We start from the raw sequence: 55,087 nt of genomic DNA, 5'->3' as shown, positions 1-55,087 counted from the left end.
AAGGCGATGTCTGCGGCGATGGGCAGGTGGTCGCTGCCGGTGGCGGGCAGGGTGCGTACGTGGGTGACGGTTGCCTCGCGGGTCATGACGTGGTCGATCCGGGACACGGGGAAGGACGCGGGCCAGCTGAAGGCGAACTCCCGTTCCGATGTGTCCAGCCGTGTGGTGACCGGGGCGAGGCCGCGGTCGTCCACCGTGCTGTTCAGATCGCCGAGCAGGATCAGCCTGTCCAGCTTCTCGGCGGCCAGCGCCGCCCCCAGCAGGCGGGCGCTCTCGTCCCGCCGGCCGGAACTGAAGCCGTGCCACTGCACGCGGACCGAGGGCAAGTGGGCGACGTACACCGCGACTTCGCCCCACGGCGTACGAGCCGTCGCCCGCACCCCGCGGTTCCAGTCCTTCCCGAACCCCTCCGGCCTGATGTCCACCGCCCGGACGTCCGTCAGCGGATGCTTCGACCAGAGACCGACCGTGCCCCGCACCGCCCGGTAGGGATACCGCGGCGTCAGTTCCCTCTCGTACACCGGCAGCGCGGAGGGCGTCAGCTCCTCCAGGGCGATGAGATCCGGGTCGGGACCGGTCAGGGCTCGGGCGGTGCCCGCAGGGTCGGCGTTCACGTCGCTGACGTTGTGCTGGACCGCCGTGACGTCGTGGGCGCCGCGGTGCTCGGCCGTGGCCACCCGACCGGCGAAGAGGGCTCCCCAGACCGTGGCGGGCAACAGCAGTGCCACCAGCGCGACGGCCGAGCGGCGCAGCAGGGCCAGGGCGAGCAGCACGGGAACGGCCAGGCCCAGCCATGGAAGAAACGTCTCTACGAGGCTGCCGAAGCGGACGACGGCGTTGGGCACGGCTGCGTGGAACGCCAGCAGGGCGGCTGTCAACACGGCGAGCGACGCGAGAACCCGGCCGCGTGCCCAGGGCGACCGCCCTGTCGCCTCCGCTCCCCACCGCAGCCAGTCCACTCGTCCCCGCCCTGTCTCTTGCGCCGCCCGGTTCCCCCATGTCCCCGTAAGCGCGACGTGCCTGGTAGGACGCCGTCATCGGGTGATCAGGTTCCGGCCGCCGGATGCGGCGTGGGCGGGCGGCGGGAACACTGGGGGTGCGCGTGCCCGGACGCACGCGCGACACCGTCCGTTTCTGTCGAAGGGACATACCGTGGCGGATCTCTACGCCCTTGTCGGAGAGCACCTCGAGAAGGCCCGCACCGCCGCGCACGGACGCAGCGCCGAGCTGCTCCTGCACGACGGTCCGCTGCGGCAGAGCCTCATCGTGCTCACGAACGGAACCGAGCTCGGAGAGCACGACACGCCCACGGCCGCGACGCTGTTCGTCCTGCGCGGGCGGGTCGCTCTCACCACGGAGGACGACACGCTCGAACTGGCCGAGGGTGAGTTCGCGCCCGTCCCGCACGAGCGCCACGGCCTGACCGCCCTGGACGACTCGGCCGTCGTCCTGACCGCCGTCACCGAGGTCTGAGCCGACGGCGCTACCGCGGTGCGACGGCCTTGAGCCACTCCTCGACGGCGACGACCTCCGCCCACTGCGGGAACAGCTTCTCGGTCAGGAGCGTGTGCACTTCGGGGTCCAGGTCGATGCAGGCGTCCGCCAGGACGGTGAGTCCGAGGTCCCGGTCGTTGGCATGACACGCGGTGTGCAGCACGACGCCGCTGGTGGCGATGCCGGTGAGAACGAGGTTGTCGATGTCGCGCGCCCTGAGCACCAGGTCCAGGTCGCTGCCCGAGAACGCGCTTCCGCGCCGCTTGGTGACCACGGTTTCGTCCGGCAGGGGCGCGATGTCGGGGTGGATCTCGCTGCCGGGCTCGCCCTCGATGTGCAGGCCCGCCCGTACGACGGCGGTGAGCGCCTTGTTGCGGGTGCTGACATCAGGCCGGCCCGGTCGTAACGCGATGACCACGTAAATCACCGGGATGTCCGCCGCTCGGGCGCCGTCGATCGCCCTGCGCAGACGCGGCAGATATCCCGAGCCGTCGTCGGCGAGGTCCACGATCTCGCGCTGGACGTCCATCACGAGGAGGGCGCTGTTCCCCACGCCCGTCATCCCTTCGTTCACGACGCCCGTCATCCCTTCGTTCACGACCGCACCGCCACCGCATCGACCTCGAACAGCATCCCCGGCAGCGCGAGAGAAGCCACGCCGCTCAGCGTCTGGGCGGGAAGCCGCTCGCCGAATCGGGCGTGCAGGGCCTTGCCCAGGATCTCCAGCTTGTCCAGGTCGTGGTCGACGACGAAGGTGCCGAGCCGGACCACGTGCTCGTACCCGAGGCCGACCCCCTCCAGGGCCGACCGCAGCCGGTCGAAGGCGAGATCCACCTGGGCGGCGAAGTCGCCCGGCACAGGGGTGCCGTCGGCGTCGGAGGCGTACTGGCCGCCGATGAAGACGAGTTCGCCGGGTGCCGAGGCGGCATGGCTGTAGCCGAAGGGGGTCGGATCGTGGAGGGTGGCGGGGTTGGTGATCGTGCGCTGATCGGTCGTCATGTCTGGTCGAACATCCCGTGATGGCGTACCCATTCCGGCGGGGCGGAGGCAATCCCGCGGCGATGCGATCATGGCGCGTGATGAACGCCGATGACGAGTGTGCCGGGCGCGATCCCGCGGTCGACGGGTGGCCGGACGTACCGGGTGAGACCGCCCTCACGATCAAGGTCCCCGAAGCCGACCCGAAGGTCCGGGCCGGATTCCCCGCCCATGTGACGGTGCTCTACCCCTTCGTGCACGAGAGCCGTCTCGACGCCGCGGCCCACCGCGAACTGTCCGGGCTCTTCGCCGGGCACGACGCCTTCACCCTGACGTTCGCCGAGTTCGCCCGCTATCCCGGTGTCCTCTACCTCGATCCGTGGCCGCACGCCCCGGTCACGGCTCTGACCAAGGACCTCACCGGGCGCTGGCCCGAGGCGGTGCCCTACCGGGGGATATTCGAGCCCCCGCTCGCCCCGCATCTGACGGTCGCGAACAACGAGGGCCCCGCGACCCAGGACGCCGCGTACGACGCGTTGCAGGCCGAACTGGAGCCCCTCTTGCCGCTGAGCTGTCGCGTCCGCTCGGTCCACCTCATCGTCTGGGACGGCACGCGCTGGCGGGACCGCGCCACGTACGAACTCGGCCGCCGGCCGGGAGAATGTCCTGCCGCCCGAGATGCAGCACACCCCTTTCAGCGATATGCCTGAGACACCGGAACTGATTCCGCGACCTCGCGGACCCGGCGAAAGGGGCATCCGCCGTGGACGACTACCCTCTGATGAATCTCTTCCTGACCATGCTGTATCTCTTCCTGTGGATCATGTGGTTCTTCCTGCTGTTCAAGGTGATCACCGACCTGTTCCGCGACCACACGCTCAACGGATGGTGGAAGGCGGGCTGGCTCATCTTCGTGCTTGTCCTGCCGTTCCTCGGGGTCCTCGTGTACCTCATCGCCCGTGGCCGCAGCATGGGCGAGCGGGACGTGGCCCAGGTCAAGGAACAGGAACAGGCGTTCCGCAGCTATGTACAGAAGGCGGCGGGTTCCGGCCCGGGCGGCGGCCACGTCGACGAACTGGCGAAGCTCGCCGAGCTGAAGAAGAGCGGTGACCTCACCACCGAGGAGTACGAGAAGGCCAAGGAGAAGATCCTGGCCTGAGGGCACTGGCCTGAGGGGCACTGCCGCCCGCCGCGGTTATGCTCCGGAAGCATGACCATCGAGCTGCGGCATCTGCGGGCCTTCCTCGCCATCGCCGAGGAGGGCAACGTCACCCGCGCCGCCGCCCGGCTCCATCTGAGCCAGCCCGCGCTGTCCCGCACCCTGCGCCAGCTGGAGGACCATCTGGGCGCCCGCCTCGTGGACCGCTCCACGCATCACCTGGAGCTGACCGTCCAGGGGCGGACGTTCCGCGACAAGGCGGCTGCCGCGCTCGCGGCCGTCGAGACCGCCCTGGATCCGCGGGGGCTGCGGAGGTGGCCGCTGCGCCTGGGCCACACCTGGGCCGCCCTGGGCGACCACACCGTCCCACTGCTGCGCCGCTGGGACGAGACGCACCCCGGTACGCCGCTCGAGCTGTTCCGCATCGACGACCGCACGGCGGGCCTCACCCAGGGCAGGGTCGACGTGGCGCTGCTGCGCGGCCCGGTCGCCGCGGCCGGGCTCTGCACGGAGCTGCTCCTGTCGGAGGAGCGGGTGGTGGTCATGCCGGCCGACAGCCCGCTTGCGTCACTCCCCCGGGTCACTCTGGCGGATCTCGCCGCCCATCCGATCGCCCTCAACACCGTCTCCGGCACCACGACGATGGACCTGTGGCCGACGGCCGCCCGCCCGGTCGCGACCATCGAGGTGACCAACACCGACGAGTGGCTCATCGCCATCGCCGCGGGCCGCGCCGTCGGGGTCTCCACGACCGCCACCCCGAGCCAGCACACGCATCCCTCGCTGGTCTTCCGGCCGCTCCCGGACGCGCCGCCCGTTCCCGTCACGCTGGCCTGGCGCGCGGGGCTGGGGCACCCGGCCATCCCTGACCTGGTGGCTCTCGCTCACCAGGTCATCGCGGCCACCGCCCGCTGACGGCCTACGGCCGCGGGGCGCGCAGGCGTACGGGCAGCTTCTGCACGCTGTTGCCCACGAAGGAGGCGTGGCGGGGCAGTTCGGGTTCCGGCGTCGCGAGGTCGAGGTCCGGGAAGCGGCTGAACAGCTGCTCCAGGGCGATGGTCGCCTCCATACGGGCCAGCGGGGCGCCCATGCAGAAGTGCGCGCCGTGGCCCAGGGAGAGGTGCCGGGTGGTGGTGTTGTCGCGGGTGATGTCGAAGCGGTCGGCGTCGGGGCCGTGGGCCTGCTTGTCGCGGCCCGCCGCGGAGTATCCGGCCAGGACGGGGGTGCCCTGGGGGATGACGGTGCCGTCCAGCGTGAGGTCACGGGTCGGGTACCGGAAGGGGAAGTAGCTGACGGGGCTGTCCCAGCGCAGCGTCTCCTCCACCACGTCGGCCCACGCCACCTTGCCGGCCACGGCCAGGGCGAGCTGGTCGCGGTGGGTACACAGGGCGCGTACGGCGTTGGTGATCAGGTTGAGGGTGGTCTCGTGCCCGGCGATGATCGTGAGCATCAGGGTGCCCAGCAGCTCGTGCGGGCTGAGCCGGTCGCCGTTCTCCTCCCGGGCCGCGATCAGGGCGGTGGTGAGGTCGTCCCCCGGGTTCGCGGCACGGGCGGCGGCGACGGCGCCGAGGACTTCCACCATCTCCTTGTTGGCCGCCATCGCCTCTTGGGGACCGATGTCGGTGGCGACGATCTGGTTCGAGAGGTGGTGCAGGCGGTCGTGGTACTCGGCGTCCACGCCCAGGAGTTCGCAGATGACGCCCATCGGCAGCGGAAGCGCAAAGTGTTTGCGCAGGTCAGCGATGCCGTCGCCCGCAGCGGCCGCCTGGTCGAGGCCGTCGAGCAGATCGGTCGTCAGGGCCGTGATCCGCGGCTGGAGTTCCGCCACCCGGCGCGGGGTGAACGCCTTGCCCATCAGGGAGCGCAGCCTGCGGTGGTCGGCGCCGTCGGCGGTGGTCATGCCCTGCACCGTCGCGAACGTCTTCAGCGGCCAGCCGTCGGGTATCTCCCCGGCCTGCAGGGCGGCGAAGTGCTCGGCGTTCTTGGCGACATCGGGGTGCGCGAGGAACTCCTTGAGCGCGTCGTGGCCGAGGACCGCCATGCCCTGTACGTCGCCGGGCAGGACGGCGTGCGTGACGGCGCCGCGTGACAGGAGCCGGGCGTTGTCCGCGTGCGGGCAGCCGCCGGCCGGGTCGAAGCGGTGCGGCTGGTCGGCTGCGGTGTTCACCGGTGACTCGTTCAACGGGGCTCTCCTGGTCGAGGGGGCGGATCGGCGGCGGCGATGGACGCGCCGGGCGGGCCGGCGGTGCGGGTCCGGTCAGCGCACGGGCTGATGGTCCGGCAGGGGCGCGGGATGCTGGGGCAGGACGGGGGCGGTGAAGCGGACCGGGAGCGCGGCAAGGCCTCGGCTCCAGGGCGACTTGATCCACTCCAGTTCGCCCTGGGGGATGGCCAGTTCGAGGTCGGGCAGCCGGTGGCGGATCGTGTCCACGGCGGTGCGGGTGATGAGCCGGGCCGGGTCCTGGGCGGGGCAGATGTGCGGGCCCGCCCCGAAGGCCAGGTGGGAACGGTTGCCCACGACCGGTGTGCCGTCGTCCGGGAGGATCTGCGGGTCGGCGTTGGCCCCTGCCAGACCGAGGATGAGCATGTCGCCGGTGCGGATGTGCTGCCCGCCGAAGGTCATGTCGCGGGTGGCGTAGCGGGCGGGGAAGTTCTGCGTGGGCGGGAAGCGCCACAGCACCACGTCGAGTGCGTCGTCCACGCTGAGGTGGCCGCCGGTGAGCGAGGAGCGGAACTCCGGGTCGCACAGCAGGATGCGCAGGGTGGTGGCGATCCAGTTGACGGTGGTCTGGTTGCCCGCGACGAACATGACCACGAGGTTGTGCAGGACCTCTTCGTCGGTGAGCCGGGCCGGATGGTGCAGCAGGGCCGATGTGATGTCGTTGCCGCGCCGGCGCCGCTTCTCCTCGATCAGGTGGAGCAGGATCGCGCCCATGCGCTTGCTGGCGTCGGCGGAGGCGCTGGTGGCGGAGACCGTTCCGGCGACGGCCTCCACGAGGTGCCGTCCGGTCTGGTCGTCCAGGCCGAGCAGCTCGGTGATGACGCGCATCGGGAGCTTGCGCGCGTAGTCGGCCACCAGGTCGGCCTCGCTGCGCTCCGCGAACGCCACGATCACCTGCTCGGCCGTGGCCCGCACGGTGCGGCGCAGTTCGTGGCCGTTGATACCGGCCAGCGCGGCGGAGACGGCGGCGCGCATCCTGCGGTGCTGCTGTCCGTCGGCGAACAGCAGGGCGGGCCGCCAGCCGACCATGGGCAGGATCGGCGAGTCGGCGGGCACGCGCCCCTCCCGCAGCAGGCTCCAGCGGCGCGGATCGTGCGAGAAGTCCTGCTCGTCGCGGGTCAGTTGAAGCACTTCACGGTGGCCGATGACGAGCCAGGCGTCGACGCCCGGGGCGATGGTGACGGGAGCCACCGGTCCGTGGTCGCCGCGCAGTTGCTCGTACAGGGCGGGCAACGCATCGCCGTCGAGGTCGGGTCCGTAGAGCGCGGTCGTCGGCGCCGGGGTTCCGTTGACCGGGCAGCGTGCGGGCGGACCGGCCGCGGCGTGGGGCGAGGTCATGGGGTCTCCGTGGCGACGTCGATGAGGTGGCTGACGAGGGCGATCAGGGCCCGGACCGAGGACGCCGGGTCACGTGCGTCGCAGGCCACCACGGGGGTGTCGGGGAGCAGGTCGAGGGCCGCTCTGAGGTCGTCCGCGCCGTACTGGGGGCTGCCGGGAAAGACGTTGACGGCCACCGCGAAGGGCAGCCCGAGCTCCTCCAGGTTGCCCAGGGCGTCGAAGGACGCCTCCAGGTCACGCGTGTCCACCAGGGCGAGGGCACCGAGGGAGCCCTTGGCCAGGTCCCGCCACGCGGGCAGGAACCGCTGCTGGCCCGGGGTGCCGAACAGGTAGAGCACCAGCTCGCCGTCGATGGTCATCCGGCCGAAGTCGAGGGCCACGGTCGTGGTCGTCTTGCCGTCGGCGACGACGGTGTCGACCCGGGCGCCCGCCTGGGTCATGACGGCTTCGGTGGACAGGGGTTTGATCTCCGAGACGGTGCCGATCAGGGTGGTCTTGCCGACCCCGAGCGGTCCGACGACCAGGATCTTGGCGGCGCCCGCGACGCTGGAGGTGAGGTACTTCCCGGACCCGGCCCCCGAACTGGCCCCGGGCCCTGGAGCGGCCTCGGCGCCGGATGGTTGCGAGGCCTGGGACGGCGCGTCAGAGGCGGCTTTCGAGACCATGGAGGACCTTTCTGAGCATGGTCACATCGGTGTGTTCGGCCGGGGGCACGGGCGGGCGGGTCACGATGAGCCCCCATTCGAGGAGATCGCAGAGCAGCACCTGTACGACCGAGGGGGGCTGGCCGATGTGGGCGGCCACCTCGGCCACCGAGAGGAGCCCCTGGCAGTGCGCCAGGATGGTCTGGTGCTCGGGCTGGAGCGACGCGGGGAACGGCGCGTCCGTCGCCATCACCAGGGACTCCCAGGCCAGGGCCTCCGTGTCGGACGCCGCCCGTCCGCGAGTGATCACGTACGGGCGGATCGCCGAGGCCTTCGGCTCCTGTGGCCCTGGGCCGTTCATGACGCCGCGGCGGCCGGATCCCGCGGCTTGCTGCTCAGATGCGCGCCGATCTTCACCACGAGCAGCTGCATCTGCTGGGCCACAAGGCCGACGTCCGCCTCCAGGTCGGTGGCCACCCCCAGGTGCGCGCCCACACCGGCGTGGGTGAACAGCACGAAGCCGTGGTCGGACTCCAGCATCAACTGCCGTACGCCGGCGCCTGACCCGAAGAGCAGCGAGGTCGTCGAGCGGCCCGTCATGGTCATCGCCGCGCAGGCCGCGGAGAGGGACTCGGCCTCGGCGACGCTCAGGTCGGCCACAGGGCCGGAGAGGTTCTCCGCTGACGCGTGTCCGAGCCGCAGCCCGTCCTCGGAGACCACCACGCTGTGCCGGACCCCGGGGATCTCGATCAGCGGGCGGAGCATCCAGCCCAGGTCGGGAAGGGGGGTGATGATTCCGGTCACTGCCGGCCTCCGTCTTGCTCGTCGGGGGTGGGGGGTTGTGACGGTGTCACGGTCTGCGGGGGCTGCGCCGACGGGTTCGCGTCCGGCGCCGGGGCCCGGTCCGCGTCGAGGGCCGCGCGGCCGCGCAGCGAACCGGACACCACGCTGGCGATGGACGCGCGCGCCGCCTCCGGGGTCCAGGGGGCAGCGGGTGCGGCCGGGGGCGCCTGGCTCGGCGGCGGAACCGGCCGACGGGCGGCGGCCGGACCCGCCTGGCGCCGGTTCCGCCGCCGGGGCAGGCCGGCCACTGTCTCGCTCACGGGAGGTGTGCCCGGTGCCGCGGCCCGGGCGGACAACTCCACGTGCTCGGCCGGATCATGCTGTTCGTGCACCGGCGCGCCGCCGTGCTCCGGAGCCCCGCCGGATGCCGTCGGCTGCCGCGCGGGAAGGCCCACGGGCGGTTCGTGCTCGGCGGCCTGCCCCGGTGCCGCCGCCATCTGGGCGCTCACGCGATGGGACCCCGTGAGGTGCGAGGGCGGTTCGGTGAGCAGCCGGAACGGCACGAACGTCACGGCGCGCGTGCCGCCGTAGGCCGAGGCCCCGCTCAGCTCCACGTTGAAGCCGAGCTCCCGGCTCCAGCGGCCCACGCAGGCCAGGCCGAGGCGGGGCACCGCGCCCAGACGGGCCAGGTCCTGGTCGTCGCGGAGCTGCCCCATCGCCCGGTGCAGCACGTCCGGCGGCATGCCGAGCCCTGCGTCGTCGATCTCCAGGACCGCTCCGGCGCCCACCTCGCGGATGGTGACGACGACGTGGGAGCGCGAGGGCGAGAACACCGTGGCGTTCTCCAGGAGTTCGGCGATGGCGTGCATCAGGCCCTCGACCGCGGGCGGCACCGCGTAGAGCGTCTGTCCGCCGTGCACCTCGATCCTGCTGTACTCCACGATCCGCGACTGTGCGCCGCGTACGCAGTCGTACAGCGAGACCGGCCGTGTCTCGCGGCGGGCGGGCCAGATCCCGCACATCACCAGGAGTGTCTGGGCCTTGCGGGTCATCTGCGCGGCCGCGTGGTCGGCCTTCATCACCTCGCCCATGAGGTGCGGGTCGTCGATGGAGCGCTCGACCCGGTCGAGGACCTGCTGCTGCACCGTGGCCATCGCATGCATGGTGCGTGCGACGGACTCGAAGGCGGCCTGCACCGAGTCCCGCAGGCCGCGTTCGCGGCGTACCGCCTCGTCCGAACCCAGCGCCACGGCCACCGCCGCCAGCGCCCGGGCGAACTCCTCACCGGTCTCCCCCGGCGGGGCCAACGGCCCCGGCACGCCCTCGAGTCGCTGTCCGGCGCGCACCCTCTCCGCGATCGCCGGAAGCCGCACGCCCGCGAGGTGCGTCACCTCCGCCTCACGGACCGCGGCAACACGCTCCTGCCGGGCGCGCTCCGCCCGCTCGGCGGACAGCTGCCGGACCAGGACCAGTACCCAGGCGATCAGGAGCACCGCGACCGCGGCGCAGCCACCGGCCAGGACCTGCCGCCACTCGGCCGCCGCGTCAAGGGCGGCGAGCACCGCACCCGCGATCGCGAGGACCACGGCCACCAGCCACACCGCGGCCTCGCGGCCCACGGACCCGCGCTTGAGACGGCTCACCACGGCGCACTTGACCCGGCGATCGTGCACACCTTCACCACAACGAACGAACCCTCCCCGCAAGCACCGAACTCCCTTACGAATAGGGAGCGAGGCGATCTTAGGTCAACTCGGCATTTTTGGCTCGTCGTTGAGGAATCCTGCCTTCCGGACCACCTCCCCCTGCCGGGACTTGGCCGGAATCACTGCCTGGCGAGGGGGCATCGGGCGAGCAGAGCCGCCGGTTGTGCGGCATCCGGACGCGGCACGGTCCGGCTGGGCGGCGGCTGTTCGCCCCGGTCGATCCAGGCCGCCATCGCCGTGAAGGCCGAGCGGTGGCAGGGCACCAGGGGCCGCAGCTTGTCCGGGAACGTGTCGACTAGCGAATCGACGTGCGTGCCGCCCTCCACGCGGTAGTAGCGGAACAGATCGTCGCGGCCTGCGCCGCGCACCATCTTCGCGTAGACGTCCGAGTCCCTGCTGATGGGCAGCTGGACGTCGAGGGTGCCGTGCACGGTGATGAGCGGTTTGCCGATGCGTCCGGTCAGGGCGATCTTGCGCACGGCGGCGCGGACCTCCCGCGGCCGGGTCGCGTACGCGTAGTCGGCGTCGCACGCCGGTGTCCCCGGTGCGCAGAAGGGAGTTCCGGCCTCCGTCGCACCGTCGTAGCCCGGGTCGAGCTCCTCGCGGTAGATCCGCTGGGTCAGGTCCCAGTAGACTTGGTGGTGATAGGGCCACAGGAATTCCGAACCGGCGGGGAAGCCGGCGGCGACCATCTCCCGATGGGCTCTGCCCGCTCCTTCACCACCCGCCGCGTAGAGCGGATAGGCACGCAGCGCGGGCGGCAGGAAGTCGAGCAGGTTCGGGCCCTTGGTCCGCCACAGCGTGCCTTCCCAGTCCACTCCCCCGTCGTAGAGCTCGGGATGGTTCTCCAGCTGCCAGCGCACCAGATACCCGCCGTTGGACATGCCGGTGGCCAGCGTGCGCGCGGGTGGCCTGTGGTACCGCTGCGCGACCACCGTCCGTGCGGCGCGGGTGAGTTGAGTGACGCGGTCGTTCCACTCGGCGATCGCGTCGCCCGGCTCGGCCCCGTCCCGGTGGAAGGCCGCGCCGGTGTTGCCCTTGTCGGTCGAGGCGAACGCGTAGCCCTGGGAGAGCACCCAGTCGCCGATCGCCCGGTCGTTGGCGTACTGCTCGCGGACCCCGGGTGTACCCGCGACCACCAGGCCGCCGTTCCATCGGTCGGGCAGGCGGATGACGAACTGCGCGTCGTGCTTCCAGCCGTGGTTGGTGTTGGTGGCCGACGTGTCGGGGAAGTAGCCGTCGATCTGTATGCCGGGCACCCCGCGCGGCGTCGTCAGGCCCGCAGGGGTCAGCCCCGCCCAGTCGGCCGGGTCGGTGTGGCCGGAGGATACCGTCCCCGCGGTGGTCAACTCGGCCAGGCAGGAGTTGACCTGGCGCTCGGCGCCCGGCACCTTCAGCCTCGCCGAGGACGCGCAGTGCCGCGCGTCGCCGCCGTGGGTACCGCCGGACTGTTCGGCGGCGGCCGGGACCGCGGCGAGGGTGACGAGCACCGCCGTCAGGGCGAGGGCGCTGCGCAGCGACCGCGCGGTACGCGCCCTTGTGGGCAGGGGTCTGGGCGGATCCATGGGCGGATCAGTGGCGGGCACGGGTACCTCCGGGGGACGTGAACACGTACGGCCGACTGCGGCGGCTGCGTGGGGACCGTCAGGAGCAGGTGCCGTCGGCGATGACGTAATGGCCGGTCGGCGACTCCTTGAGGGTGTGGGTCACCGCGGTGTTGTAGAGGCCCATGTTCTGGTTCGAGCCCTTGGCGTAGACGTAGCCGCCGGTGGTGGTGGCTCGTCCCGACTGGACGTGCTGGTAGTTGTTCGCCGTCCAGCACTTGGCGGTGGAGCCCGTGGTGGAGGCGGTGAGCCCGGCCGACCGCGCGCCTTCCGTGCCGGCCGTGTCGCGGGCGGCCACGCTGTACGTGTGGCCGGAGCCGGGGCTGAGGCCGGTGTCCGTGAACGGCGGCCGGTTCGGCGTGGCGATACGGGTGCCGTCCCGGTACACGGCGTACGACGCGGCGTCGGTCACGCCGTTCCAGTTCAGAGTGACGGACGTGTCGGTCGCCCCGGTCGCGGCCAGGCCGCCCGGGGCGGGCAGACCGCCGGGGTCGGAGCCGTCGAGGCCGAAGAAGCCGGTGATCCAGTAGCTGGAGCAGATGGAGTCGATGAAGTTCGCCGTCCCGGTCGCACCGCACTCCTGTGCCCCTGTTCCCGGGTCGACCGGGGTGCCGTGGGCGATGGAGGGCACCCGGTCGACCTCCACGGCGACGCTTCCGGCCGTCCCGAGGTACTGCTCCCTGCGGGTCGAGTTGGGGCCGATGGCGGAGGTGCGGTCCGGGCTCTGGTCCAGGCCGTGGACGGCGGTCCACTGGTCGCGCAGTTCGTCGGCGTTCCTCTTGGCGACGGTGGGGTCGTTGTCGCCCTGCCAGATCGCCACCCGCGGCCAGGGTCCGCCGTAGCCGGGGTGGGCGTCACGGACTTCCTGGGCCCAGGCCGAGGGGGTGCGGTCGACGCCGGGGCTCATGCAGCTGTAGGCGGAGAGCACGTCGTCGGCACAGGCGTACGGGAGGCCCGCGACCACGGCGCCCGCCTTGAACACGTCCGGGTAGGTGGCGAGCATCACCGAGGTCATGGCGCCGCCGGCCGACAGACCGGTGACGTACGCCCGTTCCGGGTCGGCGCCGTACGCGGAGCCGGCGTGCGCCACCATCTGGCGGATCGAGGCCGCCTCGCCCTGGCCGCGCCGCGTGTCTCCCGGCTGGAACCAGTTGAAGCACTTGCTGCTGTTGTTGGCGGACGTCTGCTCGGGGAAGACGAGCAGGAAGCCGTGCTGGTCGGCGAATTTCACCAGGCCTGCGTTGTCGGCGTACAGCTGGGCGCTCTGGCCGCAGCCGTGCAGGGCCACCACCACCGCGGGCTCGGCCGCCAGGCTCGTCGGGCGGTACACGTACATGTTCAGACTGCCCGGATTCGCGCCGAAGTTGCCGACCTTCTCCAGGGCGACGGACGTCGGAGCCGCCTGCGCGGCGGGCGACGGCGCGCACACCGCTGCGGCCACGACCAGGCCCACGACGGCGGTCACCCGCCCCAGGGCCCGGCGCCATGGCCCTCGCCGGGCCGCCGCTCGGGCAGGGGGCCTTGCGGACGGCTGCGGATTCAACTGCGGATTCGACTGGGGATTCGACTGGGGATTCAATCGTCTCTCGTACGACGGCATGGCGGCTCCCGACGGAGTGCGACGCGCTCTCCGGGGCGGATCACGCGACCCCGGACCGTCCACTCCTGCCGTGGGCCGGTACGCCGGGGTGCCGGCAACCGTAGGAGCCACCGGAACCGGGGCAGAATGGCGACGGCCGCCACAACGCCGTCAACTGCCGCTGGTGTCGGACCTGTTGCCGCTCAGCATCGGTCCGTGCTATCAGCGTCCGCCGCGTGGTGACCAGGGGCGTCCGCGAGGCCGGACGGGACGGCCACCGGCGGGCGCTGGTTCACACCTAGGGCCTGTCCGACGGGCCGGCTGGGCGGTCTGCGGTGACCAGCCACGACGTGCTGCGCAGCCGGACCATGCCGTCCGCCGCCTCGTGGCCGCGCAGATGGTCCGTCAGGGCGCGGCGGGCGAGGACCCGTGCAGTCGCGTCGGCCTGCTCCATCAGGTGACGACCGGGGCCCGTTCCCAGCAGGAACTCCGCCGCGTCCTCGGCTCCGTCTCCCCATGCCCCGTAGGCCTGCGTCTGGTTGATGGTGATGCCGGTGAATCCAGCCGCGGTGAGGACCTCGCGGATACGGTCCGTGGCGGCCAGGGAGAACATGCCGGGCAGCCCCGGCTGCCCGAAGTCGCCGACCGGGAGGAAGTCGCGCAGTGCTGCCATCGCCGCCACCCAGTCATTGAGCGTGGCATCGGCCGGGCAGACGAATGCCAGGCGCCCGCCGGGTCGCAGCGTCCGGCCGATGTTGCCGAAGGCCGCTACGGGGTCGGCGAAGAACATCACCCCGTAGCGGCTGATCGCCGAGTCGAACGCGCCCGCCTCGAAGCGGTGTGTCTGCGCGTCGCCTTGTGTGAAGGAGGCGTTGGTGATGCCCTCTCGCTCCGCGCGGGCGCGGGCCTCGGCCAGCATCGGGCCGGACAGGTCGAGGCCCAGCGCGCGCCCTTGGGGTGCCCGGAGTGCGGCCAGGCGTGTGGTCTGCCCGGTGCCGCAGCCGAGGTCGAGGGTCCGGTGGTCCCCGGTGATTCCGGCGGCGTCGAGGAGAGGATCGTTGAAGCCCTCGTTCACGGCGTTCCAGCGGTCCTGGTTGCGGGCCCAGTGGGCACCTTCGGGGCCGTTCCATGCCTGTTCCTGCTCGGTGTTGATGATGTCTGGCACGGGTGCCTCCTGTGGTGGATGACGGAGAATGGGCGTGCGCCCAAACAGTATGGGCGCGCGCCCAAACTGGCAATCCCCGCTACTATCCGAGGGGTTGTGCGCCGTGAGGGCGGCGAAAGGCGGAACGGAAGAGGGCCCATGTCACCGCGCGGAGTAGCGACGCCGGACGTACGCGAGCGGCTGTTCGCGGCCGCCGAGCGCGTCGTGGAAAGGGACGGGCCCGGCGCGCTCACCAGCCGGTCCGTCACGACCGAGGCAGGCTGTGCCAAGGGGCTGCTGCATGTGCACTTCGCGGGGTTCGACGAGTTCGTGGCCGAGTTCTTCCTCGACCGGTTCGCGCGGACGGCCGCGAAGGCGCAGGCACTGTCGGGGCTCGCCGGGCAGGGCACGGTGGCAGGGAATCTCGAGGCCGTCGCCCTCGCACTGTTCGCCTCCGGCGGCCCCGCCATCTCAGGCCTCGCCATGACCCGCCCCGCCGCCGCGCTGCGCATCCGCGAGGCCCTGGAAGGAGGGGCGCCGGGCTTCGCCGCGATCCAGGAGGCCATCACCGGCTACCTGAAGGACGAGCAGGGACTTGGCCGGGTGGCGGAGACCGTCGACCCGTGCACGGTGGCCCTCGCCATCGTCGGCACCGCCCACCACCTCCTGATGACCAGCTGGCCGGGCACATCTGACCCGCGGCCCCCTATGAGGCGCCTGGTGGCCGCGTTGGTGGACGCCTAGGCGGTGTCCGACGGGTCGCGCGAACGGCCTGGTGGTCCTGGCGTGAATCGCGTGGGTGCCAGGGGGCTCGGGGCGGGCTCCTGGTGAGGACAGCCCCGGTCAGCGAGCGATCTCGTCCAGCGCTGGATGAGGTAGCCGCCGGCCAGATGCGCCCACAGGCACTCGAAGAACAGCATCGGGCAGCCGCCTCGGTCCGCGACACCTGTCGCGCACCCACCGCCCACGGGCGCACGCCGCTGAACTGGGCAATCATCGCGCTTCCCGCGCTCGCACTCCGGGCAACCCCGAGAGAAGCGACGTGGGGCGTGTGGCCAAGGTACTGGGGTCCGATGTACGCACCGGCGGGCAGGCGCCATGGGCGAAGGCCGGGCAAGGCGTCGTGGATGCGACGTGGGACGAGGACGCCGGGCCGGATGGTCTGCCAGCCACAGCGGTAACCCGCCGCGACCAGGGGCCGACGCACCGTGCCCGGGGAGGCGGCGCGCAGCGGTCAACCGTTCCCCTACCGAGGCCGGTTCGCCCCTCCCCGGTCGGCCTTCTCGGTGGAACCGTCCGAAGCAGGGCCCCTGCAGGGGCGTGCCGGAAGGCGGTTGCAGCGTGGACAAGCCCCTGATCGTCGGAGTCGACGGCTCGGATCCGAGCCTGCGCGCGTTGGACTGGGCCGTGGACGAGGCCGCGGCGCGCGGGGTGCCGCTGCATGTCGTCCATGCGTCGAGGTGGGAGTGGTACGAGGGGCACGAACCGTCCTTCGACATCAACCGGACGTCCGTACAGGCCCTTTCGGACCACATCGCGGCTTCGGCGGTCGAACGCGCCCTGCACCGCACCACCGTCGTGAAGGTGACGAGTGAGGTGCTGCCCGAGGACCCGGCCGTCGCGCTCGCCCTGATCAGTCCGGAGGCCTGTGCCCTGGTGGTCGGCAGCCGGGGACGCGGCGAGCTCGCCGAGCTGCTGCTCGGTTCGATCAGCCTGTCGGTGGCCGCGCACGCCACCTCGCCCGTGTTCGTCGTACGCGGCGGCGAGAAGAGTCTGCGGGGCGGGTTCCGCACCGTCGTCGTCGGCGTCGACGCCCCTCAAGAGGCGGACGGTGCGGTGGAGTTCGCCTTCCGTGAGGCAGCGGCGCGCAACGCCGCCGTGACCGTCGTCCATGCCTGGCGCCGCCCCGCCCGGGAGATCCCCGGCTCCCCCTCGACGGCGCCTGACGACCACCAGCGCCGGGCCACGGAGCTGGTCGAGGAGGCGGTACGGGACGCGAGGGCCGCCCACCCCGAGATCACGGTCCGCAGCGAGACGGTCGAGGGCCACGCGCGCACCGCGCTCCTCGCCGCTTCCCGGGACGCCGATCTCCTGGTGATCGGCGCCCGTCGCCGCAGGGGGCACGTCGGCATGCAGCTCGGCCCGGTCAACCACGCCCTGCTCCACCACTCGGCCTGCCCGGTGGCCGTCGTCCCGCACGCCTGACCGCTCGGGCACACGGCCTGAACTCCCGTATGCAGGAGGCAACGTGACACGAATCCGAACGACAGCCCTCGACGCTTCGTGGCGCGCGGCGAGCCATCCGGCCGTCGGCCAGGTCTACCGGATGAGCACTCCTCTCTACTGGACGAGCATGCCTCTGCTGACCGAACCGCTGCGGGCCGAGCACATCAAGCCACCCCGGTTTCCCGGGCACGAGGCACTCGCCCACCGCCGGAGGCGGCGGAGGCCGCCGCCGGGGCCTGGACCGGCTGACGCCCCCAACGCATCGCGGAGGTACGCACCATGACCACCCAGCAGACCATCACCGCCGGCATCGACGGCTCGCCCGAGAGCCTGGACGCCGCCGGCTGGGCAGCCCGTGAAGCCCTGCGCCGTGACCTGCCCCTCCACCTCGTCCACGCCTGCGACCCGCCGGTGGAAGGCAGTCGGCCGCCGGAGATCGACGTCCCGTTCCACCGCGAGGACGGCGCGCTCGACCGGGCCGTCCTCCGGCTCTCCCGCGAGCACCCCGGCCTGGGGATCCTGGACGAGCAGGTGACAGGACCACCGGTGCAGGCGCTGTCGGCGGCGGCCAGATCATCGGCTCTGCTCGTCCTCGGCTCACGTGGCTTCGGCGCGCTCACCGGGGTCCTGGTCGGCTCGGTCGCGCTGGCCGTCGCCGCGCGTGCCGCCTGCCCCGTCGCTCTGGTCCGGGCGGGAGACCACCCCGCCGACGAACACCGGGGCGCGGGCGGTTCGCGCCGCCCGGTCGTGCTCGGCCTCGACCTCGACCGCCCCGACGACGAACTCCTCGAGTACGCCTTCGACGCGGCGGCATCCCGCCAAGCGCCGCTCCATGCCGTGCACATCTGGACCGCGCCCCTGATCCCCTCCGCGGACGCCATCGACCCCGTGGAGGAGAAGTCGCGCCTTCTGGCGGCCGTACTCACCCCCTGGCGGCACAAATTCCCCCGCACACAGGTCACCGAGCGGCTCCTGCACGGTCTGCCGGGCCACCACTTGGTCAGGGCGGCTTCGACCGCCGGTCTGCTGGTCGTCGGCCGCCGCATCCCCGCCGGGCCGCATCTCGGACGGACCGCGCACGCGGCGATCCACCACGCCAGGTGCCCGGTCGTCGTCGTCCCGCACTACTGAGGGACCGCCCCCGCGGAGGAGACTCACCCGCGGCGGAGGATGTCAGGGATCCCGGTCGGCGCTGCGATCACCGGATGGCTGAAGACAACGCGGGTGGCCCGCTGAACTTCGTCGTCCGGCGGGCGCGGGGAGTGCTGGGAATCATGGATGAGGCGGCGACCACGGTGATCCGTGCGGTGGCCGGCGCGGTGCTCGACCGCATCGACCTGGACGACCTCGTGTCGCGCGTCGACGTGAACCTGATCGCCGAGCGGGTCGACGTGCGGCGCGTCGCCGACCGGGTGGACGTGGAGGGGATCGCCGACCGGGTCGACGTGAACCGCATCGCCGACCGCGTCGACGTCGATCGGGTCGCCGACCGGGTCGACGTCGACGCGGTGATCGTCCGGATCGATCTGGTGGGACTCACCGGCGGCGTGCTGGCCGAGATCGATCTCGGGCGGATCGTCCGGGACACCGGGGGCGGGATGGCGGCGGAGACCGCCGACGCGATCCGGCTGCTCGGGAGGCGCGGCGACCGGGGCGTCAACCGGTTCAGTGACCGGCTCCTCGGGCGTGCGGGGCCGCCGCAGGGCCAGGGGGACGGTCCGCCGCCCGGGCGTGCGCGGTGAGCGTTACAGGGCTCGGGTCCGGGACCCGGCCCGAACCGGCCGGGATCGTGTCGCGTGGCGTCGCGGCGGTGCTCGACGCGTTGGCCGTCGCCGCGCTCGGCTTCGCGGTCCAGGTGGGTGCCGGGTGCGTCCAACTCCTCGTCGCCGGGCCCCCGTTCCGGTTCCCCGAACTCCCCGGCTGGATCTCCGGCGCGGCGGGGTGGACCCTCGCCGTCCTGTACCTCGGCTGTTCCTGGGCCGCGATCGGGCGCACGGCGGGAGACATGCTGATGGGGCTGCGCGTCACCGGCCGCGCCGGCCGGCTGCTCGGGCTGCCGCGCGCCCTGGTGCGTGCAGCGCTGTGCGTGACGTTCCCGCTGGGGCTGTGCTGGATCCCCTTCAGCAGACGGCACGCGTCGCTCCAGGACCTGATGGTCGCCAGTGCCGTCCGCTACGACGGGCGTTGACGCCGTCCCGCGGTGCGGTCAGCGGGCGGCTTCACCCCTGCCGGGTGGGGGCGGGGGCCGGAGCCCGGGGCAGCTTGGCGGCGGCGGCGAACCCTCCGAACCCGATGACGGCGAGCACCACGAGCGCCACGGCGTAGGGCCCCACGGCCGGGTCCGCGACCAGGATGGTTCCCGCGATCGCGGTGCCCACCGAGGATCCGAGGTTCGACACACTGCGAGAGAGGCCGGATATCTCGCCCTGCTGGTCCTCGGAGAAGCTGGACTGCACCACGTTGACCGAGGGCGTCAGCATCACCCCCATCCCGAGGCCGATGAGCAGCAGACCGGGGACGGACGTCCAGGCCTTCGGTTCACCGTGGGCCATGGCGAGCAGCAGACCGATGCCGCAGACCGTCACGGCGAACCCGGTCATGACGAGCGTGCGTTGCTCGTGCTTCTTGGCGAAGCGCGCGGCGCCCAGCGAGGACACCAGGAGGCCGAGGGTGGACGCGCTGAAGATCACGCCGGTGTCGATCGCGTTGTACCCCCGGACGACCTGGAGGTACGCGGCCACCACGAAGGACACGCCCATGAGCATCAGCCACTGGGTGTGCTGGGTGATCAGACCGAGGTTGGAGGTGCGGTTGCGGAACAGGTCGGTGCGCAGCAGTGGTTGGGCCCCGGCGCGCTCCTTCGCCCGTATCCAGCGGAAGAAGCCGACCAACAGCAGGGCGCCGACCAGCAGCAGACCGCTCATCAGCCAGACGTTGTCGTCGGCGGCGAGGATCCCCATGACGACCAGGACCAGACCGGTCGCGGACAGCACCGCGCCGCCGGTGTCGAAGACGCGGCCGGGGTTCGGGGGGAGCGGATCGTCGATGCGCCGGGTCAGCACGATGATCACCGCGACCACCAGGGCCTGGAAGACGAAGGCGGCCCGCCAGCTGATCGCCGACGTGATGAGGCCTCCAATCAGCGGCCCCGCGGCGGCACCGATGCCGCCCATCGCCATGATCGCCCCGAAGGCACGGGCACGGTCGGCCACGTTCGTGAACAGGAGGGTGGTGAGGATGTACACGGGCGGGATGAGCAGGGCCGTGCCGACGCCCTCCAGGATCGAGTTGCCCAGGATGAGGACGCCGAGGCCGGGCGCCACCGCGCTGAGCAGCGCGCCGACCCCGTACACGGCGAGGCCGATGACGAGGCAGCGCTTGCGGCCGTACCGGTCGGTCAGGATGCCGCCCGGAATCATCAGGGCCGCCATGACGAGGAGGAAGATCGTGATCGCGGTCTGCACGCCCTGCACCGTGGTGTCCAGGTCCTCGCTGATGTCCTGGATCATGACGTTCATGTTCGAGCCCGCGAAGCTGCAGATGAACTGGGCGAGTGCGAGCGGCAGAAGCACCTGACGCGGCCAGGGGCGCTTCTCCTGCCGGGCGCCTGCTCCGTCTGGTGTGGACGGCACGGTCATCGCCTCGCCTCCTTGTCGCCGGCCGGACGACGGCCAGCCTCGTGGGACGCCCGCCCTGCGGCGTCACCCCCGGAGGGTGACGACCAGGGGTACCTGCCGGGGGCAACACTCGGGGCACAGCGGTGCAATCGGCACCCTCCTCGACTACGGAGGTCCCGGCATGGCCACGACCACTCAGCACCATCGCCCCGGCACCGCGCAGATAGCGGCCGGCGGGCTGACCATCTTCGCGGGGGTTCTCTTGTTCCTCTCCGGATCCATGGACTTCTGCCGTGGTCTCATGGCCGTCCTCGAGGACGACATCTTCCTCGCCACACCCGGGTACACCTTCGAGTTCGACCTGACGGCCTGGGGCTGGATCCACCTGCTCATCGGCACGGTGGCCGTGATCATCAGCTTCGGCCTGCTCGTCGCCGCGAAGTGGGCCAGGATCCTGGGCGTGATCATCGCCAGCCTGATGATCATCGCCAACTTCCTGTCCCTCCCCTACCACCCCGTCTGGTCCATCACCCTGATCGCGATGAACGGGTTCATCATCTGGGCCCTGTGCGTGGTCAAGAAGGAAACCGTCTACTAGCAGAGGTGGCCCATGAGGGACGGACGCGCGCCCACGGGCGCCGGGCAGAGGTGAGACGCCGGTGCACGGGACGCCGCCCGGGGTCAGGACCCTGCGGAACTACCGCCGGGAGTGGTTGTTCAAGGACGTGGTCGCAGGCGTCGTACTGAGCACACTCCTGGTGCCGCAGGGCATGGCCTACGCCGAACTGGCAGGACTGCCGCCGATCACGGGTCTGTACACCTCCGTGCTCTGTCTGCTCGCGTACGCCGTGGCAGGGCCCTCCCGCGTCCTGGTGCTCGGTCCGGATTCCTCGCTCGGCCCGATGATCGCCGCGACGGTCCTGCCGCTGCTCGCCGCCGACGGGGACAGCGGACGCGCCATCGCGCTGGCCTCGATGCTGGCCCTGATGGTCGGCGCGATCACGCTCCTCGCGGGGGTGGCGCGGCTCGGTTTCGTCGCCGATCTCATCTCCAAGCCCACCATGATCGGCTACATGAACGGCCTGGCCCTGACCATCCTCATCGGGCAGTTGCCGAAACTGTTCGGCTTCTCGACCGATGCCGACGGGCTGATCGGTGAAGTGGACGCCTTCGTCCAGGGGGTGGCGGACGGGCGGACGGTGGCGGCCGCCGTCGCGGTGGGCGGCGGCTGCATCCTCCTGATCCTGCTCCTGCAACGTCTGATGCCGAAGATCCCGGCCGTCCTCGTCATGGTGGTCCTGGCCATCACCGTGTCCGTCGTCCTCGATCTGGACGAGCACGGGGTGAAGACCGTCGGCCGACTCCCCGAAGGGCTGCCGCCGTTCACGGTCCCGCACATCGGCTGGGGCGATCTGGGCCCGCTGTTCGTCGGCGCCCTCGGCATCGCCCTGGTGTCCCTCGCCGACACCATCTCCAACGCATCGGCCTTCGCGGCCCGCACCGGGCAACAGGTCCGCGGCAACGACGAGATGATCGCGATCGGCACGGCAAACATGGCCGCCGGTCTGTTCCAGGGCTTCCCCGTGAGCACCAGCGGTTCCCGCACGGCCGTGGCCGAGCGGGCGGGGGCCAAGACGCAGCTGACCGGGGTGGTCGGTGCGGCGCTCATCGTCCTCATGCTCGTCCTGCTGCCGGGGCTCTTCAGCGATCTGCCGCAGCCCGCGCTCGCCGCGGTGGTCATCACGGCCTCCCTCTCGCTGGCCGACCTCGCGGGCACGAGGCGGCTGTGGCGGCAGCGCAAGGCGGAGTTCTGGCTGTCCGTCGCGGCCTTCCTCGGGGTGGCCCTGCTCGGTGTGCTGCCGGGGATCGCCGTCGCGGTGGGCCTGTCCATCCTGAACGTCTTCCGGCGCGCCTGGTGGCCCTACAGCACGGTCCTCGGGCGGGTGCCAGGCGTGGAGGGCTACCACGACGTGCGGTCGCACGAGAGTGCCGGGCTCCTGCCGGGTCTTGTGATCTTCCGCTTCGACGCGCCGCTCTTCTTCGCCAACGCCAAGGCGTTCCGCGAAGAGGTCCTGCGGTACACCCGCGCAGAACCGGCGACGCGGTGCGTCCTGATCGCGGCCGAACCGGTGACCGACGTCGACACGACCGCGGCGGACATCCTGGAGGAGCTGGACGCGGCGCTCCTCGAGCTCGGCGTGAGCCTGGTCTTCGCCGAGCTCAAGGACCCGGTGCGGCACAAGATCGAGCGCTACGGATTGACCCGTACCTTCGACGCGCGCCGCTTCCACCCCACCGTCGAGGCCGCCGTGGAGGCGTTCCGTTCGGACAACGGCGTGGACTGGGGCGAGACGCCCTAAGTGCCTGTTTGGGAAGGGCTCTTCGGAGAGGCCGGAGGCCTAGCCTGAGAAGGTGTCCGGCGGATTCGGAGTGGTGCAGGACCGCCGGTGTCCCAGTGCGGAGACCGGCTGCCACTGGACACGCGATCGGACGCGCGGTTCTGCTGCGCCACGTGTCGTTGCAGGCAATGGCAGCTCAGCCTTCGGGTCCGGCGGCGCTGGGCGGCCGTCCACCGCGGTGCGGGGATGCGGCAGTGCCCGGAGTGCGGGACTGCGTGGATCGCCTCGCTGGAGCGCCGCAAGGACGCGGTGTTCCGCTCCGGCCGGTGCCGGACCCGGGCCTGGCGGCGCCGGGCGGAATCGTTCAGCAAGCTGTCACAGTGACGGCACCGTGAACGACTCACCCCGTCAGATTCGCCCTTCTATCGGGCAGTTGGAGTCGATTCTTGCGGTTTCACTGCGGCGGGTCGACGGTGGCGTCGTGCGGGCCGAGCCCCGCCGCCGGCACCGCGCCGACGCCCCGGCCCGCCTGGTGGGGTGGTGGCTGCCATGCCCGAGACCGGCGAGAAGACAGGCCAGGTCACCCGCGAGCGGTTCGACCAGATCATCGCCGAGCTGCGCGAGGAGATGGAGACCGACCGGCGCATCCAGTTCGTCGTCGGAGACCGCGCGCTGGAGGTGGAGCCGATGCGCCCGGCGGGCGGCTCGCCCACCGCCATCGGTGACCTGCCCACCGTCTCGGCCTCGCTGCACCTGCTGGCCGAGGAGTCGGCATCCCGTATGAGACGGTCCGCAACAGCCGCTGGGTCGCCTCCCGCTGGCCGGAGAACTACCGCCGGGCCGGGCTGTCCTTCCACCCTTCCTGCTCGTCCGGCAGCTCTTGGTCGCTGGGTTCATCCGGGCCCATGACGGGGTTCTACCCGGGGTCTTTGATCAGCAGCGGGATCCCGAACAGGCACTCAACCCACCCGCTCATAGGTAAGGACGGTCTTCGGGTGGTTGCCGATCTTGCGTAGGCGCAGCGGGCCGTCCGAGGACTTCACGTCGAAGGAGTACTCGAGCTCCTCCGGCGGGCAGTTGACGGTCCTGGTGCCCTGATCGAGCTTGAAGTTGCTCATGGACAGGTCGTGCTGGTCTATGCCGGTGACAACGGCGCTGCCCTTGCATCGCGGGCCGGTGCGGGACTCGATGACCACGCGTGCCCATCTGCCCGGCTCGACCTGGTGGATGGTCAGCTGCTGGCTGCCGTCCGTGGCTCGCCACCGGCCCACGAACCAGGGGTGGATGGGCTTGTACTTCATGGCCACCTTGGCGAATCCGGAGCCTTTGCGCCAGGTCAGCGTGGTGGTTCTCACCATGCCGCGATCGACGAAGTCCACTCGGGCGCCACCGTCGCGGATGCGGGCCTTCGGCCAGGCGATGGTGTTCTTGGTCGGGTCGGTGGTCCAGGAGGAGAGGTCCCCGGTGGCTACGGCCGCGATCACTTCTTGCGGTTCGTCGCCGTCCCTGCAGTGCGCGCCGAAGCCGGCCGCGAGCCACACGGTGTCCCGGTACGCCTTTGCCCTGATACCGCCGCACGGTTTGGTGCCGGTCTCATAGACCGTCTTCCGGGCGGACCAGGCGTCGTCAGAGGCGTCGCGATGCTGCGCCTCCAGGCCGCGGCGAGTGAAGCGGAGGGACACCTGCCGGCCGTCGGACAGTTCGAGGACGGTGTGGTCGTCGTCGGCCTCGACGACCCGTGAATCAGGCTTGTCCTCGGGTTCGCGGTGGGACTTCGTGTGCTTCGCGCTGCTGCCGGACGGTCCCTTGTCCGATTGCTCGGCGCAGCCGCCGACGGCTGCGCCGAGCATCAGCACCGCTACCGCCCACGCCGCTGCGCTCTTCGTTCTCATGCCGTGTCAGCTCCCCTGTACGCCGCGCCGCGATGCCCGGGCCGGTGGGTGGCACGAACTCGGCGATGCTAGCCGGTGGGCGGCCCGCCCTGCTCGGCCCCCGGCACGGTGCGGCCCCGGCGGTTCCGTCACTCGTCGAGGACGGCGGCGACCGCACCCGGGCCCGCGCCGCCGCCTCCCGCACCTCCAACTCCCCGATCAACGACCCCATCAGCGTCGCCTCCTCCACCCACACGGTAGGGCTCGGCCAACCGGGCCAGGACCCTCACCGCGATGAACCGCATCATGGGCCGTGTCACCGATCGGCGGAAGTTGTGCCGGTGGTCAGGTCCTCTTCGACCAGTCGGTGCGGGGGCCTTTGCGGGTGATCCTGCGGGTCATAAGGGTGATGAGTCCCTAGGTCAGATGGGCTTCCGAGTGGTGGGGGAGCCGTTCGTAGTCGCGGACGTTCCGGCGGGATTTCATGATCCAGCCAAGGGTGCGCTCGACTTTCCAGCGTCGGGGAGGGACCACGAAGCCTTTCGCGCCGCGAGGCCGCGAGACGGTCTTGAGGGTCATGTCCAGGAAGTCGCCCGACCAGTTGATGAGCTGGCCGGCGTAGGCGGAATCAGCCCAGATCTGGGTGATCTGCGGTTGCATCACGCGCAGGCGCCAGAGGAGTTCGCGGGCGGCATCGCGGTCGGCCTGGTGTGCTCGATCTGGCGGACCGCCGGAACCCGGTCACGAATACGGCCCCGGGTCTCCTCGGAATTGTCGAACTGGGCCCGGTTCACCACCGAACGCGTCGTGTCGTTGCGCATAGCCTGCCGCGCGACCCGTGGCCGCTGGAGAAGCTCCTCGGTCACCGTCTGCGCGACCTCGTCGTCCCGGGTCAGCTCCTGAACCACCCGCACCCGCCCGGCGCGGGCAGCGTCGCCGCCGCCTCCGGCCGGCGAAGAAGGGTCACCGCGACCTGGGCGGCGACCTCGTCGTCCCCGGTGAGATCGGTGACGGCCTGTACCTTCTCCTCGACCGAGACCGGCGTGTCCACCCGCTGCCCGACCAGGCGTTTCGCCCCGTCGTTCGTCCAACCTCGTCGGCCCGTGCGCTGGTTGAACGGAGGGTCCTCAATCTGTGCCCACCGCTCGCTGTCACCTGCGGCGTTCGGCTACGGCGTCACCGTGACGGAACTCCGCGACACCTTCGACCGCCAGGCCCGCGTGCGGCACCGCGAGGAACAGAACACCGCCGACCGCTGGCGCTCGACCCCCACCGTCCACTCACGCGCGCAGACCGGACACGTCATCACGTCCCCACGCTGCATCGCCGCCACCCGCCGCCGTGCCTGTTCCAGGGCTCGCCACCGCCGTGACCTGCACGTACCCGAGCAGAACACCGCTGCCGCCGAACCGTCCCGCCAGACCTCATGACCACCAGGATCCAGCCGTACAGGCCGCCCGACTAGAGATCTCAAACACTCACCAAGGCCGGGAGGATCCACTGGCCGTGACCGAGAGCACGTGCGTGCCCCACGGCGGCAGATCGACGTAGAGCCCGTCCGCCGCCAGCTCCGCGCCCGGGCGCTCGTACCGCTCGGCGTCGAGGATCCCGGTCAACTCCCAGGTTCCCTGGCTCAGTTCGCCCCAGGGCAGCCTCACGCATGCCTGTGCCCGATGCTCCGAGAGGTTCACCACGGTCAGGAACCGCCCCGCCTCACCGGACCAGGAGGAGGCGACCAGGGCACGGCCGGAGTCGTTGTCGGGCCAGCCGTCGCTGTCCAGGAGCTGCCACCGCCCCGTACGCATGGCGCTGCGGTGCACGGCCGACAGGAGACGCTCGTGGAACGCCCGCAGGGAAGGATCCGGCGGCTCATCCGGACGCCGGTCGAGGAAGACCGGCAGGTGGACGCGTCGCCCGGTGAACTGGCCCTCGTGCCACAGGGTGGCGCCGGGCAGCGTGGCGATCAGGACGGCCGCCGCCCGCTCCTTGGCCGGGGGCAGGGTGCGCGCGGCCCGCGGCTCGTCGTGGTTCTCCAGGAAGCGCACGAGCCGGCGCTGGTACTGCTCGTCGGCCCGCAGGTGCGCCCGGACCGAATCGGCGCTCTCGTTCAGGACCCGGTCGTAGAGACGCTTGTCGTAGCAGAAGTCGAACCCCTGCTCCTGCAGGGCCCATTCGAGGTCCCAGTACGCCTCGGCCGCGAAGACCATGTGGGGATGCTGCCGGCGGACGGCAGCCACGACCTCGGGCCAGAACTCCTCCTGCGGCTGGGTCCCCGCCCGCTCGCCCCACGTCCGCGCGAAGACGTCGTTCATCAGCAGCATCGCCATGTCGCAGCGCACCCCGTCGCAGACCCGGCCGATGTCGCCGAGCACCTCCGCGGTCGCCCGCCGCAGGGCCGGGGCGAAGGCGTTCAGCTGCACCACGTCCGGCCAGGGCGGGAAGAACGGGTCGCGGCCCCGCGCGAGCACCGCGCGCCCTGTGTCGAGGAACCCGGCCGGATCACGCCGGACGTCCTCGGCGTCACCCTGCACGAAGTACTCGGGGTGCTCGCTCACCCAGGGGCTGTCGGGGGCCACGTGGTTGGGCACGTAGTCGAGCAGCAGCCCCACTCCCCTGCGGTCGAGTTCGCCGCGGGCGGCCGCAAGGCCGGCGCCGCCGCCGAGTGCCGCGTCGACCTCGTAGCGGCGGATGCAGTACGGCGATCCGGCGATGTCCTCATCGCCGATGTCCGGGACGGCCTCGGCGAACGCGCCGCGCAACGCCGGGTTGTCCAGGGCGATGGCCCGTCCCCCCGGGCTGCGCTCCCACACCCCCATCAGCCAGACGGCGTCGATCCCGGCGGGCGTGATCTCGTCCCACACGTCCTTGGGTACGTCCGCGAGGCCGACGGGACGGCCGGCGCGGAGCCCGATCTCCCGCAGCCATACGCGGGTGTTGACCTCGTGCACGACGGGCTGCGCGGGCAACTCGGTCATCACTTGTGCCTCCTCGCGGATCCGGAGCGGAAGTCGTCCGGTCCGAGCGTGCCGAAGATCTTCATCAGGGCCGCGACCAGACCGGTCCAGCCCGTCTGGTGCGATGCGCCGACTCCCGCGCCGTTGTCGCCGTGGAAGTACTCGTAGAAGCTGATCAGATCGCGCCAGTGCGGGTCGTCCGTGAACTTCGCCTGGCCGCCGTACACGGGCCGCCGTCCGTCGTCGCCACGCAGGAAGATCCGGGCGAGGCGGCCGCTGATGTCCTCCGCGACCTCGTACAGGTTCTTCCGTACCCCCGAGCCGGTCGGGCACTCGACGGTGAGGTCGTCGCCGTAGAAGCCGTACAGGTTGAGCAGACCGCGGATGACGAGGGCGTTCATCGGCAGCCAGACCGGGCCGCGCCAGTTGGAGTTGCCGCCGAACATGCCGGTGTCCGACTCGGCGGGCAGATAGCCGACCTTGTACTCCTCGCCGTGCACCCAGAACGTGTACGGGTGCTCGGCGTGGTGGCGGGAGAGCGCCCTGATCCCGTAGGGGCTCAGGAACTCGTCCTCCGACAGGAGCCGGGCCAGCACGCGCACCAGCTTCTTCTCGTCCAGGACGGACAGGAGCCGCGGGCCGCCCGCCGTACCGGCCTGCGCCGAGGTCAGCGTCACGGACAGCGAGGGGTGGCGCGCGGCGAACCGCCGCAGCCGCTCGCTCAGACCGGAGAGCCGGGCCAGCTGGTCCGGCTGGAAGACGGTCGAGGCACACAGCGGAAGCAGCCCCACCATGGAGCGGACCTTCAGCCGGACCGCCTGTCCGTCCGGCAGCCGCAGCACGTCGTAGAAGAACCCGTCCTCCTCGTCCCACAGCTCGTCGTGGAGGTCCCCGACGCGGTCCATCGAGGCCGCGATCCACAGGTAGTGCTCGACGAACTTCAGGACCAGATCCTCGTACGCCGGGTTCTGCTCGACGAGTTCCATCGCGATCTGCAGCATCGACTGGCAGTACAGCGCCATCCAGGCGGTGCCGTCCGCCTGTTCCAGGGAGCCACCGGTGGGCAGCGGGGCGCTGCGGTCGAAGACGCCGATGTTGTCGAGGCCGAGGAAGCCGCCCTGGAAGATGTTGCGGCCGTTCGGGTCCTTGCGGTTGACCCACCAGGTGAAGTTGGTGAGCAGTTTCTGGAAGGTGCGCTCCAGGAACGCGTGGTCGGCGTGGCCGGTCGTGCCCTTCTCCATCGTGTAGACGAAGTACGCGGCCCAGGCGTGCACGGGCGGGTTGACGTCGCCGAAGTTCCACTCGTAGGCCGGTATCTGGCCGTTGGGGTGCAAGTAGGCGTCCCGCAGCAGCAGTTCGAGCTGCTCCTTGGCGAAACCGATGTCGACGACCGACAGGCCCACGGCGTGGAACGCCAGGTCCCAGGCGGCGAACCAGGGGTACTCCCACTTGTCCGGCATCGAGACGATGTCGTCGCTGACCATGTGGAACCACTCGCCGTTGCGTATGCCGGGACGGGGCGGGCTCCACGGGGTCAGGTCGTGCTCGGCCAGCCACATCTCCAGGTCGAAGCCGTAGTACTGCTTGGACCAGAGCATCCCGGAGAGCGCCTGGCGCATGACGCGCGCCTCGTCCTCGCTCGCCCCCTCGGGGGTCAACTCCCGGTAGAAGGCGTCGGCTTCGGCGATGCGGTCCTTGAACACCGTGTCGAAGCCCCGGGTCAGGGAGAGCTGCGCGCCGGCGGGGCCCATCCGAAGCCGCAGTGTCTGCGACCCTCCCCCGGGAATGGTCAGCGTGTGGTGGGCGGCCGCCTTGGTGCCCTCCTGCGCCGGGTTGACGGCGCTCTCGTCCCCTTCCACGACGTACCGGCCGATGGCGTTCTTGACGTAGGGGCAGGCGTTGGGCGAGCCGAACAGCCGCTCGTGGTCGGTCTCGTTCTCCGTGAACAGCAGCGCGGCCCCCTCGCCGCACCGCAGGTCGTAACTGCCGAGCTGAGGGTGGTCGGCCCGGACCGTGACGGTCGAGCGCGGCCCGTCGACCGCCCGCATCCGCGGCCTGGCCTCCCCCTCGTGCTGCTCGCCCCAGGACCAGGTGTTGCGGAACCACAGGGTCGGCAGCACGTGCAGGGTCGCCTCGTCGGGCCCCCGGTTGTCGACGGTGACGCGCATCAGGATGTCGTCGTGGTCCGCCTTGGCGTACTCCACCGTCACGTCGAAGTACCGGTCGTCGTCGAAGACGCCGGTGTCCATGAGCTCGTACTCGAACTCCTGCCGTGTGCGGTCCCGGTTGACGGTCACGAGATCGTTGTACGGGAACGCGGCCTGGGGGTACTTGTACAGGTACCGCAGGTAGGAGTGGCTGGGGGTGCTGTCGAGGTAGAAGTAGTACTCCTTGACGTCCTCCCCGTGGTTGCCCTCGCCGTTCGTGAGGCCGAAGGCGCGCTCCTTGAGGATCGGGTCGCGGCCGTTCCACAGGGTGAGGGCGAGGCACAGGCGCTGCTTGTCGTCGCAGATGCCGCCGAGCCCGTCCTCGCCCCACCGGTAGGCGCGTGAGCGCGCGTGATCGTGCGGGAAGTAGGACCATGCGTCGCCGCCGGGGCTGTAGTCCTCGCGGACCGTGCCCCACTGCCGTTCGCTCAGATACGGGCCCCACAGGCGCGACCTTCCGCTCCCGTCGCCGTTCGGTCCGATCCGTCCGGCGTGCGTCCGCGTCTTCATGCGCGTCTCCCTGCCTCGGTCAAACGGGTGCGCCAGTCTTCGCGGGGGTCCCACGGCCCGCCTCACCTTTCGGGGGTGAGCCGTCCTGGGGCGGTCCTGCCGCGCGGGCGACGAGGGTGATCGCGATCTCGTACGCGGCCAGCAGCGCGCCGACCACGAGCAGCGCGGTCCACGACGACAGGAGCAGCGCGATCAGGGCCGCGACCACGGCTCCCGACACCCGCAGCACGTCGGCGTGCTGGGCCAGCCACGGCCGCACCCGCGCGCCCTCGGGGAGCCGCTCGCCGGCCTTGGCCACGAAGTGCCCGGTGGCCCGCACCCCCTGCGCCGTGTGCCGGCGCAGCGCCACGGGCAGGCGTCCGGGTCCCACCAGATACGCCAGCACGGCGATGGCGATCCCCAGCCACAGCAGCTGGTCGCCCCGGTCGCGCAGGGTCGTGAACACCGTCCACAGCGCGGCCTGTACGCCGTCGCGGTAGACGCCGGACGGCACCTGGTCGAGCAGTTGGTCACGGACCGCGCGCAGCACGGTCGAAAGCACCGTGACGGTCACCACCAGCCACAGGCCCAGCTGGAGGAGGGTGCGCCGCCGCTGGGGCGATATCCACAGGGCAAGCCCGAGCAGGACCGGCACACCGATCACCAGGCCCACCACCGCGCGCTTGAACAGCAGGACGGACTCCTGCAGTTGGCCCAGCTCGTTGCGGTTGTAGAGGCGGATCTGCGCGAAGTCCTCGGGCAGCGAGACGCCGAGCGCGCTCTCGATGCGCTCGTGCAGGCCCGGCGGTATCTCACCGGAGGAGAGGGCGGGCAGGTCCAGCTTCTTGCCGAACAGGGTGGGCAGTTGCTGCTCCAGGGAGCGCAGCGCGTTGTTGACCATCGGCAGCAGGTTCAGGGTGACCGTGTCGCCGCTCACCCGCACGTTCTCGTTGCGTTCCTCGAGCACCTCGACGATCCGCTCGTGGGCGAGCCGGTTCGTCGCACGCCACAGCTCCTGGAACCGGTCCGTGGCGATGAGTTTGGAGATCGAGTCCCGCAGATAGTCGTGGACGGCTCCGGTGACCGGTGCCGCGAGGAAGGACGCGCGCGGCGGAAGCGTCTCGGACAGCCGCTGCTCGACGTCAAGTTGGTCGAAGATCTCACGCGTCAGATAGCTGGAGACGGCGGCGTTCACGTCGGGGTCCTCGGGCAGCGGCCCCACCGTGGCGATCCAGCGGTCCGTGTTGAGCGTGGTCCGCGCACCCCACACACCCACGATCGAGGTGACGGCGAGGACGGCGACCAGCGCGATCAGCACGGCCGCCACGGTGCGCCGGAGGGACAGCAGGCGGACCTTGCGCCGCCGTTCGGTGCCGGCCCGGTCACGCAGTGCGGTGACCTCTGCCCGCAGGCGCTCCAGTTCGGACTCGTTGGTGCTCTCCCGGGTGCGCCCGTCGTCGCCGGGGTCCGGTGTCTCGTGATGAGTCATGGGCGTCGTACCTCCGCCTCCCACCGTCACCGCGCCCGTGCCCGCCTTGCTCACCTGCGGCGGGTGACGCGCCGTACCGGCTGCCGACGCTGTGATGACGGCCGTGACGGGGGACGTGACGGCGGCACATCCGCGAGAGGAGACACGATGGCTGGGATCGGACCGGTACAACTCCTGACGGTCGAGTTCGGACCTGACGCCAAGTTCGAAGGACGGATCATCGAGGAACTGGCGATCCTTGAGGCGAACGGACAGATCCGCGTCCTGGACATGCTCTTCGTCCGCAAAGAGCCCGGCGGGAATCTGTTCGCCCTGGACTTCCAGGCCGAGGGCATGGGAGAGACGGTCGCCTCGCTTCTCGGGATCTCCGAGGAACAGGTCCGTGCCGCGGAGGAGACCCACCCGAGCCTGGCCGAGGGCAACGCCTTCGGCCTGACCCTCACGGAAATCAGGGAGATGGCCGAGTCCCTCGACCCGGGGGCCGCCGCGGCATTCATCCTGCTGGAACACATCTGGGCCAAGTACCTGCGCAAAGCCCTCCGCGACGCCGGCGCGGTGCCGGTCGCCGAGGGCTTCCTCACCGAAGAGGCGCTGGCCCCCGTTCTCACCGAACTGACGGCAATGGCGCAGAAGTTGGGTGACCCGGTCACACCTCAAGCAGGGCCGCACCCGACGACCGACAACCACCGCAGGAGGGCCTGATGGCCGATCTCGTCGTGCTCGGATTCTCGGACAAGGAGAAGGCGGAAGGGGTTCTGCGGCTCGCCAAGGAACTGCACCGCCAGGAACTGCTCGACCTGGAGGACGCGGCACTCGCCTGGCGGACCATGGACGGCAAGCTCCATGTGCGTCAGACGTTCAGCACCACGTCCACCGGCGCGGCCAGCGGCGCCCTGTGGGGCTCGCTGTTCGGGCTGCTCTTCCTGATGCCGGTGTTCGGTGCCGCGGTGGGAGCCGCCACCGGAGCCGTCGCCGGAAAGCTCACCGACATCGGCATCAACGACGCCTTCGTCAAGGAGACCGCGAGCGCCCTCGAACCGGGCCGCGCCGCCGTCTTCGCCCTCGTCCGGCGTTCGACACCCGACCGCGTACGTGACGCGGTGCGTCCCTTCAACCCCACCGTGATCCGTACGTCGCTCACCAAGGACCGGGAGGAGGAACTGGTCAAGGCCCTTCAGGAGAAGTGACCGCAGGCGGCCCGGCGCTCCGGGCCGGGCCGCCGTGGCAGGCGCCGTCCCCCACGGGAATTTCACCCGGGTGAGATGGCGCCTGCCGCGCGCTCCCGCTGCGCGGTCGACCCCATACTTGCCGCAGCCGCACCACTTGGCTCCGAGAGCGAGGTGCCGCCCATGGCCGAGTCCTCACGCCCCGCACGGGACACCGGCCCGAACCAGGCCTCCGTCGGCACGGCACCCTCGCTGCCCCCTTGGCTGGTGCCCAGACCCCGTCTGACGGGCCGTCTTGTGCGGGGCGTCCTCGGACCGCTGACGGTGATCGTGGGGCCCGTGGGCGCCGGCAAGACCGCTCTCGCCCTGGAGTGGGCGCACACCCGGCGTCTGCCGGGCCCGCTCGCCTGGGTCAGCTGCGACGGCCGGGCCGAGCAGTCCAGCGTCTTCTGGCCGCGCGTGATCGGCGCGCTGCGCGAGGCCGGCGTGGACGTGGCCGAACCCGTCACCTCGGAGGCGGAACCGCTGCTCGTGGCGGCGCTCGCCGCCGATCTCAACCGACGCGGTGAGCCGGTGGTGCTGGTCCTTGACGACTTCCAGCCCACGCCCGGCTCCCCCATCGCGGAAGGGGTCAGCAGCCTCCTGCGGCATCTGCCGGGGGTGCTGCGCCTGGTGGTGCTCGCCCGCCGTGACCCTCCCCTGCATCTGCACCGGGGCCGGCTCACCAGCGAGGTCACCGAGCTGCGCACCGGCGACCTGGCCTTCGACGACCGGGAGACGGCGGCGCTCCTCGCCCAGCACGGGATCGACGTGCCGAAACAGACGGTGACCACGCTCCGACGGCGCACGGACGGCTGGGCGGCGGGGCTGCGTCTTGCCGCGATGTCCATGGAGAAGCGATCCGATCCCGAGCGGTTCGTCACGCAGTTCGCCGGCGACGACGAGGCCGTCGCCAGCTACCTCGTCGAAGAGGTGCTCGATCAGCAGCCCGACGGCATGCGCCGACTGCTGCTCACGACGAGCGTGCTGGATCGCGTGAACGCCGAACTGGCCGTCGAGCTCTCCGGCGAGGACGCGGGCCGGCACTTCGCCTCCCTCGTCCGCGAGAACTCCTTCCTGCAACCCGTCGGCCAGGGCTGGTACCGCTGCCACCAGATGTTCGCCGACGTACTGCGGATGTGCCTGCGCCACGAGAAGCCCGGCCTCGTCGCCCAGTTGCACCGCCGCGCCGCGGCCTGGCTCGGCGAGCACGGTCTGCTGGCCGACGCCGTGCGGCACTTGCTCGCCGCGGGCGACTGGGGCACGGCGGGACGGCTGATCGTGGACCGCCTCGCGATCGGCCAGGTGCTCGGCCTGACCAGGCTGCGGCTGCCGAACGAGCTGACCCGTCGGCTGCCCGAGCAGCTGCCGGCGGAGCACCCCGAACCGGCGCTGCTCGCCGCGGCGGTCGCCCGGGTCCGCGACGACGACCAGGCGTGCATGCGCTACCTCGTCCTCTCCGACCGGCTCCTCGCGGAACTGACGGCGGACGAGGACCGCATGGCCCGGTGCCGCCTGGCCCGCGCCGTCATCCGCATGGACCAGCTGCGCTCCCGGAGCCCCCAGGAGGCGCGCGCCGCCGCGGCCGACGCGGAGTCGGCCCTCTCACGCCTGCCGCACGCGGTGCTCGCGCAGCGCCCCGAGATCCTCGCCCTCACTCTGGCCATCCGCGGCAGCGGCGAGTTACGGACCGGCGGCCTCAAGCCGGCGGAGGCCTCCCTGACCGGAGGGCTCAAGGCCGCGGGCGCCGCCGGGAACGGCGCACTGCGCCGGGACTGCCTCATCGAACTCGCGCTCCTCGAGGCGCTGCGCGGCCGCTTCCGGGCCGCCGACGAGCTCGCCGCCCAGGCCACCCAGCCACCCCTGCCCGCCTGGACCGTGGCGGAGCGCTCGCAGGCGTGCCTGCATCTCGTACGCGCCTGGGTCGAACTGGCACGCGCCGAACCAGGCCGCGCCCGGCACGAACTCACCGGCGCCAAGGCCGTGTTGGGCGGATTGCCCGACGACTTCCTCGCCGAGATCGCTTCCCTGGTGGCGGGGCTCGCCACGGTGGTGGAGCAGGGCGGTTCCGCGCCCGCTCCGATCGCCGAGGTGGTGGCCGCGTCCCGGCTGCCCCGCACTGTGCTGCGGGCCCTGGTGCCCGCCTGTGTCTCCCTGCTCGACTCCGCCCGTCACAGGTCGCCCGCCGCCGCGCCGCAGCACACGGCCGCCCGGCCGGCCCTCACCGTCGTGTCCGCCCCGGCGGCCCCCGCCGAGCGGCTCAGCGCGCGGGAGCGCGACGTCCTGAACCGGCTGGCGCAGATGATGACCACCGAGGAGATCGCCGAAGAGCTGTACCTCTCGGTGAACACGGTGAAGACGCACCTCAAGAGCGTCTACCGCAAGCTCGCCGTGACCCGGCGCTCGGCCGCGGTCCGGCGGGCCCGCGAACTCCAGCTCCTGTGACTGTGGCTTTGGCTTTGGCTGTCAAGTTGGCTCTGGCTTTCCGCCCTGCACGAGCCCCAGCACGCGGGCACGCTGCACGGCTTCGGCCCGGGAGGCCACGCCCAGCTTCCGGTAGACGGCGCGGACATGACTCTTGACGGTGTTCACCGAGACGTACAGGTCCTCGGCGATCTCCCGCAGCGGCACCTCCTGCTGCAACCGGCACAGCACCACCAGCTGACAGCTCGTCAACGGCCTCGGAGGCGGTGGTACGGACACGGGCCGCCGCGACTGCTCGGGCACCAGGGCCAGGACAGCCGCTGCCTCGCCCACCAGCGCACCCGCGCTGCGGAGATCACCTACGTCCCCCGCGATACGTACGAGGGTGCCGGCGACCCACACCAGACAGGCCGTCACGCTCGGATCGGCCGTGCCCACCGTCCCCCTCGAGCCACCTCCAGACTCCGTGCGCAACGCTGCGGTCATGCCCCTCACCTCCCCATGTGCAGGGCATTACCCCTACACCCTGGGGCGGCCGGCACGCCGGTGGAAGGGGCCGGTCAGCCCTTTTCGAACGGGGGCTCGATCCTTACCGCCGCCCCGTCCACGCCGCTGGCCAAATGCCGGTGCCGAGACCGGTCTAGGTGCTGGTGCCCGGTACCCGGCGCACCTCGAGGAGTTCGAGCCCCAACGCCTGGATGCGGTCGAGGATCCCGTACAAGGCTGCCTGGTCGAGTCCCACACCGAGGAGCACCGTTTCGGCGGGGCGCAGCACGACCGTCAGCTCTCCGAACGCCGACCGGAAGGCCTCGCCGATCCTGCCCCGGACGCGGATCTCGAAGTCGGCGCCGCCGGGTGGTGTCCCGGCCGGTTCGGGCCCCGAGCTTTCGTGTGCCCCGCCCATGGCGCCACCTCCAGTGCGACGGCCCTGCGTCAGCCGCCATTCTCCTGGCGGCACGGCCGACGGCATCACCTCGTGCGGGTGACGGTGGCGCCACCTGGGCTTCCGGGCTCATCCGCTGCGGGTGAACCGGCCGGGCGGCGCCGGGCGGGATGCTCCGGGTCCACCGAGGAGGAGGTTCGACATGGCAGATCAGATCTCGCCGGACCAGACGCGTTCCGGCGCGCCCGAACCGCAGCCCCACGTCAGTCCGGTCGCCGTCGGAGGAGTCGTCTTCGCCGTATGCGTCCTGGGCATCATCGGGTCGTTCCACGCGATCGCGGGACTCACCGCGATCCTGGACGACAACTTCTACCAAGCGCAGAACGACTACCCGTTCGACTTCGACGTCAACGTCCGCGGCTGGGTCCAGATGCTCACCGGCGTCCTGGTCCTCGCGGCGGCGCTCAACATCTTCAGCGGCCGTACGTGGGCCCGCGCGGTCGGGATCGCCGTCGCGGGGTTCAGCGCGTTGGAGAACTTCTTCTTCACCCCGTACTACCCGGTGTGGTCGGCCATCATCATCGCCCTGGACATCCTCGTGATCTGGTCGCTGACCATGTACGGGCACCGTCAGGCCCACAAGGTCTACGGGGCTCCGGTGTAGCGAGAGGACACCTCAGTGCCGGGAGGTCAGCCCGAGCCTGCTGATCAGACGCCAGTCGAGCCTCGGCCGCTCCCGGTAGGTCCCCGGCCGCAGCCGGGGCACGACCACCCGCAGCACCCCGGGCCGCACCTCGCAGTGCACGGGGACGCGCAGACGCACCGCCTCGCCGTCGATGCCGACCGGGATCTCCTCCTGGTCGGCGTCGACGACCACGGAGGCCGCGGTCGCCCGGGTCAGCCCGGCGGACTGCGCTCCGCGCAGCAGCCCCGCGGCCTGTGCGGCACTCGTGACGTGGACACCGACGCAGCCAAGGGTCCCGCCGTCCAGGCGTGTGCGGCGGCCGAGGCCCGCGATGTCGTTCGTGCCGTAGGGGTTGTTGCTCACGAGCAGGGCCTGCGGATCCGTGAAGTCGTGCTCCCCGGCGCGTGCCGTCAGCCGCGCACCCCGGTGGCCCACGAGGAGATCGGGCAGGAGCCCCAGGGTGGTGCGGGTCTTGCCGTCCCGGTAGGCCGGGCTCTGCACCACTTCGGCGTACGCGCCGAACGACACGTTGTTGACGAAGGGCCGCCCGCCGGCCCGGCCGAGATCCACCCGCAGTTCCACCCCGTCGCGCAACGCGTCAAGGGCCTTCGACGGGTCCTCGCGGTCCAGGCCCAGATCGAGGGCGAAGTGGTTGCGGGTGCCCGCCGGGATCACCAGGAAGGGCAGGTCGAGGGCGGCGGCGACCTCGGCGACCAGCGCCTGGGTGCCGTCACCGCCGGCGACGCCGAGCAGATCGGCGCCCTCGGCCGCGCACTTGCGGGCGAGGGCCGCCACATCGGTCTCGCCGGGCCCTTCGAGGAGCACCACTTCGGCGCCCAGGGCACCGGCCCGCTCGTCCAGGGCGAACCGCCGCACCTTGCCGCCGCCGGAACGCGGATTCATGATCAGGACCGGGTGTACGAACGTCGAGGCCGGCTGCTCGGGCATCTGGTCCGGGGCAGCGTGCCGGGCGAGGGCCGCCCGGCCCGTGCCCGCCGCCAGGAGCCACAGACCGCCGGAGGCCAGGACCACCCAGGTGAGCCGGGCCTGGGTGAACTCCACAAGCACCCAGATCGGCGTGATGAGCGCAAGCAGCGCCGCGAGGATCCGCGGCAGGCCACGCCTGCTGAGGATCCACCACACCGCGGCGGCCGTGATCGCCAGGCCCGCGAGCCCCACGCCGAGCAGCGCGAAGGTCTTCAATCCCGCGAACACTCCGAGCACCAGCACCGCGGCAGCGGCGGATGCCAGGGACGCACGGGCCAGCCATCGCTGTCCTCGCATCGTCGGTTCCATGCCTCTCAGTCTGTGGCCTCGGAGCGCCCCGGGCCTCACCCCTGGAAGGCGACTTCACACCACCGGGGTGACGCCGAGCGGCCGCGCCGCGCCCAGAGTCCTCAGCGCCTGGAGGGAGCACACCATGACCGAGACCACGCACCATCACCTCACCCCGCAGCAGCGGGCGGCCCTGGGTAGGGCGGGCCGGTCCCGTGCCCGGCGGTCCTGCCACGCCGAGTTCGCGCCCGCGCCCGACCGGCCCGACCCCGTCGACGTGATCGAGCGGCAGTCGGCGAGCCGGATCCCCGAGCTCGTGCCGATCCGCTACGGCCGCATGCTCGAATCGCCGTTCCGCTTCTTCCGCGGGGCGGCCGCCATCATGGCCACCGACCTGGCCACCACCCCGGACAGCGGTCTGCGGGCCCAGCTGTGCGGGGACGCGCACATGTTGAACTTCCGGCTGCTCGCCTCGCCGGAGCGGCATCTGATGTTCGACGTCAACGACTTCGACGAGACGCTTCCCGGACCGTGGGAGTGGGACGTCAAACGCCTCGTGGTGAGCCTCGTCATCGCCGGGCGCGAGAACGGCTTCAGCCCCTCGCAGCGGGCCCGCGTGGTGCGATCGACGGTCCGCTCGTACCGGGAGTCGATGCGGGGATTCGCCCGGATGCGGACGCTCGACGTGTGGTACTCCCGCATCGACGTGGAGGATCTGCACGCCACGCTGTCGGCCAAGCTGGACTCGCGAGCGCGGCGGAGGGTGTCCCGCACGATCAGCAAGGCCCGCACCCGTGACCATCTCCAGGCCCTGGAGAAACTGGCCCGGGTGGTCGACGGCCAGCTGCGGATCGCCCCCGACCCGCCCCTGATCACTCCGCTCGACGACCTCATGCCGGGGGTCGAGCGCAAGGAGCTCGAACATCAGCTGCGGGACCTGATCGACCGGTACGCGACGACGCTTCCCGCCGACCGCCGGGCCCTGCTGGCCCAGTACCGGGTGGTCGACATGGCGCGGAAGGTGGTCGGGGTGGGCAGCGTGGGGACGCGCTGCTGGATCATCCTGCTGCTCGGCCGGGACGACGGTGACCCGCTGCTGCTGCAGGCGAAGGAAGCACCGGCGTCGGTGCTCGCGGAGTTCGCGGGCGCGAGCAGCCACCTCAACCAGGGCGAACGGGTCGTCGCCGGGCAGCGTCTGATGCAGGCGACCAGCGACATGTTCCTGGGCTGGGAGCGGGTCGAAGGGCTCGACGGTCGTGAACGCGACTTCTACGTACGGCAGTTGCGGGACTGGAAGGCCATCCCCCAGGCCGAGCTGATGACCCCCGACGTCATGCGCCTCTTCGGCCGGATGTGCGGTGCGACCATCGCCCGCGCGCATGCCCGCTCCGGTGACCGGATCGCCATCGCCGCCTATCTGGGCGGCTCCGATTCCTTCGACCGCGCCCTGGCCCGGTTCGCGGAGTCGTACGCCGACCAGAACGAGCGTGACCACCGGGCGCTGGCCGCCGCGGTGCGGGACGGCCGGGTGACCGCGGCGCCGGATCCGTCGGCGTGAGAGACCGGTCGCCCACCGGGCGTCAGCCGTCGGCGCAGGAAATCCTCCTCGGAGAGCAACCGGCCGACGGCGACGCCGAACACGACGACGGTGAAGAACAGGATCAGCCAGGACAGCAAGGTGAACACCGAGCCGAGTGCCCCGTAGCGACCTTCGCTCATCCGGAGCGCACGGGGCAGCCACAGCCCCGACAGAGAACAGAACGAGACCACTCCCGTGCCCGTCAGCAGGGCGCCCGGCAGCAGGGGAAGCCAGGGCACCCGGCCGGCGAGCAGCAGGTGCTGGGTCCACCACCACATCAGGACCGACGCCCCCAGCTGCAGGGGCACGCCCAGGACGGGGCCCGCGCCGAACGCCCGGTGCAGCATGCCCTGCACGATGAGCATCGCGATCCACACGAGAAGCCACACGGCCCAGCGCCAGGCCACGAGCCGCACACCGGAGCGGGGCAGGTCCCACGAGCGTTCGCACATGCGTTGCAGGGCGCGGGTGAAGGCGGTGGCGGACAGCAGCGCGACCAGCACGCCCGCCGCACCCCAGCTGTGCAACGCCGTGTCACCGCCCGCGGCCACGCCCTCGGCCTGCGCCACCACGGGCCCGCCCGAACCGATGAGGGTGCGCAGCGAGCGCAGCAGTTCGCTCCGGACGGCCTGCGGGCTGAACGAGGCCACCGCGATGAGCATCGGCAGCGCGGCCAGGAACGCCTGCGCCGCCAGGCGCGTCGACATGTCAAGGATGGTGACGCGCACGAGCTGCAGGACGACGCGTCCCGCCAGCGGCCGGGCCGCACCGGCGATCGGCATGACGGTGTCCTCTCGTAGCAGGACCAACTCCTGCCGGACACCTTCTGGTTCGGTGCCTCGCCGCACGTCGCCCGCTCCGGGTGACGTACGCAGGTGACCGTCCGAGTCGGCCCCGTCATCACGACACGCCGAGGCAGCAGCACGCCAACTTCGCCGCAATCGGAGTTAGTTGCCCCAGACATGTGCCAAACACGCCCCGATGGGGTCATGATGGAAATCTCTCACCTCCCTGTCCCACCAGGGCAGATGAGGGATACGCGGACCGATGCCACGGCCCGGCAAGACGCCTTGCCGCGACCTGCCCATCGGTACGCCACTCACGATCACCCTGGCCCCCGGTGAGCCCGTTCCCCTCCCCTCCCTTGGCACATGTCAGGCCTCGTCCACACCGAGGATGCCATCATGATCAACGGCGCCCCGCCCGCCAGCAACGGGCATCTGCACACCTACCGCACGCAAGGTCATCTGGTCCTGGAGTTCCGCGGCGCCATCGACATCAGCGCCGCCCTCGACATGGCCCCTGCCCTGGACGCACACACAGCACGGCCCGCCCTCACCGCGATCATCGACCTCAGCCCTGTCGACTTCTTCGACTGCTCGGGCCTGCGCCTGCTGTGCCGGGCCCGCCGGCGCATCCTGGAACACGGCGGCCGCCTGCAACTGGTCTGCTCCCGCCCGCTGACCCTGCACATCCTGCGGGTGACCGGCCTCCTTCCGGTCTTCGACCCCGTTCCCTGCCTCGCGGACGCCCTGGGCCAGCCCGATGCGGAAGCCGGCTGACCGCTCCCTGCCCGCCGGTCGCCCGGAAGGCCCGCACTCGTGTGGCGGCTGTCCACTGGTGGTGTGGCCACACGCCGGGACGATCGGAGGGAACGGGTCCCGCGAGGAGGGGTAAGGCCACATGGAGCCACCACGTCAGCCCTACGGCTACGAACCGGGGTACGACAACGGATCGCCACAGGGCTACAGCGGGCCTTCCGGCTACGGGCAGCCCTCCGAGTACGGGAACCAGGCGCCGCCCTCGCGCTCCCGCGTCGACGCCGGGCGGCTGTGGATCGGCGGCCTGGTCACCGCGCTGGTCGCCGCCCTCACCGCCGTCGTCGGGCTGCTGCTCGTACGGGGCATCCTCGGCATCCCGGTCTTCGCGCCCGAAGGTGACGGCGCGATGGGCGATGCCTCGACCGGGCTGCTGGCCGGCGGTGCCGCGCTGGCCGCCCTTGCGGCGACGCTCCTGCTGCATCTCCTGATGCTCGGCACGCCCCAGGCAGGCCGCTTCCTTGTCTGGATCGTCTCCCTGACCACCGTCGTGATGGTGCTGCTGCCCTTCACCTTCTACGCGTCGCTCGAAGCCCAGATCGGCACGGCGGCCGTCTACCTGGCCATTGGCGTCGCCATCGGCTCGCTTCTGTCGGCCGTGGCGCGCGGGGCCGTGCGCGGCAGTCAGGGGCAGTGAGGCAGGAGCGGCAAGGCGGGGCTCACGGACGCTCCCTGAGCCCCGTCGCCCTGGTCACGAAGGCCTCGTGCAGCTCCCTCACGGCCCGCGGAAAGGAATCACTGCGGCGGCGCTGAAGGACCACGAGGACACGGGTGGTCTCGTCCGTGAGCGGGCGGTGCGTGATCATTCCGGCCCGCTCCAGCGGGTCGCCGATGACGCTGAAGTCGGGCAGGAGCGCGGCCCCTAGGCCTTCGGCCACCATCAGCTTGCCCAGTTCCGCGCCGTCCGTGGAGTACGCGAAGGACGGCGGTGAGCCGCCGAGGAGGCGGTGGGCGTAGCGGTGCATGACGTAGCCGGCGCGCATCGCGATGAACGGTTCCGTCTCCAGGTCTGCGGGCGAGACCGCCTTGAGACGGGCCAGCGGGCTGTCCGGGTGCAGGCAGACGACGGGCCTGCCGCGCAGCAGCTCCGTGGTGTCGACGTCGGGCGGGGTGTCGTCGCCGTCCAGGTAGTTGACCAGGCCCAGGTCGAAGCGCCCCTCGCGCAGGCCGCGGTGGATGTCGTCCTGCTGCGAGCCGACCATCTCCACCTGTGTCGCCGGGTGGGTCTCCCGGAAGGCGCGCACGGCGGGGACCAGGAGCGGGGCCGTCGCCGCGTTCACCGTGCCGACGCGCACCACACGGCTGGACTGGTGCTGATCGTGCGCGGCCCTGCGCAGCCGGTCCACCGACTCCAGTACGCCGATGATGTGCGGCAGGAGCTCACGGCCCTCGTCGCTGACCTTCACGCCGGAGCGGTGACGGTCCAGGAGCGAGACGCCGAGCTCCCGCTCGAGGTTCCGCACGGTCTCGCTCAACGCGGGCTGGGAGAGGTGGAGTTCGCCCGCGGCGCGGCGCAGTGAGCCGAGCCGGGTGACCGCCTCGATGTACTCGAGCTGCTCCGTCCGCATGCCGCGCGCCTCTCACCGAACCCCCGATGTGGGAGGGAAACCCTATCAGGGCTTAGTGATTACCGACTCGACGTCCCGTGGGGGCAGCTGCTTGAATCGAGCACATGAATGCAGTGCGATCCCCCCTCACGCGGCGACGGTACGTCGACCTCGCGCGGGTGTGCAGCGCCTGCTGTCGCCACGGCCGCTGAGCATCCGCCGGGCACTCCACCGTCTCTCGTGCACGTGAACTCCGCGACCTGCCGGGCCTGTTGACGGCCCGTGCGCTTCCCTGTCGGGTCTGACGGGTCCCGCCTACGTGCCGAGCAGCGCCGCGCCCTTCGCGACTGCGTGCATCCGCAGGCCTGCCGCCTGCCCGCCTTCCCTCGCCTCCCCCTGCCTCGCACCACCGGCCCACGTGGCCGCGTACCCGAAGGACTTCCGCCATGGCCACCGTTCTCACGCTCACCGGCAGCGCATCCGCCCCCGGCTCCTCCCGCACCGCGCGTCTCGTCAAGCACCTGGGCCGCGACCTCGCCGCGCAGGGGCACCGGGTGCGGTCACTGGACGTACGCACGCTGCCCGCCGAAGCGCTCCTGTCCGCGGACACCTCGCATCCCGCCGTCGCCGAGGCGGTCGCCCTCGTCGAGGACGCCGACGCGCTCGTGGTCGGCACACCCGTCTACAAGGCGGCGTACTCAGGCGTACTCAAGACCTTCCTCGACCTCCTTCCGCAGTACGCGCTGCGCGGCAAGCCCGTCCTGCCGCTGGCCACCGGCGGCTCCCCCGCCCATGTCCTCGCCGTCGACTACGCGCTGCGGCCCGTCCTCACCTCGCTCGGTGCCGAGGTAACCCAGGGCTGGTTCGTCCTGGACCGCCACATCACGGCCGCCGACGACGGGACGGTCAGCCTCACGCCCGACGCGGACGCCGGCCTCGCGCCCGTCGTCGACCGCTTCCGCGAGGTGCTCGCGGAGCCGACGCGGCTCGCGGTCGCGTGAGGGGGCAATCGGCTTTCCCTTCCGCACGGAGAGCGCCACCCCACATCCCTCCTCCTCCCTCCCCGGCACCCGAAAGGCCCGCCCATGCCCCGTATCCCCGCCTCCGATGCGGAGGCGATCGCGCTCGCCCGTCAGGTGGCCGAGCGTTGCGCGAGCTCACCGAAGCCGGTCTCTTCACGCTCTCGATCCCCCGCTCGTATGGCGGGCCCGAGCTCGGTGCGCAGCCTGGGCGAGGCGTTCACGGAGCTGACGGCCGGTGACGCGAGCGTCGGCCAGATCCCGCAGAACCACTACTTCTTCGTCAACGTCCTGGCCCACGCGGGCACCGAGGAGCAGCGCGCCTTCTTCTACCGGGAGGTCATCGCGGGGCGGCACTTCGGCAACGCGCTCTCCGAACGAGGCACCCGTACGGCCCGTGAGTTCGCCATCGGCTTCGAACGGCACCCCGACGGCGGCCGCGTCCTGAACGGCACCAAGTTCTACGCGACCGGATCGCTCTTCGCGCACTGGATCCCGGTGTACGCCGACGACGAGGAGGGCCGCACGCATGCCGCCTGGGTGCCGGCCGACCATCCCGGCGTGCGCGTCGAGGACGACTGGAACGGCATGGGCCAGCGCACCACCGGCAGCGGCACCGTCCGCTTCGACCAGGTGCGGGTGCCCGCCGAGCACATCGTGCCCGTGTACTCGGTCTTCGAGAAGGACGAGGTGTTCGGCGCCTTCGGCCAGTATCTGCACGCGGCCATCGACACGGGCATCGCGGTCGGCGCCCTGCGCGAGGGCAAGCGGCTCATCCATTCCCTGGCCCGCCCCCGCCTGGAGGCGAGCGTGGAGCGCGCCGCGGACGAGGGCGCGGTCATCGACGGCTTCGGCGAACTCGCCCTGCGGGTGCGCTCCGCGCGCGCCCTGCTGCGCGAGGCCGGTGACGCCCTGGACGCCGCCCGCGCCGAACTGACCGAGCAGAGCGCCGCCGAGGCGTCGGCCGCGGTGGCCGCGGCCCGCGCGCAGTCCGACGCGGTGGCCCTGGCCGTCTCCAGCGGCATCTTCGAGCTCATCGGCACCCGCGCAGCGGACCGGGACCTGAACCTCCACCGGCACTGGCGCAACGCCCGCACCCACACCTTGCACGACCCACGCCGTCTCAAGCTCCGCCACCTGGGCGACTGGGAGCTCAACGACACCCCGCCGCCCCGCAACGGCCTGGTGTGAGACCAGCCCGACTTCACGTCCACATCAACCACACCGACGACCCCGCTCATACGACTCACATGGCTCACAGAGGACCCCCCCCCACCCATGCCCCTGACCTTCCATTGGTTCCTGCCCACCAACGGCGACAGCCGCCACATCGTCGGCGGCGGCCACGGCGTGCCCACCGGTGCCGCCGGGGGCGACCGCCCCGCCACACTCGCCTACCTCACCCAAGTGGCGCGTACGGCAGAACAGTTGGGCTTCGAGGGAGCACTCACCCCCACCGGCGCCTGGTGCGAGGACGCCTGGCTGACCACGGCGATGCTGGTGCAGTCGACCGAGCGCCTGAAGTTCCTGGTGGCCTTCCGCCCCGGTCTCGTCACTCCGACCCTCGCCGCGCAGATGGCGGCGACCTATCAGCGGCACTCCGGCGGACGCCTGCTCCTCAACATCGTCACGGGCGGCGAGGACCACGAGCAGCGCGCGTACGGGGACTTCCTCGGCAAGGACGAGCGCTACGCCCGCTGCGACGAGTTCCTGCACATCGTCCGCTCCCTGTGGCGCGGCGAGACCGTCGACTTCCGAGGTGACCACGAACGCGTCGAACAGGCCCGCCTCGCCCGCCTCCCCGCCCCGGTGCCACCGGTCTACTTCGGCGGCTCGTCAAAGGCGGCGGGCCCGGTGGCGGCCCGCCACAGCGACGTGTACCTCACCTGGGGCGAACCACCTGCCCAAGTGGCCGAAAAGATCGCCTGGATCCGCACACTGGCCAGGGCCGAGGGCCGCGAGGTCCGCTTCGGCATCCGCCTGCATGTCATCGCCCGTGACACGGCCGAGGAAGCCTGGGCCCAGGCGAACCGCCTCCTGTCGGGCACCGACCCGTCCGTGATCAGCGAGGTGCAGCAGGGCCTGGCCCGCTCCGGCTCCGAGGGCCAGAAGCGCATGCTGGCCCTGCACGGCGGCAACACCGACCGCCTGGAGATCTACCCGAACCTATGGGCAGGCATTGGCCTCCTGCGGGGCGGCGCGGGCACGGCCCTGGTCGGCTCGCACACGGAGATCGCCGACCGCATCGCGGAGTACCACGCCCTGGGCATCGACGAGTTCGTGCTCTCCGGCTACCCGCACGTGGAGGAGGCGTACTGGTTCGGCGAGGGCGTGCTGCCGCAGCTGGCCACGCGGGGCCTTTGGCGCCACCCCGCGGCGGCATCACTCGACGAGACACCGGCGGCGGTGCCGTTCGCCTCGTAGCCTCCTGACTCATCCTGCGGCGGGGCGATAGCGCACGTTCGAGCAGTTGGCGGCCGATCGGGCAGACCGGACGGGCGCCCCGAACTCATCGCCGCATGTTCGGACCGTTCGGATTCTCGGCCGGGGGCTCGAGCGTCATCGGTCCGTACCGCGCGGTGGGTGCCTCGGTCGTCAGGGCCCAGTAGCGGTCGCCGTAGGACCAGTGCCACCACTCCGTGGGGTAGTTGACCAGGCCCGCCGTGGCGAGAGCGGCGGTGAGGGTGCGGCGGTTGCGGCGGGCGGTCGGGGTGATGAGGTCGCAGTCCATGTAGCAGGCGCCCTCGCTCTCCTCGGGGCTCGCGTTGACCGGGGTGCCGAGATCGAGTTCGGTGCCGGACGTGGTGCACAGGGTCAGGTCGACCGCGGCGCCCGCGACGTGCGGGCCCACTTCGGGCGGCGAGAGGGAGCGGCTCGTCTGCCGGTGGAGGTAGGCGTCCGACCAGTCGGGGTTGGCCTTCCTGAGCTCGGCCGCGTAGTCGTCGAAGTACTGGATCTGCAGGGCGAGCGGGCGGTATCCCTCGGTGACCAGGAAGCGCAGGCCCTCGGGCAGCAGCCGGGCGGCGCGGGCCAGGCGCCAGGCGACGCCCTCGCGCAGCTGGGCGTAGGACCCGGCCGGGTCGGCGAGGCGGTCGTCGACGTCCAGGAAGGGCAGTTGGCGCAGGTCGACGAGGGCTTCGCCGCATTCCTCGACCTGTATGCCGACGACTCTGGGGTCGTTCATGAGGATGATCGGCGACATGCTTGCCCCTTCGTGGCGACGGTGGCGGGCACAGCTCCGGGGACGGGCTGCCGCCCGCCCCCGGAGTCCCCTCCGTGCCCTGGCAGGGGCTCTACGCGACGAGCGGCCCACACGACCGACGGTGTCGGTGGTGTGGGCCGTACGAGGCATCAGTGGCCTTCCCCCGTGCTTCCCCCGATGAATTCCGCTGAGTCCCCCGTTGTTTACTGCGATCCCCCGTTGCCGTGGGCACGTACACCCGCCGACATCCACAGCGTGACGCAGCCCGCTGCAAGTTCTCTGCAAGTGCGCGGTAAGCGGACTTCAGGGCACCGCACGCCGGGACCGGGTCAGAGTCCCGGCTCGTTCCGTTCGCGCGCCTCGTACGCCGTGAAGACCTCCCGCGCCTCGGCGCGCAGCGCACCTGCCGCCACCCGGTCGCCCGCGGCCTCCCGCGCCGCGGCGAGATCGCGCAGGGTGCGGGCGCGGGGCAGCGGCAGCCCCAGGTCGTTCCAGAGGGCGGCGGCCGCGGTCAGGTGCTGTTCCGCGGTGTCGAGGCGGCCCGCGGCGAGCTCGCACTCGCCGAGGGTGCGCAGGCCCAGTGCCTCGCCGAAGCGGTCGCGCTGCCCTCGGCAGACGTCGAGTACCGTGCGGATCTCTGCCGCCGCTTCGGCCGAACGGCCCAGCCTGATACGGGACTTGGCCCTGGCCTGCATCGCGTACGCGAGCATGAGCGGGTCACCCAGCGTGCGCAGGAGGTCCACCGCACGGCCGGAGAGGTCCTCCGCGGCCCCGTACTCGCCGAGCGCGCGGTGCACCAAGCCCAGCGAGCGCAGCGTGAGGGACTCGCCGCGGCGGCTGCCGAGCCTTCGGTAGGCCCGCAGCGACTCGTCGAGGAAGGCGCGCGAGGCCTCGAAGTCGCCGAGTTCGAGCTGGACGGATCCGGCGTACCGGCAGGAGAGGCCGATGCCCGGGTCGTCGCTGAGCCGGCGGAAGCCGTCGACGGCGCGGACGAGGGTCTCCTGCGCCGCGCGCAGCCGCCCCGCTTCCCGCAGCGCGCTGCCGAGCCCGGCGAAGGCGGCGGCCCGGCCGCGTATGTCACCGAGTTCGTCGCAGAGCCCGGCCGCCTGCTTGAAGTAGCCCTGCGATTCGGGGAACCGGTCCTGTTCGTAGCGGAGTTGGCCGAGGCCGATGAGCAACAGGGCCTCGCCCGCGCGGTCCTCGGCGCGGCGGGCGGCGGCCAGGGCCGCGTCGTGGGTGCGCCACCAGGCTTCGAAGCGGTTGCCGACGGTGTACGCGGAGGAGCACAGGGCGGCCGCCGCCTCGCAGGAGAGGGTGTGCAGGTCGAGGGCCGCGGCGCGCTCGACGGCGGCGGCGATCGCGTCGGCCTCGGCCTCGAACCAGGCGGCCGGGTCGGCGAGCGCCCGCTGGGTGGCCTCCGGCCCCACGGGGCAGACGAGCTTGCGCAGGGCTTCGCCGGCGGCTCCGCCCGGGCCGCCCGCGTCCAGGAGGCCGCGGTGCAGTTCGACGGCGCCGGACGGCGTCGCGGACGCGGCGCGGCCGGTCAGCCAGAGCCAGGCGCCCAGCGCGCGGCCGACGGCGGCGGCGCGTTCGGCAGGTGGGTCCTCGGCGTCGGCGCGTTCAGCGGCGTACACGCGCACCAGGTCGTGGGGCCGGTAGCGGGGCTGGCCCGCGCGGTCGACGCCGGTGCAGTGCAGGAGCTGGGCGTCGATGAGTTGTTCCACGACGCGGTCGGCCTCGGCCTCCGGCACGTCGAGCAGCGCGGTCACCACCCACGCGGCCACATCGGGCGCGGCGAGCAGGCCCAGGCGGCGCAGGGCGGTGCGGGCGGGAGCATCCAGGGCCCGGTAGCTCATGCCGAGGCCGGCCCGTACCTCCAGGTCGCCGACGGCGAGTTCGTCCAGGCGGTGGTGTTCGTCCGCGAGCCGGTCGGCGAACATGCGCGCGGTCCAGTGTGTGCGGGTGGCGAGGCGGGCGCCGGCGATGCGGATGGCGAGCGGGAGCCCGCCGCACAGCTCGACGATGCGCCGGGCGGCGTCCGGTTCGTCCGTGACGCGCCGCTCCCCCGCGACGCGGCCGAGGAGTTCGGTCCCGGGCTCCGTGTCGAGCACGTCGAGGTCGGCGCGGTGGGTGCAGGGCAGGGCGCCCAGGCGGGCCCGTGCGGTGATCAGGACCCCGCAGGTGGCGCTTCCCGGGAGCAGCGGGCGCACCTGGGACTCGCTGGCCGCGTCGTCGAGCACGAGCAGGACGCGGCGCCCCGCGACCAGGCTGCGGAAGAGGTCGCGCCGCTCGGCGTCCCCGTCGGGCGGGTCCGCTCCCAACGCGTACAGGAGCCGCCCGAGCACCTCGCCGGGTGCCACGGGGTCGGTCGCTCCCCGCAGCTCGGCGTACAACTGCCCGTCCGGGTAAGCGTCGGCCACCTGGTGCGCCGCCCGGACCCCCAGGGTGGACTTGCCGACGCCGCCGGGCCCGGACAGCACGACGACCGGCATGGCCTCGCGCGTCCCCGACAGCGCGGCCCGTACATCGGCGAGTTGCGTGTCGCGCCCGGTGAAGTCACCGATGGTGGGCGGCAGGAGGGCCGCCACCGGGACGGCGACGGCGTCCCTGGGCACCGCGGGGTCGGGGGCGTCCGGGGCCACCGGCAGGAGCGCTTCGTCCGCCCGCAGGATCGCCTCGTGCATCCGTCTGAGGTCGGGGCCCGGATCGATGCCGAGCTCCTCGGCCAGTACGTCGCGCCCGTCCACGTACACGGCGAGCGCGTCGGCCTGGCGTCCCAACCGGTAGAGGGCGAGCATCAGTTGGCCGCGCAGTCGCTCGCGGGTGGGGTGCGTGGCGACCAACGCGGTGAGCTCGGCCACCAGTTCCCTCTCGCGGCCGGTCTGCGCGAGGTCCGCGGCGATGCGCTCCTCCAGGGCCGCCTGCCGCGCCTCTTCCAGCTGGTCGGCCATGGCCCGCAGCGTCTCGCCGATCCCGCCGAGCGCGGGACCGCGCCACAGGGCCAGGGCGTCCCCCAACAGCCGGGCGGCCGCAGCGTGATCGCCCTCCGCCGCGGCCTGCCTGCCCTGTACGGCCAGGCGCTCGAACTCGACACGGTCGACGAGGGTGGCGTTCGCGTGGATCAGGTAGCCCGGCGGCCGGGTCTCGATGGCGTCGGCGGACAGCGCGCGGCGCAGCGCGGAGACGTACGACTGGATCAGCGAACGTGCCGTGTCCGGCGGCCTCTCGCCCCAGATGGCGTCGATCAGCGCGTCGACGGACACCACGCGCCCCGGCTCCAGGAGCAGCGCAGCAAGGAGCGCTCGGGGCTTGGGCCCGCCCAGGGCGAGCCGACGGCCCGCGCGCCATGCTTCGACCGGGCCCAGCAAGCGGTAGTCGGTGTCCGTGTTCACGCCCGTCTCCATGGGTCCTTGCCCCGCGCCGCCCCCACCGCCTCCGAGCCCCCGAGCCCCGATCGGCTGGTCATAGTACGTCTGCCCGTTCTCAACTCGCGTGCACACCAAGGGAATCAGGCCATCCGTCAGCCGGGCGCGGAGCAGCTCCGGACGGTGGCTCCAGATGAGGGCGGATTTCAGCTGAGAGGAGGGTCGTCGCGGGGAGGCGGAGCCTCGGCCGCGCCCGGGGCCTGCGCGTCCGCACTCGACACCGGGTCGTCCGTGGTCGGCGCGAGCGGCACGGCGCCGCCGCCTTGGAGGCGTTCCAGGTCGGCGGGCCGCACCTGGATGACGATCAGGGCGATCAGGGCGGCGACGACGGCGAAGACGGCAGCGGCGATGAAGGAACTCGAGATGCCCGAGGCGAGGACCTGGTCGCCCCAGCGCCCCGGCAGCTCACCCGTCCTGCGGAACTCCAGCTGCTCGGCCCGGGTCGCCTCCGCCATGAAGCGGGGGACCTGGTCGGTGGCTTCGTTGCGGCTGGCCGTGCCGAAGACGGTGACGAGGACGGACAGGCCGAGCGAACCGCCCACCTGCTGGGTGGCGTTGAGGATGCCGGAAGCCGCTCCGGCATCCTGCGACTCCACGCCCGAGACCGCCATGAGGGTCAGCGACACGAACTGCATGCCCATGCCGAAGCCGAAGACGAGCACGGGGCCGAGCAGGCTTCCCGTGTACGTGCTGTCGACATCGGTCAGCGTCAGCCAGCCGAGTCCCACGGCGGCCAGCACCGCGCCCACCACCATGAAGGGCTTGGGCCCCCACTTGGGCAGCAGTTGGGAGGCGAGTCCCGCGCCCACGGCGATGATCGCGCTCACCGGCAGGAAGGCGAGACCGGCCCGCAGCGGGCTGAAGTTCAGGATGTTCTGCACGAAGAGCGTCAGGAAGAAGAACATCCCGAACATGGCCGCGGCCAGGCACAGCATGATCCCGTAGACACCGGCGCGGTTGCGGTCGCGGAACATCCACAGCGGGGTGATGGGCTGCTTCGAGCGGCGCTCGACGGCGAGGAACAGGCCGAGGAGCACGACGGCCGCCGCGAAGGACGCGATGGTCAGGCTGTCGCTCCAGCCGTCCTCGGATGCGCGGATGAAGCCGTAGACGAGCAGCACCATGCCCACGGTGGAGGTGAGTGCGCCGAGGAGGTCGAAGTGTCCCGGGTGGCGCTCGGACTCCCGGATGTAGCGGGGTGTCGCCACGGCGATGAGCAGGCCGATGGGGATGTTCACGAAGAGGACCCAGCGCCAGTCGAGCCACTCCACGAGCAGCCCGCCCGCGAGGAGTCCGATCGCGCTGCCGCCGGCCGACACGGCCGCGAACACGCCGAACGCCCTGTTCCGCTCGGGTCCTTCGCGGAAGGTCGTGGTGATCAGCGAGAGGGCGGTGGGCGACGCGATGGCGCCGCCGACGCCCTGCAGCGAGCGTGCGGCGAGCAACTGCCATGATTCCTGGGAGAGTCCGCCGAGCAGCGAGGCGAACACGAAGAGCAGGACGCCGAACATGAAGACTCTGCGACGCCCGAGAATGTCGCCGAGGCGCCCGCCCAGGAGGAGCAGACCGCCGAAGGTCAGCGTGTAGGCGTTGATCACCCAGGACAGGGTCTCGGTGGAGAAGCCGAGCGAGGTCTGGATGTGCGGAAGGGCGATGTTCACGATGGTGATGTCGAGGACCACCATCAGCTGGCACGAGGCGATGACGAGGAGTGCGATACCGCTGCCGCTGCCCCGCTTCGGGGAGGCGGCAGGCTCTGAGGGTGTCGTCCGAGAGCCCGTCATGGGAGTGCCGGTGTGTCCAGCGAGCAGTGAACGGAGGCGTTCACTGGTCCCAGGCTAAGCCTGTCCGCCCGGCCCCGCCATTCGTTCACGGGGCACGGCTCGGGCTCTTCGCGGTCGGGGTGAAAGCCGTCGCGGACCGAAGCGGCCGGGGCGCGATGTGACCCACGACACCCCGGCCGCCCGATGACTTGATCGAGCCCCACCCGTCCTACTGGCAACAACACTGCGAAGGACGGGACGGCATCACCATGACCGAAGCCACCAAGGGCCCTGCCGCCTACTTCCCCTCGATCGAGAAGAAGTACGGCCGCCCGATCGCGGAGTGGAAGGACCTCATCCGTTCCTCTCCGCTGACCAAGCACATGGAACTCGTCGGCTGGCTCAAGACCGAGCACGGTCTGGGGCACGGACACGCCAACGCCCTGGTCGCGCACACCCTGGCCGAGAACCGCACCACGTGAGCCGCCGCTGCCGCCCCTACCGGCTCAGAGCGGCGCTTCCCCCGCGGGTGCGGCGCCGCGCGAGCCGGTGGAAGGCCTTGGGCGCGGACCGCGGTGCGGGCAGGGCCCCCGCGACCGCGTCGGCGAGGAGCGTGGTGACCGTCTCGGCGGCACAGGTGCGGTTGGCGCCGATGCCGCCGCTGGGACCCCGCTTGATCCAGCCCACCACGTAGGTCCCCGGCTGTCCGGCCACCCGGCCGCCCTCGTGCGGCACGGTGCCGGTGGTCTCGTCGAAGGGCAGTCCGGCGACCGGCACCCCGCGGTAGCCGATCGCGCGCAGCACCATGTCCGTACGTATCGTCCGCTCCCCCGACGACTGCACGACGCGCACGCCCCGGACGGCTTCCTCGCCGAGCATCTCCACCGGAGCGGAATGGAAGCGGAGCACGATGCGGCGCCCCGGGGCGGGCGGCTGCGCCCAGTCGACGCGGTCGCGCGTGACGTCGCGCAGGAGGGCCGCCTTGCCCTGCGCACCGGTCCCCGAACCGGCTTCGTCGATGGCGGCCCCGGTCCGAGGGTCGTGGTCGTCGACGACCAGATCGAGGCCCGGAACGTGCTGGAGGGCGAGCAGTTCGGACCTGGTGTACGCGGCGTCCTCGGGGCCCCGCCTCCCGAGCAGGACCACTTCGCGCACCTTGCCCGCGCGCAGCGCCGCCAGCGCGTGGTCGGCGATGTCGGTGCGGGCGAGGCCGTCGGGGTCGGCGAGCAGGATCCGGGCGACGTCCAGCGCGACGTTGCCGTTGCCGACGACGACCACGCGCTCGGCGGACAGGTCGATCGCGTCCGGCGCCGCGTCCGGGTGGCCGTTGTACCAGGCGACGAACGCCCTCGCGGAGATGCTGCCGGACAGCTCCTCGCCCGGGACGGCCAGGGTGCGGTCGGCCGACGCGCCCACGGCGTAGATGACCGCGTCATGGTGTGCGGCCAGTTCCTGCGCGGTGACGTCGGCACCCACGTCGAGGCCGAGGTGCATCCGCACCCTCGGATGCGTGTGGAACCGCGCGAAGGTGTCGCCGACCTTCCTGGTCGCGGGGTGGTCCGGTGCCACGCCGAAGCGGACCAGGCCGCCGGTCTCGGGCAGCCGGTCGATCAACGTGACTTCGGCGCTGGTGTGCAGGAGCAGGTCCTGGACCGCGTACATCCCGGCCGGTCCTGTGCCGACGACGGCGACCTTGAGCGGCGCGAAGTCCGACGGCAGGACGCGCGGGAAGGACGGCTCGTCCCAGGCGTGGAAGTTCGGTCCGTCCGGGGCCGGTTCGGGCTCGCGGTCCGCGTAGTACGCAGCGTTGATCGTCGCGTACTCCTGCTGCGCGACGGGCAGGCTGTCCACCGGGAAGATCGCGTCGACCGGGCAGGCGTCGGCGCAGGCGCCGCAGTCGATGCAGGTCTTCGGATCGATGTGCAGCATCTCCGTGCTGCCGAACGCCCGCTCCTGGGGCGTCGGGTGGATGCAGTTGACCGGGCACACGGCGACGCACGTGGCATCGCTGCAGCAGGTCTGGGTGATGGCGTAGGTCATGTCGTCGGCTCGACTCGCTCGGCTCGGATCGCTCGGCTCGGATCGGATCGCTCAGATGAGGTGGGCGCGCTTGTAGAAGGCAAGCGCCGGCTTGGTGAGCAGCCGGGAGGAGGCCAGGAACTCCATCAGTCCCGAACAGCTGGACCGCATCATGGACTTGTGGTGTTCGTTGGCCTTCGCCTCGGCGAGGGCGCGCTTCTCGTCGAGCCCGGCGTTCGCGTACACCTTGGGGTTCACCATGCTGGTGACGATGTAGTACGAGGCGATCGCGACGACGAGCGCATTGATCTGGCGGCGCAGTCGGCCCGCACCGGAAAGCCGCTTGCTCGTCTGGTCGCGGGCGAACTTCATGTGCCGCGATTCCTCGACGACGTGGATGTTGTTGATCGTGCGCACGAACGGCACGACGCGCTCGTCCCGCATCCAGTCGCGCTGCATGACGTCGAGCACTTCCTCGGCCACGAGGATCGCGGCGTAGGCCGCCTCCCCGAAGGCCACCGTCTTGAACACCCGGCCGAGTTCCATCGCGAACCGCTTGGGCCGGTAGGCGGGCGCGCCCAGCTTCTCGGCGCCGCGGGCGAACATGATCGAGTGCCGGCA

54 protein-coding genes and 1 pseudogene (2 of these 55 only partly in view) are annotated in these 55,087 nt (G+C 71.7%); 25 read left to right on the top strand and 30 right to left on the bottom strand.

Features of this window, described 5'->3' with window-relative positions:
- On the bottom strand, window positions 1-950 hold the 5' portion of the coding sequence (locus M4V62_RS41025; protein ID WP_425575173.1) for an endonuclease/exonuclease/phosphatase family protein. The gene continues 10 nt to the left of window position 1, outside the view; 950 of the gene's 960 nt are visible here — the first part of the coding sequence; it begins with the start codon at window positions 948-950; its stop codon lies off the left edge, out of view.
- A gap of 202 nt (window positions 951-1,152) precedes the next feature.
- On the opposite strand from M4V62_RS41025, the gene M4V62_RS41020 reads away from it, so the two are divergent.
- On the top strand, window positions 1,153-1,473 hold the full coding sequence (locus M4V62_RS41020; protein WP_249592281.1) for a cupin domain-containing protein: 321 nt from the start codon (window positions 1,153-1,155) through the stop codon (window positions 1,471-1,473).
- Window positions 1,474-1,483: 10 nt separating this feature from the next.
- On the opposite strand, the gene M4V62_RS41015 is transcribed toward M4V62_RS41020, so the two are convergent.
- Window positions 1,484-2,047, bottom strand: a complete 564-nt coding sequence (locus M4V62_RS41015) for a cysteine hydrolase family protein (protein WP_249593210.1) — start codon at window positions 2,045-2,047, stop codon at window positions 1,484-1,486.
- A 41-nt stretch (window positions 2,048-2,088) separates the two neighbouring features.
- A complete protein-coding gene (locus M4V62_RS41010; protein WP_249592280.1) occupies window positions 2,089-2,493 on the bottom strand; it encodes a RidA family protein in 405 nt (134 codons plus the stop codon).
- 80 nt (window positions 2,494-2,573) lie between these two features.
- On the opposite strand from M4V62_RS41010, the gene M4V62_RS41005 reads away from it, so the two are divergent.
- The 3 genes from M4V62_RS41005 to M4V62_RS40995 are packed head-to-tail and all read left to right on the top strand — an operon-like array spanning window position 2,574 to window position 4,546.
- On the top strand, window positions 2,574-3,182 hold the full coding sequence (locus M4V62_RS41005; RefSeq protein WP_249592279.1) for a 2'-5' RNA ligase family protein: 609 nt from the start codon (window positions 2,574-2,576) through the stop codon (window positions 3,180-3,182).
- A 53-nt stretch (window positions 3,183-3,235) separates the two neighbouring features.
- Complete coding sequence (locus M4V62_RS41000) at window positions 3,236-3,631, top strand: SHOCT domain-containing protein (RefSeq protein ID WP_249592278.1); 396 nt, start codon at window positions 3,236-3,238, stop codon at window positions 3,629-3,631.
- Window positions 3,632-3,682: 51 nt separating this feature from the next.
- On the top strand, window positions 3,683-4,546 hold the full coding sequence (locus M4V62_RS40995) for a LysR family transcriptional regulator (protein ID WP_249592277.1): 864 nt from the start codon (window positions 3,683-3,685) through the stop codon (window positions 4,544-4,546).
- Between the two features lie 4 nt (window positions 4,547-4,550).
- On the opposite strand, the gene M4V62_RS40990 is transcribed toward M4V62_RS40995, so the two are convergent.
- The 9 genes from M4V62_RS40990 to M4V62_RS40950 all read right to left on the bottom strand — a co-directional run bounded on the left by M4V62_RS40990 (window position 4,551) and on the right by M4V62_RS40950 (window position 14,671).
- Window positions 4,551-5,813 (bottom strand): cytochrome P450 family protein, encoded by a 1,263-nt coding sequence (locus M4V62_RS40990; protein ID WP_249592276.1) that lies wholly within the window; start codon window positions 5,811-5,813, stop codon window positions 4,551-4,553.
- A 75-nt stretch (window positions 5,814-5,888) separates the two neighbouring features.
- Window positions 5,889-7,190: a cytochrome P450 gene (locus tag M4V62_RS40985; RefSeq protein WP_249592275.1), complete on the bottom strand. Its 1,302-nt coding sequence runs from the start codon at window positions 7,188-7,190 to the stop codon at window positions 5,889-5,891.
- Entirely contained in the window at window positions 7,187-7,855 is a 669-nt protein-coding gene (locus M4V62_RS40980) for a GTP-binding protein (protein ID WP_249592274.1), read from the bottom strand. The genes M4V62_RS40985 and M4V62_RS40980 overlap by 4 nt, the downstream gene beginning before the upstream one ends.
- Window positions 7,833-8,195 (bottom strand): DUF742 domain-containing protein, encoded by a 363-nt coding sequence (locus M4V62_RS40975; RefSeq protein ID WP_249592273.1) that lies wholly within the window; start codon window positions 8,193-8,195, stop codon window positions 7,833-7,835. Before M4V62_RS40975 ends, M4V62_RS40980 begins: the two co-directional genes overlap by 23 nt.
- A complete protein-coding gene (locus M4V62_RS40970) occupies window positions 8,192-8,638 on the bottom strand; it encodes a roadblock/LC7 domain-containing protein (protein WP_249592272.1) in 447 nt (148 codons plus the stop codon). Before M4V62_RS40970 ends, M4V62_RS40975 begins: the two co-directional genes overlap by 4 nt.
- Window positions 8,635-10,290: an ATP-binding protein gene (locus M4V62_RS40965; RefSeq protein WP_425575140.1), complete on the bottom strand. Its 1,656-nt coding sequence runs from the start codon at window positions 10,288-10,290 to the stop codon at window positions 8,635-8,637. The genes M4V62_RS40970 and M4V62_RS40965 overlap by 4 nt, the downstream gene beginning before the upstream one ends.
- A gap of 152 nt (window positions 10,291-10,442) precedes the next feature.
- Window positions 10,443-11,888: a 3-hydroxybutyrate oligomer hydrolase family protein gene (locus tag M4V62_RS40960; protein ID WP_249592271.1), complete on the bottom strand. Its 1,446-nt coding sequence runs from the start codon at window positions 11,886-11,888 to the stop codon at window positions 10,443-10,445.
- Window positions 11,889-11,967: 79 nt separating this feature from the next.
- Window positions 11,968-13,527 carry an extracellular catalytic domain type 1 short-chain-length polyhydroxyalkanoate depolymerase gene (locus tag M4V62_RS40955; protein ID WP_425575141.1) on the bottom strand — a complete coding sequence of 520 codons (1,560 nt, stop codon included), beginning with the start codon at window positions 13,525-13,527 and terminating at the stop codon, window positions 11,968-11,970.
- Window positions 13,528-13,804: 277 nt separating this feature from the next.
- A complete protein-coding gene (locus M4V62_RS40950) occupies window positions 13,805-14,671 on the bottom strand; it encodes a class I SAM-dependent methyltransferase (protein ID WP_249592270.1) in 867 nt (288 codons plus the stop codon).
- A gap of 138 nt (window positions 14,672-14,809) precedes the next feature.
- Between M4V62_RS40950 and M4V62_RS40945 the strand changes: the two genes are divergently transcribed.
- The 5 genes from M4V62_RS40945 to M4V62_RS40925 all read left to right on the top strand — a co-directional run bounded on the left by M4V62_RS40945 (window position 14,810) and on the right by M4V62_RS40925 (window position 19,064).
- Complete coding sequence (locus tag M4V62_RS40945; protein WP_249592269.1) at window positions 14,810-15,394, top strand: TetR/AcrR family transcriptional regulator; 585 nt, start codon at window positions 14,810-14,812, stop codon at window positions 15,392-15,394.
- A gap of 597 nt (window positions 15,395-15,991) precedes the next feature.
- Window positions 15,992-16,855, top strand: a complete 864-nt coding sequence (locus M4V62_RS40940) for a universal stress protein (protein ID WP_249592268.1) — start codon at window positions 15,992-15,994, stop codon at window positions 16,853-16,855.
- 300 nt (window positions 16,856-17,155) lie between these two features.
- Window positions 17,156-18,007, top strand: coding sequence for a universal stress protein (locus tag M4V62_RS40935; protein ID WP_249592267.1), 852 nt, complete (start codon window positions 17,156-17,158; stop codon window positions 18,005-18,007).
- A gap of 74 nt (window positions 18,008-18,081) precedes the next feature.
- Window positions 18,082-18,618: a hypothetical protein gene (locus M4V62_RS40930; RefSeq protein ID WP_249592266.1), complete on the top strand. Its 537-nt coding sequence runs from the start codon at window positions 18,082-18,084 to the stop codon at window positions 18,616-18,618.
- A complete protein-coding gene (locus tag M4V62_RS40925; RefSeq protein WP_249592265.1) occupies window positions 18,615-19,064 on the top strand; it encodes an RDD family protein in 450 nt (149 codons plus the stop codon). The genes M4V62_RS40930 and M4V62_RS40925 overlap by 4 nt, the downstream gene beginning before the upstream one ends.
- A gap of 31 nt (window positions 19,065-19,095) precedes the next feature.
- Here M4V62_RS40925 and M4V62_RS40920 read toward each other — a convergent pair whose 3' ends face one another.
- Window positions 19,096-20,514: an MFS transporter gene (locus tag M4V62_RS40920; RefSeq protein WP_249592264.1), complete on the bottom strand. Its 1,419-nt coding sequence runs from the start codon at window positions 20,512-20,514 to the stop codon at window positions 19,096-19,098.
- A gap of 160 nt (window positions 20,515-20,674) precedes the next feature.
- On the opposite strand from M4V62_RS40920, the gene M4V62_RS40915 reads away from it, so the two are divergent.
- The 3 genes from M4V62_RS40915 (at window position 20,675) to M4V62_RS40905 (ending at window position 23,741) form a co-directional block, all read left to right on the top strand.
- Window positions 20,675-21,091 (top strand): DUF7144 family membrane protein, encoded by a 417-nt coding sequence (locus M4V62_RS40915; protein ID WP_249592263.1) that lies wholly within the window; start codon window positions 20,675-20,677, stop codon window positions 21,089-21,091.
- Window positions 21,092-21,152: 61 nt separating this feature from the next.
- Entirely contained in the window at window positions 21,153-22,853 is a 1,701-nt protein-coding gene (locus M4V62_RS40910) for a SulP family inorganic anion transporter (RefSeq protein ID WP_249592262.1), read from the top strand.
- Window positions 22,854-23,381: 528 nt separating this feature from the next.
- On the top strand, window positions 23,382-23,741 hold the full coding sequence (locus tag M4V62_RS40905) for a hypothetical protein (RefSeq protein ID WP_249592261.1): 360 nt from the start codon (window positions 23,382-23,384) through the stop codon (window positions 23,739-23,741).
- A gap of 50 nt (window positions 23,742-23,791) precedes the next feature.
- Here M4V62_RS40905 and M4V62_RS40900 read toward each other — a convergent pair whose 3' ends face one another.
- From M4V62_RS40900 to M4V62_RS43665, 4 genes are all read right to left on the bottom strand, one after another.
- On the bottom strand, window positions 23,792-24,724 hold the full coding sequence (locus M4V62_RS40900) for a hypothetical protein (RefSeq protein WP_249592260.1): 933 nt from the start codon (window positions 24,722-24,724) through the stop codon (window positions 23,792-23,794).
- A 396-nt stretch (window positions 24,725-25,120) separates the two neighbouring features.
- Window positions 25,121-25,363 (bottom strand): hypothetical protein, encoded by a 243-nt coding sequence (locus M4V62_RS40895; protein WP_249592259.1) that lies wholly within the window; start codon window positions 25,361-25,363, stop codon window positions 25,121-25,123.
- Window positions 25,363-25,611, bottom strand: coding sequence for a DUF6192 family protein (locus M4V62_RS43670; RefSeq protein WP_283779140.1), 249 nt, complete (start codon window positions 25,609-25,611; stop codon window positions 25,363-25,365). Before M4V62_RS43670 ends, M4V62_RS40895 begins: the two co-directional genes overlap by 1 nt.
- The gene (locus tag M4V62_RS43665) at window positions 25,596-25,835 is read right to left on the bottom strand and encodes a DUF6192 family protein (protein ID WP_283779175.1); all 240 of its coding nucleotides are present in this window, start codon (window positions 25,833-25,835) and stop codon (window positions 25,596-25,598) included. The genes M4V62_RS43670 and M4V62_RS43665 overlap by 16 nt, the downstream gene beginning before the upstream one ends.
- 49 nt (window positions 25,836-25,884) lie before the next feature.
- Between M4V62_RS43665 and M4V62_RS40885 the strand changes: the two genes are divergently transcribed.
- Window positions 25,885-26,133, top strand: coding sequence for a hypothetical protein (locus M4V62_RS40885; RefSeq protein ID WP_249592258.1), 249 nt, complete (start codon window positions 25,885-25,887; stop codon window positions 26,131-26,133).
- A 48-nt stretch (window positions 26,134-26,181) separates the two neighbouring features.
- On the opposite strand, the gene M4V62_RS40880 is transcribed toward M4V62_RS40885, so the two are convergent.
- Genes M4V62_RS40880 through M4V62_RS40870 form a run of 3 tightly spaced genes read right to left on the bottom strand, consistent with a single transcriptional unit; the run spans window position 26,182 to window position 31,842 of the window.
- On the bottom strand, window positions 26,182-27,678 hold the full coding sequence (locus M4V62_RS40880; protein WP_249592257.1) for an alpha-amylase family protein: 1,497 nt from the start codon (window positions 27,676-27,678) through the stop codon (window positions 26,182-26,184).
- A complete protein-coding gene (locus tag M4V62_RS40875) occupies window positions 27,678-30,374 on the bottom strand; it encodes an MGH1-like glycoside hydrolase domain-containing protein (RefSeq protein WP_249592256.1) in 2,697 nt (898 codons plus the stop codon). Before M4V62_RS40875 ends, M4V62_RS40880 begins: the two co-directional genes overlap by 1 nt.
- 19 nt (window positions 30,375-30,393) lie before the next feature.
- Window positions 30,394-31,842, bottom strand: coding sequence for a hypothetical protein (locus M4V62_RS40870; RefSeq protein WP_249592255.1), 1,449 nt, complete (start codon window positions 31,840-31,842; stop codon window positions 30,394-30,396).
- Between the two features lie 147 nt (window positions 31,843-31,989).
- On the opposite strand from M4V62_RS40870, the gene M4V62_RS40865 reads away from it, so the two are divergent.
- The 3 genes from M4V62_RS40865 to M4V62_RS40855 all read left to right on the top strand — a co-directional run bounded on the left by M4V62_RS40865 (window position 31,990) and on the right by M4V62_RS40855 (window position 35,492).
- Complete coding sequence (locus M4V62_RS40865; protein ID WP_249592254.1) at window positions 31,990-32,544, top strand: DUF1269 domain-containing protein; 555 nt, start codon at window positions 31,990-31,992, stop codon at window positions 32,542-32,544.
- Window positions 32,544-33,029 (top strand): DUF1269 domain-containing protein, encoded by a 486-nt coding sequence (locus M4V62_RS40860; RefSeq protein WP_249592253.1) that lies wholly within the window; start codon window positions 32,544-32,546, stop codon window positions 33,027-33,029. Before M4V62_RS40865 ends, M4V62_RS40860 begins: the two co-directional genes overlap by 1 nt.
- Before the next feature lie 162 nt (window positions 33,030-33,191).
- The gene (locus M4V62_RS40855; protein WP_249592252.1) at window positions 33,192-35,492 is read left to right on the top strand and encodes a LuxR family transcriptional regulator; all 2,301 of its coding nucleotides are present in this window, start codon (window positions 33,192-33,194) and stop codon (window positions 35,490-35,492) included.
- A 21-nt stretch (window positions 35,493-35,513) separates the two neighbouring features.
- Here the strand turns inward: M4V62_RS40855 and M4V62_RS43660 are convergent, their stop codons facing one another.
- Complete coding sequence (locus M4V62_RS43660; RefSeq protein WP_283779139.1) at window positions 35,514-35,957, bottom strand: response regulator transcription factor; 444 nt, start codon at window positions 35,955-35,957, stop codon at window positions 35,514-35,516.
- A gap of 154 nt (window positions 35,958-36,111) precedes the next feature.
- The gene (locus M4V62_RS40845) at window positions 36,112-36,375 is read right to left on the bottom strand and encodes a hypothetical protein (protein ID WP_249592251.1); all 264 of its coding nucleotides are present in this window, start codon (window positions 36,373-36,375) and stop codon (window positions 36,112-36,114) included.
- Window positions 36,376-36,556: 181 nt separating this feature from the next.
- On the opposite strand from M4V62_RS40845, the gene M4V62_RS40840 reads away from it, so the two are divergent.
- Window positions 36,557-37,018: a DUF7144 family membrane protein gene (locus M4V62_RS40840; protein WP_249592250.1), complete on the top strand. Its 462-nt coding sequence runs from the start codon at window positions 36,557-36,559 to the stop codon at window positions 37,016-37,018.
- A gap of 12 nt (window positions 37,019-37,030) precedes the next feature.
- Here the strand turns inward: M4V62_RS40840 and M4V62_RS40835 are convergent, their stop codons facing one another.
- Window positions 37,031-38,335: a diacylglycerol/lipid kinase family protein gene (locus M4V62_RS40835; protein WP_249592249.1), complete on the bottom strand. Its 1,305-nt coding sequence runs from the start codon at window positions 38,333-38,335 to the stop codon at window positions 37,031-37,033.
- 124 nt (window positions 38,336-38,459) lie between these two features.
- On the opposite strand from M4V62_RS40835, the gene M4V62_RS40830 reads away from it, so the two are divergent.
- Window positions 38,460-39,872, top strand: a complete 1,413-nt coding sequence (locus M4V62_RS40830; protein ID WP_249592248.1) for a DUF2252 domain-containing protein — start codon at window positions 38,460-38,462, stop codon at window positions 39,870-39,872.
- A gap of 56 nt (window positions 39,873-39,928) precedes the next feature.
- Here the strand turns inward: M4V62_RS40830 and M4V62_RS40825 are convergent.
- A pseudogene (locus M4V62_RS40825) lies at window positions 39,929-40,600 on the bottom strand (YhjD/YihY/BrkB family envelope integrity protein); the annotation flags it as partial.
- Window positions 40,601-41,044: 444 nt separating this feature from the next.
- On the opposite strand from M4V62_RS40825, the gene M4V62_RS40820 reads away from it, so the two are divergent.
- On the top strand, window positions 41,045-41,455 hold the full coding sequence (locus M4V62_RS40820; protein WP_249592247.1) for an STAS domain-containing protein: 411 nt from the start codon (window positions 41,045-41,047) through the stop codon (window positions 41,453-41,455).
- A 121-nt stretch (window positions 41,456-41,576) separates the two neighbouring features.
- Complete coding sequence (locus M4V62_RS40815; RefSeq protein WP_249592246.1) at window positions 41,577-42,128, top strand: DUF6069 family protein; 552 nt, start codon at window positions 41,577-41,579, stop codon at window positions 42,126-42,128.
- 22 nt (window positions 42,129-42,150) lie between these two features.
- On the opposite strand, the gene M4V62_RS40810 is transcribed toward M4V62_RS40815, so the two are convergent.
- Entirely contained in the window at window positions 42,151-43,059 is a 909-nt protein-coding gene (locus tag M4V62_RS40810; RefSeq protein ID WP_249592245.1) for a LysR family transcriptional regulator, read from the bottom strand.
- A gap of 104 nt (window positions 43,060-43,163) precedes the next feature.
- Between M4V62_RS40810 and M4V62_RS44015 the strand changes: the two genes are divergently transcribed.
- The 4 genes from M4V62_RS44015 to M4V62_RS40795 all read left to right on the top strand — a co-directional run bounded on the left by M4V62_RS44015 (window position 43,164) and on the right by M4V62_RS40795 (window position 46,481).
- Window positions 43,164-43,250: a putative leader peptide gene (locus M4V62_RS44015; RefSeq protein ID WP_425575174.1), complete on the top strand. Its 87-nt coding sequence runs from the start codon at window positions 43,164-43,166 to the stop codon at window positions 43,248-43,250.
- A gap of 234 nt (window positions 43,251-43,484) precedes the next feature.
- Complete coding sequence (gene ssuE, locus M4V62_RS40805; RefSeq protein ID WP_249592244.1) at window positions 43,485-44,039, top strand: NADPH-dependent FMN reductase; 555 nt, start codon at window positions 43,485-43,487, stop codon at window positions 44,037-44,039.
- 198 nt (window positions 44,040-44,237) lie between these two features.
- Window positions 44,238-45,248 (top strand): acyl-CoA dehydrogenase family protein, encoded by a 1,011-nt coding sequence (locus tag M4V62_RS40800; protein ID WP_249592243.1) that lies wholly within the window; start codon window positions 44,238-44,240, stop codon window positions 45,246-45,248.
- An 87-nt stretch (window positions 45,249-45,335) separates the two neighbouring features.
- Window positions 45,336-46,481 (top strand): LLM class flavin-dependent oxidoreductase, encoded by a 1,146-nt coding sequence (locus M4V62_RS40795; RefSeq protein WP_249592242.1) that lies wholly within the window; start codon window positions 45,336-45,338, stop codon window positions 46,479-46,481.
- Between the two features lie 85 nt (window positions 46,482-46,566).
- Here the strand turns inward: M4V62_RS40795 and M4V62_RS40790 are convergent, their stop codons facing one another.
- The 3 genes from M4V62_RS40790 to M4V62_RS40780 form a co-directional block, all read right to left on the bottom strand.
- On the bottom strand, window positions 46,567-47,259 hold the full coding sequence (locus M4V62_RS40790) for a M15 family metallopeptidase (RefSeq protein ID WP_249592241.1): 693 nt from the start codon (window positions 47,257-47,259) through the stop codon (window positions 46,567-46,569).
- Between the two features lie 329 nt (window positions 47,260-47,588).
- Entirely contained in the window at window positions 47,589-50,651 is a 3,063-nt protein-coding gene (locus M4V62_RS40785; RefSeq protein ID WP_249592240.1) for an AfsR/SARP family transcriptional regulator, read from the bottom strand.
- 179 nt (window positions 50,652-50,830) lie between these two features.
- Window positions 50,831-52,468, bottom strand: a complete 1,638-nt coding sequence (locus M4V62_RS40780) for an MFS transporter (RefSeq protein WP_249592239.1) — start codon at window positions 52,466-52,468, stop codon at window positions 50,831-50,833.
- A 248-nt stretch (window positions 52,469-52,716) separates the two neighbouring features.
- On the opposite strand from M4V62_RS40780, the gene M4V62_RS40775 reads away from it, so the two are divergent.
- Window positions 52,717-52,929, top strand: a complete 213-nt coding sequence (locus M4V62_RS40775) for a DUF4287 domain-containing protein (RefSeq protein WP_249592238.1) — start codon at window positions 52,717-52,719, stop codon at window positions 52,927-52,929.
- 16 nt (window positions 52,930-52,945) lie between these two features.
- Here M4V62_RS40775 and M4V62_RS40770 read toward each other — a convergent pair whose 3' ends face one another.
- The gene (locus M4V62_RS40770; RefSeq protein WP_249592237.1) at window positions 52,946-54,487 is read right to left on the bottom strand and encodes an FAD-dependent oxidoreductase; all 1,542 of its coding nucleotides are present in this window, start codon (window positions 54,485-54,487) and stop codon (window positions 52,946-52,948) included.
- Between the two features lie 51 nt (window positions 54,488-54,538).
- Window positions 54,539-55,087, bottom strand: partial view of an AurF N-oxygenase family protein gene (locus M4V62_RS40765; RefSeq protein ID WP_249592236.1) — the 3' portion only. It continues 366 nt past the right edge of the window; 549 of the gene's 915 nt are visible here — the last part of the coding sequence; its start codon lies beyond the right edge, outside the window; the stop codon is at window positions 54,539-54,541.

This window comes from Streptomyces durmitorensis (genome assembly GCF_023498005.1).
GTDB lineage: Bacteria > Actinomycetota > Actinomycetes > Streptomycetales > Streptomycetaceae > Streptomyces > Streptomyces durmitorensis.
Note: the sequence above shows the minus strand (reverse complement) of the source record. Positions and strands in the feature narration are given on the sequence as shown.

Bases quoted from the DNA above. Each gene is read 5' to 3' on its own strand.
- M4V62_RS40865 (WP_249592254.1), top strand. From the start codon at position 31,990: ATGGCTGGGATCGGACCGGTACAACTCCTGACGGTCGAGTTCGGACCT.
- M4V62_RS40980 (WP_249592274.1), bottom strand. From the start codon at position 7,855: ATGGTCTCGAAAGCCGCCTCTGACGCGCCGTCCCAGGCCTCGCAACCA.
- M4V62_RS40815 (WP_249592246.1), top strand. From the start codon at position 41,577: ATGGAGCCACCACGTCAGCCCTACGGCTACGAACCGGGGTACGACAAC.
- M4V62_RS40800 (WP_249592243.1), top strand. From the start codon at position 44,238: ATGGCGGGCCCGAGCTCGGTGCGCAGCCTGGGCGAGGCGTTCACGGAG.
- M4V62_RS40835 (WP_249592249.1), bottom strand. From the start codon at position 38,335: ATGGAACCGACGATGCGAGGACAGCGATGGCTGGCCCGTGCGTCCCTG.
- M4V62_RS40790 (WP_249592241.1), bottom strand. From the start codon at position 47,259: ATGTCGCCGATCATCCTCATGAACGACCCCAGAGTCGTCGGCATACAG.
- M4V62_RS40915 (WP_249592263.1), top strand. From the start codon at position 20,675: ATGGCCACGACCACTCAGCACCATCGCCCCGGCACCGCGCAGATAGCG.
- M4V62_RS40930 (WP_249592266.1), top strand. From the start codon at position 18,082: ATGGCTGAAGACAACGCGGGTGGCCCGCTGAACTTCGTCGTCCGGCGG.
- M4V62_RS40995 (WP_249592277.1), top strand. From the start codon at position 3,683: ATGACCATCGAGCTGCGGCATCTGCGGGCCTTCCTCGCCATCGCCGAG.
- M4V62_RS40945 (WP_249592269.1), top strand. From the start codon at position 14,810: ATGTCACCGCGCGGAGTAGCGACGCCGGACGTACGCGAGCGGCTGTTC.
- M4V62_RS40870 (WP_249592255.1), bottom strand. From the start codon at position 31,842: ATGACTCATCACGAGACACCGGACCCCGGCGACGACGGGCGCACCCGG.
- M4V62_RS40780 (WP_249592239.1), bottom strand. From the start codon at position 52,468: ATGACGGGCTCTCGGACGACACCCTCAGAGCCTGCCGCCTCCCCGAAG.
- M4V62_RS43660 (WP_283779139.1), bottom strand. From the start codon at position 35,957: ATGACCGCAGCGTTGCGCACGGAGTCTGGAGGTGGCTCGAGGGGGACG.
- M4V62_RS40845 (WP_249592251.1), bottom strand. From the start codon at position 36,375: ATGGGCGGGGCACACGAAAGCTCGGGGCCCGAACCGGCCGGGACACCA.
- M4V62_RS40900 (WP_249592260.1), bottom strand. From the start codon at position 24,724: ATGAGAACGAAGAGCGCAGCGGCGTGGGCGGTAGCGGTGCTGATGCTC.
- M4V62_RS40860 (WP_249592253.1), top strand. From the start codon at position 32,544: ATGGCCGATCTCGTCGTGCTCGGATTCTCGGACAAGGAGAAGGCGGAA.
- M4V62_RS40770 (WP_249592237.1), bottom strand. From the start codon at position 54,487: ATGACCTACGCCATCACCCAGACCTGCTGCAGCGATGCCACGTGCGTC.
- M4V62_RS40985 (WP_249592275.1), bottom strand. From the start codon at position 7,190: ATGACCTCGCCCCACGCCGCGGCCGGTCCGCCCGCACGCTGCCCGGTC.
- M4V62_RS41005 (WP_249592279.1), top strand. From the start codon at position 2,574: ATGAACGCCGATGACGAGTGTGCCGGGCGCGATCCCGCGGTCGACGGG.
- M4V62_RS40840 (WP_249592250.1), top strand. From the start codon at position 36,557: ATGGCAGATCAGATCTCGCCGGACCAGACGCGTTCCGGCGCGCCCGAA.
- M4V62_RS40955 (WP_425575141.1), bottom strand. From the start codon at position 13,527: ATGCCGTCGTACGAGAGACGATTGAATCCCCAGTCGAATCCCCAGTCG.
- M4V62_RS40855 (WP_249592252.1), top strand. From the start codon at position 33,192: ATGGCCGAGTCCTCACGCCCCGCACGGGACACCGGCCCGAACCAGGCC.
- M4V62_RS40880 (WP_249592257.1), bottom strand. From the start codon at position 27,678: ATGACCGAGTTGCCCGCGCAGCCCGTCGTGCACGAGGTCAACACCCGC.
- M4V62_RS40960 (WP_249592271.1), bottom strand. From the start codon at position 11,888: ATGGATCCGCCCAGACCCCTGCCCACAAGGGCGCGTACCGCGCGGTCG.
- M4V62_RS40875 (WP_249592256.1), bottom strand. From the start codon at position 30,374: ATGAAGACGCGGACGCACGCCGGACGGATCGGACCGAACGGCGACGGG.
- M4V62_RS40935 (WP_249592267.1), top strand. From the start codon at position 17,156: ATGACCACCCAGCAGACCATCACCGCCGGCATCGACGGCTCGCCCGAG.
- M4V62_RS40905 (WP_249592261.1), top strand. From the start codon at position 23,382: ATGCCCGAGACCGGCGAGAAGACAGGCCAGGTCACCCGCGAGCGGTTC.
- ssuE (WP_249592244.1), top strand. From the start codon at position 43,485: ATGGCCACCGTTCTCACGCTCACCGGCAGCGCATCCGCCCCCGGCTCC.
- M4V62_RS40920 (WP_249592264.1), bottom strand. From the start codon at position 20,514: ATGACCGTGCCGTCCACACCAGACGGAGCAGGCGCCCGGCAGGAGAAG.
- M4V62_RS40810 (WP_249592245.1), bottom strand. From the start codon at position 43,059: ATGCGGACGGAGCAGCTCGAGTACATCGAGGCGGTCACCCGGCTCGGC.
- M4V62_RS40975 (WP_249592273.1), bottom strand. From the start codon at position 8,195: ATGAACGGCCCAGGGCCACAGGAGCCGAAGGCCTCGGCGATCCGCCCG.
- M4V62_RS40895 (WP_249592259.1), bottom strand. From the start codon at position 25,363: ATGCAACCGCAGATCACCCAGATCTGGGCTGATTCCGCCTACGCCGGC.
- M4V62_RS40830 (WP_249592248.1), top strand. From the start codon at position 38,460: ATGACCGAGACCACGCACCATCACCTCACCCCGCAGCAGCGGGCGGCC.
- M4V62_RS40775 (WP_249592238.1), top strand. From the start codon at position 52,717: ATGACCGAAGCCACCAAGGGCCCTGCCGCCTACTTCCCCTCGATCGAG.
- M4V62_RS44015 (WP_425575174.1), top strand. From the start codon at position 43,164: ATGAATGCAGTGCGATCCCCCCTCACGCGGCGACGGTACGTCGACCTC.
- M4V62_RS41010 (WP_249592280.1), bottom strand. From the start codon at position 2,493: ATGACGACCGATCAGCGCACGATCACCAACCCCGCCACCCTCCACGAT.
- M4V62_RS40820 (WP_249592247.1), top strand. From the start codon at position 41,045: ATGTCAGGCCTCGTCCACACCGAGGATGCCATCATGATCAACGGCGCC.
- M4V62_RS40795 (WP_249592242.1), top strand. From the start codon at position 45,336: ATGCCCCTGACCTTCCATTGGTTCCTGCCCACCAACGGCGACAGCCGC.